At 60.3% G+C, this 57,671-nt stretch carries 37 protein-coding genes and 4 tRNA genes (2 of these 41 cut by a window edge); 9 read left to right on the forward strand and 32 right to left on the reverse strand.

The features are described from left to right. From H6650_08510 to H6650_08555, 10 genes are all read right to left on the reverse strand, one after another. Nucleotides 1-497: the 5' portion of a TIGR00730 family Rossman fold protein gene (locus H6650_08510; protein MCB8952041.1), read on the reverse strand. Its footprint begins 298 nt before the window's first position; the window shows 497 of its 795 coding nt (coding positions 1-497); the start codon lies at nucleotides 495-497; the stop codon falls past the left edge of the window. 18 nt (nucleotides 498-515) lie between these two features. After that, nucleotides 516-1,739 carry a DUF3048 domain-containing protein gene (locus H6650_08515; GenBank protein ID MCB8952042.1) on the reverse strand — a complete coding sequence of 408 codons (1,224 nt, stop codon included), beginning with the start codon at nucleotides 1,737-1,739 and terminating at the stop codon, nucleotides 516-518. Nucleotides 1,740-1,831: 92 nt separating this feature from the next. Then, entirely contained in the window at nucleotides 1,832-2,620 is a 789-nt protein-coding gene (locus H6650_08520; GenBank protein MCB8952043.1) for an alpha/beta hydrolase, read from the reverse strand. Nucleotides 2,621-2,640: 20 nt separating this feature from the next. Further along, entirely contained in the window at nucleotides 2,641-3,012 is a 372-nt protein-coding gene (locus tag H6650_08525; GenBank protein MCB8952044.1) for a response regulator transcription factor, read from the reverse strand. A gap of 38 nt (nucleotides 3,013-3,050) precedes the next feature. After that, nucleotides 3,051-7,667: a GAF domain-containing protein gene (locus tag H6650_08530; GenBank protein ID MCB8952045.1), complete on the reverse strand. Its 4,617-nt coding sequence runs from the start codon at nucleotides 7,665-7,667 to the stop codon at nucleotides 3,051-3,053. A 267-nt stretch (nucleotides 7,668-7,934) separates the two neighbouring features. After that, a complete protein-coding gene (locus H6650_08535) occupies nucleotides 7,935-8,825 on the reverse strand; it encodes a response regulator (protein ID MCB8952046.1) in 891 nt (296 codons plus the stop codon). A 589-nt stretch (nucleotides 8,826-9,414) separates the two neighbouring features. After that, nucleotides 9,415-10,698 (reverse strand): multidrug transporter, encoded by a 1,284-nt coding sequence (locus tag H6650_08540; GenBank protein ID MCB8952047.1) that lies wholly within the window; start codon nucleotides 10,696-10,698, stop codon nucleotides 9,415-9,417. Further along, entirely contained in the window at nucleotides 10,695-11,513 is an 819-nt protein-coding gene (locus tag H6650_08545; GenBank protein MCB8952048.1) for an alpha/beta hydrolase, read from the reverse strand. The genes H6650_08540 and H6650_08545 overlap by 4 nt, the downstream gene beginning before the upstream one ends. A 168-nt stretch (nucleotides 11,514-11,681) precedes the next feature. Further along, the gene (locus H6650_08550; GenBank protein MCB8952049.1) at nucleotides 11,682-12,242 is read right to left on the reverse strand and encodes an ATP/GTP-binding protein; all 561 of its coding nucleotides are present in this window, start codon (nucleotides 12,240-12,242) and stop codon (nucleotides 11,682-11,684) included. 70 nt (nucleotides 12,243-12,312) lie between these two features. After that, complete coding sequence (locus H6650_08555; GenBank protein ID MCB8952050.1) at nucleotides 12,313-13,155, reverse strand: DUF4388 domain-containing protein; 843 nt, start codon at nucleotides 13,153-13,155, stop codon at nucleotides 12,313-12,315. Nucleotides 13,156-13,569: 414 nt separating this feature from the next. Here H6650_08555 and H6650_08560 point away from each other — a divergent pair. Together H6650_08560 and tilS are read left to right on the forward strand one after the other, a co-directional pair. After that, nucleotides 13,570-13,652 (forward strand) — tRNA-Leu (locus H6650_08560). A gap of 71 nt (nucleotides 13,653-13,723) precedes the next feature. Beyond that, on the forward strand, nucleotides 13,724-15,190 hold the full coding sequence (gene tilS, locus H6650_08565; protein MCB8952051.1) for a tRNA lysidine(34) synthetase TilS: 1,467 nt from the start codon (nucleotides 13,724-13,726) through the stop codon (nucleotides 15,188-15,190). A gap of 18 nt (nucleotides 15,191-15,208) precedes the next feature. Here the strand turns inward: tilS and uppS are convergent, their stop codons facing one another. After that, entirely contained in the window at nucleotides 15,209-16,024 is an 816-nt protein-coding gene (gene uppS, locus H6650_08570; protein MCB8952052.1) for a di-trans,poly-cis-decaprenylcistransferase, read from the reverse strand. 292 nt (nucleotides 16,025-16,316) lie between these two features. On the opposite strand from uppS, the gene H6650_08575 reads away from it, so the two are divergent. The 3 genes from H6650_08575 to H6650_08585 all read left to right on the forward strand — a co-directional run bounded on the left by H6650_08575 (nucleotide 16,317) and on the right by H6650_08585 (nucleotide 16,561). Further along, a tRNA-Pro gene (locus H6650_08575) sits at nucleotides 16,317-16,390 on the forward strand. A 6-nt stretch (nucleotides 16,391-16,396) separates the two neighbouring features. Further along, nucleotides 16,397-16,467, forward strand: a tRNA-Gly gene (locus H6650_08580). 22 nt (nucleotides 16,468-16,489) lie between these two features. Then, a tRNA-Ile gene (locus tag H6650_08585) sits at nucleotides 16,490-16,561 on the forward strand. A 243-nt stretch (nucleotides 16,562-16,804) separates the two neighbouring features. Here the strand turns inward: H6650_08585 and H6650_08590 are convergent. From H6650_08590 to H6650_08635, 10 genes are all read right to left on the reverse strand, one after another. Beyond that, on the reverse strand, nucleotides 16,805-18,415 hold the full coding sequence (locus H6650_08590; GenBank protein ID MCB8952053.1) for an ABC-F family ATP-binding cassette domain-containing protein: 1,611 nt from the start codon (nucleotides 18,413-18,415) through the stop codon (nucleotides 16,805-16,807). A 603-nt stretch (nucleotides 18,416-19,018) separates the two neighbouring features. Further along, on the reverse strand, nucleotides 19,019-19,438 hold the full coding sequence (locus H6650_08595) for a type II toxin-antitoxin system VapC family toxin (GenBank protein MCB8952054.1): 420 nt from the start codon (nucleotides 19,436-19,438) through the stop codon (nucleotides 19,019-19,021). Next, entirely contained in the window at nucleotides 19,429-19,725 is a 297-nt protein-coding gene (locus H6650_08600) for a type II toxin-antitoxin system Phd/YefM family antitoxin (protein MCB8952055.1), read from the reverse strand. Before H6650_08600 ends, H6650_08595 begins: the two co-directional genes overlap by 10 nt. Nucleotides 19,726-19,811: 86 nt before the next feature. Next, nucleotides 19,812-20,132 (reverse strand): hypothetical protein, encoded by a 321-nt coding sequence (locus H6650_08605; protein MCB8952056.1) that lies wholly within the window; start codon nucleotides 20,130-20,132, stop codon nucleotides 19,812-19,814. 422 nt (nucleotides 20,133-20,554) lie between these two features. After that, nucleotides 20,555-21,478 carry a hypothetical protein gene (locus tag H6650_08610; protein MCB8952057.1) on the reverse strand — a complete coding sequence of 308 codons (924 nt, stop codon included), beginning with the start codon at nucleotides 21,476-21,478 and terminating at the stop codon, nucleotides 20,555-20,557. 115 nt (nucleotides 21,479-21,593) lie between these two features. After that, nucleotides 21,594-25,004, reverse strand: a complete 3,411-nt coding sequence (locus H6650_08615) for a DUF11 domain-containing protein (GenBank protein MCB8952058.1) — start codon at nucleotides 25,002-25,004, stop codon at nucleotides 21,594-21,596. 88 nt (nucleotides 25,005-25,092) lie between these two features. Continuing rightward, the gene (locus H6650_08620; protein MCB8952059.1) at nucleotides 25,093-31,866 is read right to left on the reverse strand and encodes a DUF11 domain-containing protein; all 6,774 of its coding nucleotides are present in this window, start codon (nucleotides 31,864-31,866) and stop codon (nucleotides 25,093-25,095) included. Nucleotides 31,867-32,118: 252 nt separating this feature from the next. Next, on the reverse strand, nucleotides 32,119-35,580 hold the full coding sequence (locus H6650_08625; protein MCB8952060.1) for a DUF11 domain-containing protein: 3,462 nt from the start codon (nucleotides 35,578-35,580) through the stop codon (nucleotides 32,119-32,121). Between the two features lie 295 nt (nucleotides 35,581-35,875). Continuing rightward, nucleotides 35,876-36,616: a hypothetical protein gene (locus H6650_08630; protein MCB8952061.1), complete on the reverse strand. Its 741-nt coding sequence runs from the start codon at nucleotides 36,614-36,616 to the stop codon at nucleotides 35,876-35,878. After that, complete coding sequence (locus H6650_08635; protein ID MCB8952062.1) at nucleotides 36,606-36,833, reverse strand: hypothetical protein; 228 nt, start codon at nucleotides 36,831-36,833, stop codon at nucleotides 36,606-36,608. The genes H6650_08630 and H6650_08635 overlap by 11 nt, the downstream gene beginning before the upstream one ends. Before the next feature lie 466 nt (nucleotides 36,834-37,299). Between H6650_08635 and H6650_08640 the strand changes: the two genes are divergently transcribed. Further along, nucleotides 37,300-38,346, forward strand: coding sequence for a hypothetical protein (locus H6650_08640; GenBank protein MCB8952063.1), 1,047 nt, complete (start codon nucleotides 37,300-37,302; stop codon nucleotides 38,344-38,346). 160 nt (nucleotides 38,347-38,506) lie between these two features. On the opposite strand, the gene H6650_08645 is transcribed toward H6650_08640, so the two are convergent. The 3 genes from H6650_08645 to H6650_08655 form a co-directional block, all read right to left on the reverse strand. Next, nucleotides 38,507-39,511 carry a sulfotransferase domain-containing protein gene (locus H6650_08645; protein ID MCB8952064.1) on the reverse strand — a complete coding sequence of 335 codons (1,005 nt, stop codon included), beginning with the start codon at nucleotides 39,509-39,511 and terminating at the stop codon, nucleotides 38,507-38,509. A gap of 590 nt (nucleotides 39,512-40,101) precedes the next feature. Next, nucleotides 40,102-42,870 (reverse strand): peptidoglycan DD-metalloendopeptidase family protein, encoded by a 2,769-nt coding sequence (locus tag H6650_08650; protein ID MCB8952065.1) that lies wholly within the window; start codon nucleotides 42,868-42,870, stop codon nucleotides 40,102-40,104. Between the two features lie 176 nt (nucleotides 42,871-43,046). Beyond that, a complete protein-coding gene (locus H6650_08655; GenBank protein ID MCB8952066.1) occupies nucleotides 43,047-43,562 on the reverse strand; it encodes a ferritin in 516 nt (171 codons plus the stop codon). A 423-nt stretch (nucleotides 43,563-43,985) separates the two neighbouring features. Between H6650_08655 and H6650_08660 the strand changes: the two genes are divergently transcribed. From H6650_08660 to H6650_08670, 3 genes are all read left to right on the forward strand, one after another. Next, complete coding sequence (locus H6650_08660; GenBank protein MCB8952067.1) at nucleotides 43,986-45,659, forward strand: S8 family peptidase; 1,674 nt, start codon at nucleotides 43,986-43,988, stop codon at nucleotides 45,657-45,659. A gap of 175 nt (nucleotides 45,660-45,834) precedes the next feature. Continuing rightward, complete coding sequence (gene alaS, locus H6650_08665) at nucleotides 45,835-48,525, forward strand: alanine--tRNA ligase (GenBank protein ID MCB8952068.1); 2,691 nt, start codon at nucleotides 45,835-45,837, stop codon at nucleotides 48,523-48,525. 46 nt (nucleotides 48,526-48,571) lie between these two features. Continuing rightward, complete coding sequence (locus H6650_08670; GenBank protein MCB8952069.1) at nucleotides 48,572-50,086, forward strand: baseplate J/gp47 family protein; 1,515 nt, start codon at nucleotides 48,572-48,574, stop codon at nucleotides 50,084-50,086. A gap of 45 nt (nucleotides 50,087-50,131) precedes the next feature. On the opposite strand, the gene H6650_08675 is transcribed toward H6650_08670, so the two are convergent. From H6650_08675 to H6650_08710, 8 genes are all read right to left on the reverse strand, one after another. Continuing rightward, nucleotides 50,132-51,232, reverse strand: coding sequence for a sigma-70 family RNA polymerase sigma factor (locus tag H6650_08675; protein ID MCB8952070.1), 1,101 nt, complete (start codon nucleotides 51,230-51,232; stop codon nucleotides 50,132-50,134). Nucleotides 51,233-51,459: 227 nt separating this feature from the next. Further along, entirely contained in the window at nucleotides 51,460-52,392 is a 933-nt protein-coding gene (locus H6650_08680; protein MCB8952071.1) for an ADP-ribosylglycohydrolase family protein, read from the reverse strand. Nucleotides 52,393-52,466: 74 nt separating this feature from the next. After that, on the reverse strand, nucleotides 52,467-52,673 hold the full coding sequence (locus H6650_08685; protein MCB8952072.1) for a hypothetical protein: 207 nt from the start codon (nucleotides 52,671-52,673) through the stop codon (nucleotides 52,467-52,469). Between the two features lie 215 nt (nucleotides 52,674-52,888). Next, a complete protein-coding gene (gene crtI / locus H6650_08690) occupies nucleotides 52,889-54,406 on the reverse strand; it encodes a phytoene desaturase (GenBank protein ID MCB8952073.1) in 1,518 nt (505 codons plus the stop codon). Further along, nucleotides 54,399-55,526 carry a glycosyltransferase gene (locus H6650_08695; protein ID MCB8952074.1) on the reverse strand — a complete coding sequence of 376 codons (1,128 nt, stop codon included), beginning with the start codon at nucleotides 55,524-55,526 and terminating at the stop codon, nucleotides 54,399-54,401. Before H6650_08695 ends, crtI begins: the two co-directional genes overlap by 8 nt. Beyond that, complete coding sequence (locus H6650_08700; protein ID MCB8952075.1) at nucleotides 55,523-56,161, reverse strand: glycerol-3-phosphate acyltransferase; 639 nt, start codon at nucleotides 56,159-56,161, stop codon at nucleotides 55,523-55,525. Before H6650_08700 ends, H6650_08695 begins: the two co-directional genes overlap by 4 nt. Continuing rightward, nucleotides 56,158-56,958: a carotenoid biosynthesis protein gene (locus H6650_08705; GenBank protein MCB8952076.1), complete on the reverse strand. Its 801-nt coding sequence runs from the start codon at nucleotides 56,956-56,958 to the stop codon at nucleotides 56,158-56,160. The genes H6650_08700 and H6650_08705 overlap by 4 nt, the downstream gene beginning before the upstream one ends. Nucleotides 56,959-56,960: 2 nt before the next feature. Then, on the reverse strand, nucleotides 56,961-57,671 hold the 3' portion of the coding sequence (locus tag H6650_08710) for a lycopene cyclase domain-containing protein (protein MCB8952077.1). It continues 81 nt past the right edge of the window; 711 of the gene's 792 nt are visible here — the last part of the coding sequence; the start codon falls outside the window, past its right edge — the gene reads right to left on this strand; its stop codon occupies nucleotides 56,961-56,963.

Below are 57,671 nucleotides of genomic sequence, written 5' to 3' on the forward strand. Positions count from 1 at the left end.
GACTCAAATAGCTCATCCATCGTGCCGAAGCCACCGGGGAAGATGACAAAGCCCTGCGCGTATTTGACGAACATCATCTTGCGGATGAAGAAGTAATGAAACTGCACCGGCAGGTCCACCCAGCGGTTGGTTCCCTGCTCAAAGGGCAGTTCGACGTTCAGCCCCACGGAGGTGACGCCGGCGGTACTTGCGCCCTGGTTGGCGGCAGCCATGATGCCGGGGCCGCCACCGGTGATGATATTGAAGCCCGCCTGTCCCAGTTGGTGCGCCAGATCGACCGCCTGCCGGTACTGCTCATCCTCGGGATGGGTGCGGGCCGAGCCGAAAATGGTCACGGCCGGTCCCAATTCCGTCAGCGCCTCGAACCCTTCCACGAATTCGCCCATGATGCGGAAGATGCGCCACGGGTCGGTGTGGATGAAGCTGTCCATCTTGCCCTGCGGGGAGGCGAGGAGTTGTTCGTCGTGCGTCTGTCGGGTTGGGGTTGGTTCAGACATAAGCTGTTCGGGAATGGCCTAGCGGGCTGTGAGACCGGTGAAGCCGAGGGGAACGACCTGGAAGAAGGTGTTGCCGGGAGCCAGGGGGATGACGTTGCCGTCCGCGTCGTAGAAGGTGAGCATGTAGCCCGGATCGACGCGCTGCCAGCGGCCATCGAATCGTTGGCCGTCGCGGAATATGGAGACGGGGCCTTCGCCCCATAGCTGGATTTCGATGGAGTAGTGGCCGCCGGCGACTTCGTCTTCCAGGATGAGGGTGTCTACGTGGTTGGCGGCGACGACGACGACGTTGCGGAAATTGATCTGCTGATTGGTGTTGGCGTCCAGGTGCGGTTCGCCATCCGCCCACCGCAGGTATCGTCCTGTGCCGGCATCATACTGCCAGAAAACGTTCGTCCCCAGATATTGCACCTCCACACTGTTCACCGGCGCGCCGTTGGTCGGCGACGCGGCGCTGAAGCCCATGTTGGAAGGCAGTTGCGGCGGCGTGTCCAGGTCGCGTTGCTGCAAAATGCGGCGCAGCGTGTCCGTATTCGTGTACAGCGTCTCCCAGCCCGGCTTGTTCGGGTTGCCGATCTCATAATCACGCCAGAAGCCATCGTGCCCAAAATCGGGCGAAATGACCCGGTCAAAGAAGCGACTGCCGCGGATCAGGTCGCGTACGGGGGCGCTGGAGCCGGAATAGGCAAACGCCGCGTCATACATCTTGGGAATCTCCAGGTCAATGAGCCGCCCACTGCGGATGGGGCCGACCAGGTCGGTCCCTTGGCCATAAAAAACGGCGGTGAAGCGCGTGATGCCCCCTTCGGCGTAATGCTCAAACACCAGATCGGCGCTGTTCAGGCCCGATTGCGGGCGCACGACGGCGGAGGAGTTGGAGATTTTGATGGCGATAGGGCGGTGGGCCAGGGTGGCGGGGTCGGCGACCGTCTCGCCTGTCAGGGGATTCACGTTAGCCGGAATCTGGTCTGGGCCAATGATGCCGCTGATCACGAGAGGCGTGGCGGCTTCTGGCGTGGGCGCGGGGGGAAGCGTGGGGGGGACGATGAGGGTGGGGGTGGGCGGAGCGGCTTGGGTGACGGAGACGGGCGGGGGCGGGAGTTCGGTGGCCGCGGCGGGGATGCTGCCGGCGGTCGTGGGCGCGGCGGGGAGGTTGGTGGGCGTTGGTGAGATGGCGCGGGAGGAGCCACAGCCGACCAATGCGCTGGCAATGAGCCACATCACAAGAAGGTGGAGTGGCATCCGGCGAGGGTGCTTGCAGCAAAGAGAGGGCATAAAAGGGGAACTCCTGACTTTAAGGGGGATGGAAGGCAGCGGGGAGCCGCGGGTGGGGATCAGCGTGTGCGGCGCTGCCACAATGTTTTGGGCGCGATTTCCATGGGGCTGTCGGCGTGGATGAAATCGAGCATCAATCTGTTAAAGGTGGCGGTTTCTTCGAGCATGGGGAAGTGGGTGCTGCCATTTAGCATGATGATGTGGCGGTTCTGTCCTGACCGCTGCCAGGTATTGTAGTCATCGCTGGGTATTTGGACAACCGGGTCTTGCTCGCCGTAGACGAGCAAGGTCTGGCAGCTTACGCGCTCCAAATCGGCGGCGAAACTGGCCTGGCTCAATTCTTGGGCCAGACGGCTGATGGCTCCGGGGTCGGTTTTGTGGGTTTCGGATTCGACTTCAGGGAAGGTGTGGGCTTTACCGAGGTATTTTTGCAGGAAAGTGCCGGCATTCATCGTCTTCAAACGCTCATTGATGTAGCTCCCCATAATGGGCAGCGCCACCGTCACCAGCCGCTTCACTCGGTCGGGATGCCGGTTGGCGAAACGCAGCGCCACCACGCCCCCTAACGCATGTCCCACCAGTGAGATAGGAGGGCGAATGCCCAAATGCCCCATAAACTGGTCCAGCATGGAAACATACGTGTCCAGCGAATACATCTGTTGCTCTTTGCTGGAGTCTCCAAACCCCCACAGATCGAAAGCAAACGTCCGGTGCTGCGTGGAAAGTGCTTGCATGGAGGGCCACCAATACCGCCACGAGCCAAGCCAGCCGTGGACGAAGATCAGTGGTTCGCCGCGGCCCAATGCCTCGTAGTGGATCAGGCGGTTGTTGACAGTCGTGATGCTCATCGTTGGCATAGCGGGCGAGCTTAATTGTGCGCCAGCACCTCACGGATTTTGCGAATCAGGGCGTCGGGAGCAAAGGGTTTGAGGATGTACTGGACCGCGCCCACGTCCAATCCTGCTTGCACTTCCGCCTCCTGGCCTTTGGCCGACAGGAAAATTACGGGGATATTCCTCGTCGTGTCTTGCTCTTTTAGCTGCCGGCACGCCTCGTACCCGGTCATGCGCGGCATCCGCACATCCATCAGAATCAGGTCAATGTTCGGATCACTCGTGGCTGCCTTGACGGCCTCCAGGCCATCAGGCACGCTCACTACATCAAAGCTGCTAAACTCCAACGTCAGTTGAATCAGTTCGCGTATGTCGCGTTCATCTTCGGCTACCAGGATTCTCGTCATATTTGCTCACCCTCGTGTGCTTTGCCACAATGCGACCCTTACGCCGGACGCGCCTGGGCCTGGTCTTCAACGACAGGGAGGCTAAACGTGAAGGTACTCCCCTTTTCCGGTTCGCTGTGCAGTTCGAGCGTGCCGCCGTGCATTTGCACCAGCGATTGCACAATGGATAGTCCCAGCCCCGTGCCGGCAACGGCCTGTACCTCATTGTGCCCGGCGCGGAAGAAACGCTCAAAGACCTTCTGCTGATTTTCCGGCGTAATGCCAATGCCTGTATCAATGATACTGACGTAGACAAACCGGTTATTAGCCCGGGCGCGTACCGTGATGGAACCGCCGGCGGGCGTGTAATTGAAGGCATTGTCCAACAGGTTGTTCAGAATTTGCGTCACGCGCGCGTGGTCTCCTTGTACAAGAGGGAGAGAAGGGGTGTACTCCGTCGCCAGGTCCAGCGATTTTTGCTCGTGCTGGATTCGTCCTTGCAAGTGGCCGTGGACGACCTGCTCAATCAATTGCGTCAGGTCCAGCGGACGCAAGTCAAGTTCCGTTTTGCCCGTCTCGAAGCGGGAAATGTCCAGCAGGTCATTGACCAACATGCTCAGGCGGTCGGCATTATTCTTGATTACCTGTAAATAGCGCGCTTGTGATGCGGCCACGGGGCCGGCCGCGCCCATCAACATCAGGTCGGCGTATCCTTTGATGGACGTCATGGGCGTGCGCAATTCGTGCGAAACCGTGGAGACAAAATCGCTTTTCATCTGGTCCAGTTCGACGGCGTGGGTGATGTCGCGGAAAATGGAGACGGTGCCAAAGAATTGGCCGCCGCTGTGGACCGGAGAGAGGGTGACGCTGATCACTTTGCCGGCAATCTGGAATTCATCCGTGAGGGCGACACGTCCGCTATCGGGTTTTCGCTGCGTCGCCCACTCCTCAATGGCCGTCTGCCAGGATGCGGGGAAGGCGTTGTAGCGCCCTAGCATGTCGGCCATTGATTTGCCTTCTAGTTCGGAGCGGGGCAGATCCAGGATCAGGCTTGTTGCATTGTTCGCCAGAGCAATCATGCCACCGGAATCCGCCACCAAAACCCCGTCCGCAATACTCTCCAGGATCGCCTGGTTCTTCGCCGCTTCAATCTGCTCTTCGCGCATTCTTCTCCCCAACCGCTCCGTTTGATCCCGAATCAACACATAAAGCTGCGCATTGTAGATCGCATTAGATACCTGATACGCGGCCGCCACCACCAGTTCCAACTGTCGGCGCGTGAACGCATTCGGTTCGGGATGGAACAGCATGAGCGTGCCCATCACCTGGTCTCCGGAAATCAGTGGCACGGCCAGCGCCGAACGATGGTCATCGCTGGTGGGGCGGCGTAGCCAGCGCGGATCATCGTGCGTGTCTTGAATGAGGATGGGCGCGCGGTTTTGCAGCACCCAGCCAGACAATCCTTCATTCTGCCGCAGTGTCAGTTTGATTCCTTCGCGCGGGAGCGCGCGACCCAGGCCAAAGGCGGCGCGGTAAATCATGAATTCGCTTTCTGGGTCAACGAGAAGAATGCCGCCGCGCGGTGCGCGGGCCACTTCATTCACCAACTCCAGCGCGCGGTTGAGCACATAAGCCTCATCCAGGCTGGCGGAGAGTTCCGTGGTGATTTTCAACAGAAGCTGCATCCGGTCGCGCTCTTCGCTCAGTGCCTGCGTACGTTCGATGACGCGCTCGTCAAGCTGCTCATTCAACTCGCGCAGTTCCGTCACCAACTGGGCGTTCTGGATGGCAATGGCCGCCTGCACGCCAAAAGCAGTCGCCAATTCAATGTCCGTCTTGTGGAAACGGCGCGGATTGCCATTGTCAATCATCACCATCACACCGATGGTTTCGCCTTCTCGTTGCAGAGGTACGCCCAGAATGGCCTGGATGGATTGCTTTTGCGGCAGGCGGACGGTCACGTTACTGGTTTGCGCCAGTTCATTGAAGAAAATGCTCCGTCCGTGGTTGGCGACAACGGCGGCAAACACGTCGGTTTCGTTGGCGCGAATGGTTGTTCCGATGAATGCGTTCTTGCCATGACCTTGGGCCGCCGTCCCGATCAGTGCCAGGCCCCGTCGCTGCCAGATGTAGACGCCATCCACCTGGAAAATGTTCATGCTCTCCCGACAGATCAGGTCGAGGACCGTGGGCAGGTCGAAGGTGGCGTTGATCGCCAGGCTGACGCGCCCCAGGGCGGCGAAGAATTGTTCTCGCTGGGATGTTTCTTTGAAGAGGCGAGCGTTTTCCAGGGCCACGCTGGCCTGGTTGATGATTGCTTGCAGGGTTTTGATTTCGCTGCTGTTTAGCAACCATGCTTCGCGGGCGGCAATCTGGGCCAGGCCGAAGACTTCGTCGCGGATGGTGATAGGCAGGAGGATGGCGTGATAGTTGAGGTCTGTCAACGAGGCCAGCGCACCCCGGCCTTTTGCTCCTACTGGCGGAAGCGGGTAGGTGGCCGGTTCCTGGTGAGTGAGGACGTCGATAGCTGCCGGCATTTCCCGCGCAAAAAACGTCGTTCCCCTCGACGCCGCCGGAGATGCGGACAGAAGCAGCAATTCCTGCCGCGAGCGATCCCACTCGTAAATAGCATAGCCATCGGCGAAGACCGCCTGACGCATATGTTCGCCCATGGCCGCCAACACCTTTTCCTGTTCCAGACTGCTGGAAATCGCATGGATCGCCTGATAAAGCGTTTCCAGTTCTTGCGTGCGCGCCAGCGTTTCGCCAAACAGACGTGAATTTTCGATGGCGGACGTGGCGAAGCGCGCGTAAATCTCCAGGATTTGCAGCGCCTGCCCATCGGGGCGGCGACCATTGCGGGGCTGGTCCAGGCCAATGAGAGCGATTACGTGCTGCTGTTGGTCGTACAGCGGCAAGCAGAACATGTCGTTGGGATGCCAGGAAAAGGCCAGTCCGCGCGGACGCGAGTGGTCCGGCAGCATCACGCCCACGTTTTCTTGTGCCCAGGGGTCCTCCGCGGGAACGAAGAAGGCTGAGCCGAGGCGAAAGCGGAGGAAGTTCGGATCCTGGAAACGCTGCCGCCATACGGAGGGAGGCAGCATGTTTGTTTCCAGATGGGCGTGTTCCTCCGGCGTCAGTCCGACGGCGACCAATTTCAGCGGATTCATTTGCTCATCGCGTAGGGTCAGCGTCACCCTTTCCCAACCAATGCCGCGCAATCCCTCAACAAGCAGGTGCAATTTCCGGTCGAAAGAGGATTCGCGCAGGACTTCCTGGGATATGGAATGAATTTGTTGAAGTTGGTCCGCATAATGGCGCGTGTTGTTGTAGAGGCGGATATTCTCAATGGCCGTGGCTGCCTGGTTGGCGAAAATCTCCAGCGCTTTCGCTGTACTCAGGTCTGGGCGCTGACCGGTAAGCGGTGCATGGAGGCTGATCTCCCCCAACGGTTGGCGGTCGGCCCCACGCAAGACGATGAAGAAGTTGTCCGCGGGCTGCCAGGTGTTTCCATCGTGGGGCGGAGGCGCATCCGGTTCATCTGTGGAGGCGGCGGCGGGCACAAAATATGCCCGCCCCAGGGCGAATTCCGGTCGTGCCATCCGCTGAACGACATCCCATGGTCGTGAATGCTGCTGCATCTCTTGCAGGCGGTTTAGCGGCAGGCCGGCGGCGCTGACCAGCATCAGGGTGCGCGACGGGTCGTTTTCTTCAATAAGGCTGAGGCGGACGATGTTGAAGCCAACGCCTTCCTGGATGGCGTACACCAGGTCTTCGTAGACTTCTTCGACGGTTTTGTTGCTGTGGAAGACGCGGCTGGACTCGACGAAATGTTCAATTTGCTCGGCGCGTTTGCTGAGGAGGGTGTTGCGGGTTTGGATTTCCCGGAAGCGGACCGCGTTGCCTAAGGCCAGTCCGGCGTGGTGGCTGAGCATGCCGAGGAAGCCGCGGGCTTCTCTATGAAAGTGGTTGCGGCGCGTTCCGTAGAGGCAGATGATGCCGGCAACTTCCTGCGCGTAGAGGATGGGGGAGAGGAGCATGGTATGCACACCCTGGACGGGTTGTATCCAGGTGTGCAGGAAGGGCTGGGGCGGGCCTTGCATCAGGCTACGGGCTTCGGCCAGGGCGCGCGATGCCGGCACGGTCTGCCCCCGTTCGACGAATGGTTGCGAAAAAGCATTATCGCCGTCCCGCAGAAAAATCTGGCCGCCGTTGGCTCTGGTGACGAGAATGGCTTCGTTGAGAATGGTCGGCAAAATATCATCCAGACTCAACGTCACATTCAGCTTTTGCACCACGCGCGTCAGGGCCTGGAGTTGGTCACCGGAAGCGGTGGGTTTCTCGTCTTCCGATTCCGGCATGGGGGCCGGATTGATGTTGACCTGTACCAAAACCTGCTCGCCCCAATTGATGGGATGGGTCTCCAGGTGCAGGCTGATGCCGGCAAGATGCAAGTAAGACTCAGAAGGCGGAATGAGCAGATGTTGCCATGTGTCCCGCGGCGCGACAAGCGCGAACAGCGCCGCCAGTGAGTCTGGCTTCTCGCTCACGCCCAACAACTGGTAGGCCGCCGAATTCAAATAGTTGATTGCGCCATCGGTCGCGGCCACCAGCACACCTTCGCTCAAATTGTCGAGGAAATGCCAGGTATTGACCGAGGTCACCAATGTTTGCATCGTTATCCCTGTACACCTTGTTGGTGCAGACGTTTCTTTAGTGGCTGTCCGCAATGAAGGAACGGAAATTAAACAAGACAACGAAGTTGTTTCCTTACCGTTCCTGTAAGCTGACGATGCAATTTACTTTGTTTCATCGTCAGTCCTAAATCAGCGAAAATGTGCGGACAACGACTATCATAGATAGTGGTCCATGATAGCGGCTATCATGGACAGCTTGTCAGTAACCGTCCGTAAGAAAGCGTGAAGCTGTTTTCGGACGGTTACTTAGCCGGATTTCTGGTCGAGTTTGCGCATTTCCGCCGCGGCTTCCGTGATTTCCCGAATATCGGAGAAACGCTGCGTTTCGCTGCTAACCACACCCATCGACAATTGCATCAGCGGTTCCAGTTTGTTGCCCAAGAGGATGCCGTTTTGCTCCCGGTCGATGAAGTTGTAGTGCGTTTTGATGCCATCATCAAAACGACGGCGCAAATCCTCTACTAGCCGCCGCGTATCTGATGACTGCGTGATGATGATGAACGTGTCATTGCTCGGCTGGCCGATAAAATCGTCGGGCGTGCCATAAAGGTCTACGGTTTCGTTGAGGAGCAAGGAGATGAAGCGCATGACCTCGTCGCTGGCGACGAAGCCATAGGCATCGTTAAAGGGCGTGAAATGGTCGATTCCCAGCAGCACCAATGCCCATCCTTGTGTCCGCACCAACCTCCGTAGTTGGTCTTCAATGAGGCGTCCGCTGGGCAACCCGGTGCGTGGGTCGGTCATGTTCGTGCGTCGATGAATGAGGATGGCGTTTTTCACGCGGAGCTTAAGCTCTTCAATGTCGAAGGGCTTGGTGATGTAATCGTCCGCGCCCAGTTCCAACCCGGCGATGCGGTCGCTGCGCTCATCTTTTTGCGTTAAGAAAATAATGGGGATGCGGCTGGTGCGGGTGGTTGTGCGTAGTTCGCGGCACACCTGGTAGCCGTCCTTGTCTGGCAGCATGATGTCCAGCACGATCAGGTCGGGCAGTTGGCGGCGGCAAATCTCCAACGCTTCGTTCCCCCGCGAGGCGACGTCTACCGTGTAACCCTGGCCGTTAAAATAGATTCGCAACATGTTGGAAATGTCGAAATCATCTTCTACGACCAGGATGCGACCGTTATTCCCATTACTCATCTTCACGATTCCCTTTGCTGAAGGCGCGTCCGTTGATTCATGTGGCGTTACGGATGCGCCGGAAGGGTTCTTGCTTGTTGAGAAGTCCCAAGCTCTGATTTTCTTTTTGGTGCGTGGCGGTTGTGCCGGCATCACCACACCAACCGAACAGTACCGGCAACAAATCGGAGGCCAGCTTCGCCTTCCCGATTGTCCGCGCGATTATGCCATTTTTGTGCAAGAACCCGCTCGCGGGCAATTCTATCAATGCTCAATGGATGTGACAATTTGACCGGTAGGGCCATTAGTCATGTCCACGTGCTGTTCCTCAAGGATGCAAGGCCCTCTCATGCTTCCCACCGCGCCGCAAGAGGTGCAAACATACACTGATGTTACAGGATCGGCTGGCGCATCAACCGTAAATCGCCCGTTAATTTGACGGGCATAGTCCTAATTACCTACTGGATGTCCATGCAAGTGGGCGGGCGGCGAGCCGGCAAATGGTGCGGGAGGTATTTGAGGGTTCGTGCAAAACCAACTTTGGCCTATCCGACAAGCAAGAACCCTTCCAGCGCATCCGACATTTCCAATCTTTAATACGAATGCGCCCTTAGCCCAACTGCTCCCCCTTACGCGGATAGAGGCGGGGATAGTCGTACTTGCCAATGAACTGGTGGTGATCGCTTTCTTCGTAGCTGATGTTCTTCTGAATAAAACTGCGCTCGTCGTTGGCGAGCAGCACCACATCCGATTCGATAGTGCGGGCGGGCATCATGTAAAGCCCAGAACTGAGACGGCAATGATGGCCGACACAGCCGCCTAAAACAATCATGCCTGTTTCTTCCAAACCCTCTTTGCCATAGGCGCGCAGCGGCGCGGGCACGACATTGAAGTCGGTGAACGTGCTACCGGCGCCGATAAAGGAGTCGCGCCCCACGACACACAGTTGCAGGCAAGTGTTTTGAGCCACCATGGAACGTTCCATCAAGGTGGTCATGAAGAGGGAGGCGCGGAAGGGGAGGAAGCAGCCGTCTGCCACCACGCTCAGCATGAGCTGGCAGCCTTGCGTGACGTTGACGTTATCGCCGATGATACAGTTGTCAATGACCACACCAGGACCAATGTTCACGTTGTTGCCAATGGTTGTCATGCCGTGGATGATGGCTGTGGGATCGATGCTCACGTTGTTGCCCACCCGCACCACTTCCGAGGTGTCCAGCACCTGTCGTTGTTCCATGATGGCCCGGAAGAGGATGCGCAGCTTGAAGCGCCAGTCGCGATCTACTTTCTCTTCGGTGATGATACCGCGGGCGAAGACGCCAAAGAGGATGTCGATGATGAACACATGTGTCCAGCTTTCCAGGGAGACGAACGCTTTGCGGGGCAGTTGGTAAACAAGGTCGCCTGTTTCCGTGGCCATGTAGGGAGGGACATGGTAGTAGCCGATTTCGCGCGATTCGGTGTCGATGACCAGCGGTTTGGCGATGAAGCTTTGCGAGATACCTTGCGGCAAATACCACATTTCCGCCAGCACCAGTTCCCCTTTTCGTTGGAAGGAGTGGGCCAGGGGCAGCATGTGGGCGGTGACCGCCGGGTCGTCGGCGCGGAAGGCCAGGCGGACGGGCTGGTGCCCGGCGCGGGCGCGGGTGATGAATTCTTCGATCAGGGTCTGGTTGAAGAAGAGGTTGTCGCGGTGGGCCAGGGCTTCGACTTTTTCCTGTCCTTCGGCGCGTTGGGCGATGTCCCAATTAGGATATTCGCGTTCTTCGGTGGTGTAGGGGCTGAGGAGGTCGCGCTGGTGCAGCCAGAGGGGTTTGTTGAGGACGCGCAGGTCGCGGGCCGGCTCGTTGAAGGGGTGAATATGGCTGTCGTCGGTGATGATGACCCGTCTCATGGTGCGAACTCGTATCGCGGGGTGCTGTCTTCGTTGCCGAGAAATTGGGTGAGCGTGCGCACGAATTCCTGGGGTTCGTCGGCCATGGGGAAGTGGCGTGACCGGGACATCAGGGCGATTTGGGCGGTGTTGACGTGGCGGGCGATCAGTCTGGCGTTGTCGGGGGAGACGATGTTATCTCGTGTGCCGTAGATGCCGAGTGTGGGGATGGAAAGTGCCGGCAATTCTTCCACCAGATTCGTGTCGCGCAAATCCCCAATGCTGCGGAAAAATGACTCCAGGCTGGCCCGCTGTACATCACGGAAGATCATCTGCCGTACCTTCTTGGAATCCCGCGCCAACAGCAGGCGCATAATCGAGCTGAGCAGAACGGGGTAGCGCCAGACAATTTGCGCGATCCAGCCGTACCCCGCCAGTTTCAGGAAGAAATTGAGCGAACTGCCGACCACCGGGGAACCGACCACAGCCACCTTGCGGATACGGTCTGCATGGCTCAGCGCCAACTCCAGCGCGACCGTGCCCCCCATGGAGTGCCCGGCGACGGGCGCGGCGACGATGCCTAGCGACTCCATGAACTGGTTTACCATCTCCACATAGCTGTGTATCTCAAAGGAAGGGCTTGCGCCGGTGGCGGACTCGCCGAATCCCCAGAAATCTAGCGCATAGACGCGGTAACGGCCTGTGCCGGCAAGCGCGATCATGGAATCACGCCAGACATCCCAGGAATTGATCCAGCCATGTAGCAGGATAATTGGCTGTCCGCGACCGATGGATTCGTAGTGTAGGATCCCTTGATCCGTGACAATCGAACTCACGCTTGCCTCAGTCTATCGTTTCCAGCCTATCGGGCGAAAAATGGCCTCATTGACGCCGACAGGACATGGCTCTCACGCCAGAAACAGCGAACGGCAGACTTCTGTACACGTTTGGCGAGGGCGGATGGGAGCCGGGTTCATATCCGGAAGTGATTATTAGACGGTTGCTCAGGCGACTTCGCTTTCCTCGAGTTGTTCCAGAATTGAGTAGAGCAGCGCCAGCAAAACCTCCTTGACGCTTTCTTTGTCCAGGGCCACGCAAGGAAGAACCTTGACATCTGGATCGAGGCGCAACACGATGCGCAGGTCTTCCGGTTCCCACGCATCTTCATGGTCTTGCTTATTCGCGGCGACAACATAGGGCGTCGCCGCGAATTCCTTGAACGTTTCCAGAATGCGCTTGGCTTCACGGAAAGTTTCCGGCTTGGTGCTGTCCACCAGAATAACAAAACCAAGCATCCCTTCTGAGAGGATTTCCCACATAAAGTCGAAACGACGTTGTCCTGGCGTGCCAAAGAGGTAAAGAATAATATCTTCCTCTTCGTCATTGTCTTTTGCCACCGTGATGCGGCCAAAGTCCATGGCAACCGTGGTTGTCTCTTTTACTTTTTCCGCTGTGCTGGTGATTCTGCGCTCGGTAGAAACGACGTCTATTTCACTGACGGAGCCTATGAATTCCGTTTTGCCGGCAGCAAACGGCCCTGTGATCACCATTTTGACGACTTGCATGAGACCTTCTGTATTTAATCATGAATTGAGAACGCCAGACTACGCGGAACAGTTCGCGGCGGGCGCGCCATTACAGGCTGCGAATGCGATTAATCAGGCGGCGGACGACGGAGCGTTTCACTGCCGGTTCAATGGGCTTTGGCTCTGGCACGGCGCGACGCCGTTCCGTAGAGGGCGCGGGGACGGGGGCTACCGGACGTGGACGAGATACTATCTCAATCAAACCCGCTTGCAGCAACCCATAAACGATGCGGCGAATTTCAAAATCGCTCAGGTTATTCGCCCGGCCAATCTGCTGCATGGTGTTGCGGGGATTGATAAAAGAAACCACCCGCCACTCTTGCACGGTCAGGTTGATGTTGCGCAGCCGTGCGTCAGGCTTATCCGTGAATCGCAGCGAGATGTCCAGGTCGGGCAGTTCTTCTTGCAGCCGTTCCCATTCCTTTAGCCGTCGGCTGCCTTCCATAATGACGCTTTCCAGGTCAATGGGAATGGTGATGCGGTCGCCGGGGGGCATTTCGTTGGCGTCAAACCGAAATATGCCTTCGCCCCAGGTGAACAGCTTGTAAACGGTGTCCAGAATATCCTGGCGCACGCTTTGGATGATGTCGCTTTGGGTGACGTATCCGGCCTGGATGAGGAGGTGGCCGAGTTGTTTTTCACTGGTTCCCTGGGCGCGCTGCTCTATAAATCGTGCCTGTTCGGCGGATAACTTGCCGGCACGTTGCAAAACCGACGCCAGGTTCCCATTACTCGCGTCACCCATCATCGCGTAGATGAGCTTTCCGCCACGAAACGACATTTGCGCCATGTCGTCACTATGGATCGTCAGCGTGCCTGTCTTACGCGCCAGGTTGATGAGATTCAGGAGTTGTGTTGTGGAAAAGTCGCGCAGATTGCCTTTTAGGGCCATAGTGGTAGCTCTGCCTGATATGGAAATCTCCCCGCGACCTCAACAAAGGGACGGGGGGAACGTTCGCTGCAATTCAGCCTGACGCCAGACACGGTGTGCCACGAGAGAAAGCAGATTGTCGCAAAACTCTTGACTTTATGTTTACGCTCAATAGTAGACCGGCATTATACCTGTAGCCATCAGGGGCGTCAAACAATTTTATGTCACATTGCGGGTGCGAATGATCGGACCCATTTCGAGCTTATTCCATATTTAAGCGTTTGCCCGGCAAATGACAATGGTACTTTCGGGGATGAAATGCCGGCATCAAAGCCTCACCCCTTCCCTACCCATCCCCGTCAACCGCCTATCGCCGGCCACAAACCGTTTGCCCAAACCCCGGCGCGGCATTACAATACGCCTGTATTGATGCCCGGGGCGGTGGCGAAACGGCAGACGCAGCGGACTTAAAATCCGCCGGGGGTGACTCCGTGTGGGTTCGAATCCCACCCGCCCTACAGCAGTAAACCCGGAAAGATAGCCCGCATTGTCGGGCTGTTTTGTTTTTGGCGGAGGATAGATAACGCAAGTGGACGTGATTACGGCGGCCTTGCGCCGTTTTTGGCGGGAAACCGCCGCTGCCTATCCGCGCTGGACGCCGGCGGCGCGGCTGGTTGTGGGTGTGTCCGGCGGCCCGGATTCGACGGCCTTGTGGCACGCGCTGGCCCACGCCGACTTGCACCCCACCGCCCAGCTCACGGTGGCCTACCTGGACCACGGCCTGCGCCCGGCAGCCGACGCGGAGGCGAATTATGTGGCGGCGCTGGCGCGTGATGGTGGATCGCGATTTTATACGGAGCGCGTGGATGTGCCGGCATTGGCGCGGGAAACCGGCATGACGTTGGAAGAGGCCGCGCGGGAAGCGCGCTACGACTTCCTGGCGCGCGCGGCGGCGGCGGCAGGCGCGGCGTTTGTCCTCGTGGCGCACCACGCGGACGATCAGGCGGAAACGGTGCTGATGCACCTGCTGCGTGGGGCGGGCATGGCCGGGCTGCGCGGGATGCTGCCCGCCGGTCCGCTGCCTCGCTGCCCCCAGGTGACGCTGCTACGCCCCCTGCTCACGGTGACGCGCGCTGATGTGGTGGCTTATTGCCGGCATCACCACCTCCACCCCCTCACCGACGAATCCAACCTGGACACCCAGTTTTATCGCAACCGCCTGCGTCATGACCTGCTGCCCTATCTGGCGACATTCAACCCCCAGGTGCGCGACCGCCTTACCCAACTGGCAGCCCTGATGGCCGCCGATTTTGAGCTGCTGCGCGATCTGGCGGCGGAGCAGTTGGCGCGACTGCGGCGGCGGGCGGGGGATGGCTGGCTGGAATTGGACCTGGCGCGCTGGCAGGCGCTGCCGCTGGCGCTACGGCGGGGCGTGCTGCGCCTGGCCGTGAGCGAGATTTGCCCCATGGTGCGGGATGTGGGTTTTCGTGCGCTGGAGTTGGCGCGGCAGGCGGCGGAAACGGGTGTGGTGGGTAAGATGACGACGCTGCCTGCCGGCATCACGCTGCACGTGGGGTACGATACGTTGATGCTGCGCCTGGATGGAGCCGCGCCCACGCCCACGTTGCCGCAGTTGACGCACGTTGCCCCACAATGGCTGACGGGGGCGGTATCGCTGGCGCATGGTTGGATGCTGGCGGTGGAACGGCTGGCGGCGGTGGATGTGGAGCGTGTGCGCGCCAATCCCGATCCGTGGCAGGCGGTGGTGCAATTGCCGCCGGGGGCGTCACTGTGGCTGCGCGGGCGGCGGCCCGGCGAGCGTTTTCAGCCGTTGGGGTTGGGTGGGCGTTCGCAGTCGGTGAAGGAGGCGATGATTGATCGGAAAATGCCGGCATCCCTCCGCCCCCACTGGCCCCTTGTCACGACCGCCGATCACCTCGTCTGGATCGTCGGCCACCAGCTTGACGAACGCGCCCGCGTCCGGTATGCCGACCGCCCTGCCTGGCGGTTACGCTGCTATCGCCGTCCGCAAGATTGGTTCATTCTTGGAGAATGAACCAATCTAAACAACTACTCAGGTTCCAAAACGCATCTGCGCGTCGTAATAATCTTCAATCGTCGCCGCCAGGATTTGCGGCGTCAGGTCGGGGAAATAGTCGGGGAGGAAACACCAACCGGCGTAGCTTGCTTGCAGGGGCATAAAGCCGCTTGTGTGTGGAATCTCCCCTTCATGCACGCCGGTGCGCACAACGAGGTCCGGCAACGGCTGCCCCGCCGTGTCCAGGAAGTTGAAAATCAGATCGGGATTGCGCGTGAGGGCATCAGGTTCCAGTTCGCCGCGGCTGATCGCTTGCGCGATGCTGGTAATGGCCCGCCCTACCTCATCCACGCCGCCATAATCCAACGCCAGGTTAAAGTAATAATGGTCGTAGGCGGCGGTGCGTTCTTCCAGCCGCTGAATGGAGGAGAGGATGGTACGCGAGAGGCGGTCTTTGCGCCCCAGATGGACGAAGCGGGTTTCGTTGCTGATCAGTTCGGCGATGGCTTCTTCGTCGCGGAGGTAGCGGGCGGCGAGGCTCATGAGGAAGTTGACCTGGTCTCCTTGCCGCCGCCAGTTTTCCGTAGAGAATGTCCAGAAGGTGGCGTGTTGGATGCGCCAATGCCGGCATGCCTTCGCAATCCCCTTGATCACCTCCACGCCCATGCGATGGCCATGCTGCGCCGCCAGCCCTTTATTCTGCGCTGAACGACGATTGCCATCGCAGATGACGGCCAGATGTTTGATCTCGTTTGGTCCACGACGCAGGTCTGGGACATTGCTCCAGGTTGTTTCAATCTGGCTAAGCCACTCATCCACGGCGGCGGAAGATTTCAAGATATTGATATTCACTACATTTTCCTCTGTTGCAGGCTGCGCCCAACCATGTCGTTGTCTTCTGGTCACTCGCGGGTCAGATGCCAATTATCATGCGAACCGGCGCGATTGCCAAAAGTTCCCAGCCTATGAATTGTACACGCTGCGGGAACGATACCCGTGATGGACACGGCAATTCTCATTTTCGTGAATTTCGTGGCAGGTTCTTTTCCCGTTTATCCAGGTCAGGTTTGCCGCACGGCGTTATCACTTGTTGACGTGTGCCGAACGCCTCAGTATACTATGGATCGGTCCAACAATACAGGATCGGGGCGTAGCTCAGTTTGGTAGAGCGCTCGGTTTGGGTCCGAGAGGCCGTCGGTTCAAGTCCGGCCGCCCCGACTATACGCGGCAGTGGTGTAGGGGTAACACATGAGCCTTCCAAGCTCCTGTCACGGGTTCGAATCCCGTCTGCCGCTCTTTGGGGGAAAATGGGAATAGGGGCCTGTAGCTCAACGGCAGAGCAGTCGGCTCATAACCGATCGGTTCCAGGTTCGAATCCTGGCGGGCCCATTGGATTGACGGTATTGGGGGATCATGGGAGAAGTTATTCCGCTTGTAGCTGTTCACGACCACCCTCCCGGAAACTGTTTTGGCAACTGCTAAGTAGCTGTCCGCAATAAAGTTAGCGGATTGGACCAATTTTCTCCGGTGAAAATTGATCCAATCTGGCTTCGCAGTTACACCGGATAATCCAAAGTCAATCCCATCCAGGCTTAGCCATTGTGGAGCCGTACAAGCGAATGTAGACTTGTCTCAAGCCGTTTCTGGTGTGGCCCTGCTCACGCGCCACACATCCGTCGCAAATCGGTCAATAAAATAACGGTCGTGGACAACGGCCAGCACGGTTCCCTCAAACTGCGCCAGCGCCTGCTCAAACAGCGTGCGGGAGGGAATGTCCAGGTGGTTGATAGGTTCGTCCAGGAGGAGGAAGTTGCACCCCTGGGCGATGAGGCAGGCCAGCATCAGGCGGGCGCGTTCGCCGTAACTCAATCGCACAATGGGAAGGAGCGCGTCATCCCCCGTGAACAGGTAGAAATGGAGATAGGAACGGGCATCCGTTTCGCTCATGGCCGCCACTTGCCACAGCATTTGCAGCGGGGTGAGCATTGGGTTTAGCATCTCCTGCTCCTGGGTCATGTAGCCGAGGCGGACGCTGCCGCCCAGTTGCACCTGCCCGGCCAACGGCGGTATTTCCCCGGCGATTGTACGCAGTAGCGTGGTTTTGCCGGCACCATTCGCCCCCGTCAGAACCACCCGCTGCCCCGCCCGTATCTGCCGGTTCAGCCCGGTGAGCAGCGGCCTATCATACCCCACCGCCACATTCTCCAGAGTCAGCACGTCCCGCCCCAGATGCGCGTGCCCCTCGAATTCCAGCTTAACCTGCCAGTGGCGGGCCGGCTTTTCCACCCGTTCATCTGATTCCAGATACCGCTCCAGTTTCTTTTCCCGCGACTTGGCTTTTTGGGCGACCTTTTTCGCCAGCCGGCGCACGTTGGGCTGGCGCGGCGTGGTGGACCGCTCTACGGAGCGCGCCTGTTCCATCGTGCGCGCGATGTCCTGTTTCATGCGCCGGATCTCATATGCCTGATCCCGCCACTGCGCCCACTGACTCTCTTGCTCTTGCTCAAACTGCGCCAGGTAGTCGCTGTAGTTGCCAACGTATTCGCGCAGGGCGTGTGTATCCGGGTCGAGGTCGAGGATGCGCGTGGTGGTGCGGTCCAGAAATGTGCGGTCATGGGAGACGATCAGCGCGCCGCCGGGGAAATCGGCCAGCCAGGATTCCAGCCACTCCAGCATTTCGATGTCCAGGTGATTGGTCGGTTCGTCCAACAGCAGCAGTTCCGGGTCGCCGAGGAGAACGAGGACGAGCGCGAGACGTGTTTTTTGGCCGCCGGAGAGATTGGATGCCGGCATTTCCCCCCGCACATCCCCCAATCCCATAGCCGCCAACAGCGCGGGCGCACGCCCCGGATCGTGGCGACTCAGCCGCTCCAAAGCCAGATCATACGCCTGCTGCCAGTCGGCGTGGGCCGGGTTTTGTGTCAGCGCCGTGGCCAGCCGCGTCACCTCCGCTGCGAGCTGCGCCTGGTCCCCCGCCGCCCGCGCGATAATCTGACCAACAGTCAGGCCGGGTTCCGGTTCAAAGCCCTGCGCCAGGTAGCCCATGCGCAGCGACGCGGGAACGGTCGTGATGTGGCCGCCATCGGATCGCTCCGCGCCTGCCAGGATGCGCAGCAGCGTCGTTTTGCCACAGCCATTGGGGCCGATGAGACCCACGCGGTCGCCCGCGTTGACCGTAAATGTGATGTTATGCAAAATGGGGTTGATGCCGTATGACTTGCTGATGTGGTGCGCCGTTAGCATGAGGGGCCTCCGTGATGAAAAGATTACAAAAGTCTCCCAGACTTTTGTAATCTGGCGCGGCAAACAGCACGCCGGATTACGGGAGCGCGCAGGCAGAACGGGGGGCTGGCCTGCTCAATCAAGCTGTCCGCACAATCTCGCTAACTTTTTGCGAACAGCCGCTAACTAGCGAATCGTCATTGGCAACCTCAGAGGGGTAGAAGTGAATCGTGGACAGTGGCAAGTGATTGGTGGAGATTATAGCAGAGGGAGAAGAAGCGGGCGAATGCCCTTGATGGAATAGCAGCAATTCCAAATATGGTAGGGGCGGGATGGCGCGGAATAGACCTGTAGGAAACAAGAGGCCTCGTCTCCGCGCCATCTCGCCCGCACAGGCCGTAAATGCGGGCGAGATGACCGGGAGACAACACCTTACGCTAGACGAAGGTATTTCCCGGTCATCCCGCCCCTACCAAGGGATTCCAAAATTGGAATTGCTGATGGAATAGCAAAGTGTTTGCGTGATGAAAAAAAGAAACGGGGGTATGAGGTTGACGAAGTCGCCGGTCTTGACCACTCAGTCGGCGGCGACGGGAATACTCGTCTGGTCGGCTCGCAAACGAATCAGGCAAACCAGTTTTCCACCTGTAAACCAGAAAACTGAGCAAAATCATTTTGATTTCGTGATACCAGGATTAAATGATTGACTGCTGCTACTGCCGCAATCTGCCCGTCAGGGTAAGATGGCGTTAGACCTTGCCGAGATAAACGGGCGCGCTCCTGAGAAAACCAGGTAGCTGCGTCAGCGTCGTAGGGCAGTATCAGAATTTCCTGCTGAATGATACTGAGTAAATATTGCTCAAGGGCTGTACGTCTCGGGGACCTGTCCATACGAAGTACGCCAAAGAGCAGTTCATGCCAGGTAGTCGCGGCAATAGCGAGCTCCCCCGCTGCTGCTTCGAGGCGCTTGATAACTTTCTGGTTCGGTACCTTCCGCACAGGTTCAGAAACGAGGTTTGTATCCAGCAGATATTTTATGGCCATGGATCTTCGTCCGGCGCTGATGTTTGTTCGCGAACATTCCCCCAGATTTCATCTGGATCCATGTCCAGTTCCGAAACATTCCATTTCTGTCGCCATTCCCGGCAGGCAGCCCAGAAATTGCGTTCCGGTTGATGAGCCAGCAATCGGGTATATTCTTCCGTAGAAAGAATGACAGCCACCGGCTGACCACGCCGCGTCACCTGAACGGGTTGGTTGTTTTCCTCTGCGTTTCGGATCAGCGCCGCAAACTGATTGCGGGCTTCCGCAATAGAGTAAGTTGTCGTCATCTTACACCTCATTGATGGCTATTTACATGGCTATTTTACCCTTTGCTCAGATGAACTGTCAATAGAAAATGGCCGTTGCCTGTCGTCTACTCGCCCGGATTGTAGGTGGCGAGGACAGCGCCGGCATTTCCCGAACCATCGCGGCACAAACGCGAACCCTGCATCGATAACGGCGCGATAAACCGGACCAGAGTCAGGGCGTTGCAGGAAACGCCGGGATTGTACTGCAACACAAACCGCTGCTGCGTTGGCTGGAAGCCCCACGCATCCTTGCCGCCCACTTCGTCCACATTTCGACGGTTTGCCAGTAGCCAGTACGTCCCTGCCCCTTCGCTGCCGTCGTTCATAAAGAACTGGTAGTCGAGCGCGCCGGTAATCGCCGCCCATTTTGCCTCGTATGCGCCCATGTCGCAGCCCGTTCCCCGCGGACGCAAGACGCCGCGCCGGCAACGGCGTCGCCCACGTTGATGGCCGGATTGGGGGGCAGCAGCGCCATAGTGAGCGTGGGACCGCCATAGTCTGGCGAAATCCACATATGGTGATCGAAGTCGAGGCTTTAGCCGGGTCAACCCCCCATATGTAGACCGGCTGAAGCCTCGACTCCAAAAACGCCAGTGTCCAGTAAGAAACCTTTTGTACATGGACCAACCTCCTTGATAAGAGGGGATACCGACCAGACTCCAACCTGTTGGCGCAAGTTCCTCTTTGGACACAAACTGACTTGGATAACTGAAAAGTTTAGCCTAAGGGGACAGCGTTACTCTACCATTGAACCACGGCTAATACTGGCGCTGATTTACGATTGTGAAAAGTATGGGTCTTCGTGGTTTCACAAATAATCTACCAAAGGTGTTTGCGGCGAAGGTAAACTTAGTTGTTCTATCATCATGGGCACAAATAGGACTTCATCTTCAGGCGGCAAAATGACGTGCATCAGCAAACTGTCCAGCGTTAAGTTGAGATACCGAACTGTGTCTTTATGTTTGCGCAGGTCACGAATAAACCATTTCACCCGATCCTGTTGTTCTTCATTAGCCAGGGTGAGTATTTCATCCTGTCCCAGCCCGGATAGGGAGGCGAAACAAGTTTGCAGCCACAATCTGTGCTGCAAATCGGATGGGAATATGTCAAGCGGCGATTTAACGCTTGCCGGTAACGATAGGTGTTGTCCATGTTTGCTAATTACGCTGACCAACATTGGCCAGCCTTCTTCATCATAGATGCCGTACATGATTTCAGAGGTGTGAAAGGGATGTTTAACCATCAATGAGGCCAGTTTGCCGGCAATGGCATACCAGGGTTCTTTGGGACGTGGGATTTCGTCAATATAAAGGATGCGTTCATCTGGCTCATCGCCAAAATGGAGCAAACCGGCCAACGCTTCCTGCTGTTTTTTTGTCAGGGGCAGGTTCTGTTCCTGACTGACAACCGCTTCCCATTGTAAAAAGTAGCCTGATTCGAGTTCGTAAATGAAATCTTCCAAAATCCATTCCAGGGCTGCCGGGTCATCCAGCCTTCTGTAAGTGAATAAATCATTGGTGGGAACATCTGATTCAATGGGCCAAATAGTTAAGAGTGGCCGTTCTGGTCGTCGTTTTGCTTCCCGTTTTTTCTTACCTTTTGGTCGTTTTGACTTTTGCTTGCTCATTCTTGACTCTTCTGAAAAAAGGCCAAAAACCGGGTTTTTGCACATGAACCACTCTGGCAATTTCCGCCGGACAGTCGAAAAACCCGGTTTTTTCAGTGAACTCATTCTTTTTCTTCCAATTATAACTTCGAGATGTTAGCCCGGCGCGGGGTCGTAACGATGAAAACAACCGGGATAGTGACAAATCTCACCTTTGTCACTATCCCGATTGCTTCTCCCACTACTGGAAAGCGGTGATGAAGTCGCCGTGCCAGAGGCCAAAAATGCCGGAGCCGTCCTGGCAGGTGCGCACGCCCTGTAAGTAGGGGCCGGGGAGGATGAAGGTTCCGGTGGAGAAGGCGTCGCACTTGTAGCCGGGGGCGTATTGTAGGATCATGCGGCCGGGATCGGGTTGTGTCTCCCAGGTTCCCGTTTCCGCGTCGTTGTCCACGAATGTGCCATCGAGGAGCAGCCAGACGCGATTGGTGCCGCCGCTGCCGTCTATCATGTGGTAGGTGAGGTCCATGATCAGGTCAATATCCGCTTCGTCGGCCACCAGCGTGCGCACGGTGGTGGCGTTGTCCGTCAGGTCGCGGTCGTAGGTGCGTTGCGTGGCGCCGGTGGTGTAGGTGAAGAGACCCAACTGGCCGGGGATGATGTGCAGGTTGCTGGCGACGATCTGGCCGGGGGCGAGGGCGTTGAGGTGGCAGACGACGCTGCCGCTCTGGTCGTCGTCGCGGCAGTCGCTGACGTAGACGCCATCGGCCAGTGCCTCGATCTCGTTGCCGGAGAGGGCGCGGCGGAAGAGCATGATTTCGTCCATGCCGCCTACGAAGGTGTTGCCGGACCAGGGCGCGCGCCCGACGGTGAAGGCGAAGGGGGTGCTGGCGATGGGATAGTTGCCTACGGGCACGCGCGCCACCTCGTTCCCGTTGATGTAACCCACCAGGTCCCCGCCCGTCTTCCAGGTGAGGGCGACGTGTAGCCAGGTGTTTGCCGGCAAATTACCCGCCTGAAAACTGTATAATGTGCCCACCGAGTCCCACACCTGCCCGTACAACTTGTTCTGGTAATGCCCTAGCACATAGCCATAGCCTTGCTGTCCCTTGCCCAGGAATTTGCGGTCCGCGCTGGCGGAAGAGGTTTTGACCCAAAGCGACAGCGTTAGCTCCGCGCCCGGATTCAGCCCTTCGCCGGTAGGACCGACCATGTAATCGTCGCCATAAAAGTTGAGTGCTGTGCCATATCGTCCTTCGTTGCCGGCATAAGGGCAGGATGCTTGCGTGACGCAGGTGAGGTCGTCGCCATAGCTGGAGCTATCGCGGAACGTCATCGCGCCCGACGGATCGTCCAGGTGCAAATTGAGGCGCGCTTCCGCGTTCAGCGCGGGGGCGAAGCTGAACGTGGGCGGCAGCAGCGTGGTCATGGTGATGAACCGGCTGTTGTTCGGTCCCTCGTTGGAGAGCAGCACCGTGTAGGTGAAGGGGCTGCCTTGCACCGCCAGCCCAGGGTTGGCCCGTTCATGCACCACGAGGTCGGCGGCGGGCCTGACGCGGGCGGCGTTGGTGAGGGCGTTATCAGGCGGCGTGTAATCGATTTCGTAGCTGTCCACGGCGGCGGTGTTCAGCATTTGCCCCGTTTGACCGGGGAGAACGGCCACATCAAGCTGCGCCGAACTGCCGGGGAGGAGCGCGCCCCAGAAGCAGGCGACGCCTGTGCCCACGTAGCTGCACGCGCCCTGGCTGGTGGTGTAGGTGATCAGCGTGCTGACGGCGGGGATGGTGTTGGTGACGTAGACGTTGGTGGCGATTTCGGTGCTGGTGTTGACGACGGAGACGGTGAAGGTGAGGATGTCGCCCAGGTAGGGCGTGGCGGGGGCATCGGTGACGTTGAGGCTGAGGTCGGTGCAGGGGCAGATGGCGTTGTCCAGGCTGCCGGCATTATCCCACAGATACGCTTCCGGATTGGCGGCAAAGACAACGACCTCGTTGTGGACCTGGGCCGGGTGTGCGGGCGGCTGCACGTCGATTAGCACGTGGGCGGCGCTGTTGGCGGGCAGGGTGGGCAGGGTGCAGGTGATGATGATGCCGGCATTTCCGCACACCCCCCCATCCACCGTCGCCGAGAGCAGCGTCAGCGGCGCGGCCAGCGTATCCGTGATGATCACGTCCGTGGCTGCCTGGGGACCATCGTTGTGCAGGAGGATGTCATATGTGAAGGGCGTATTGGCGGGCAAGAATGGTTCCAACGGCGCATATTCTACCCACAAATCCACCGCGCTCTCCGTCTCCGTCGCGCCCATGTCGCAGCCGTAGCTTTGCGGGCGGGAGACACCGCGCTGGTCGGCGGCGGCGCAGGTGGCGCTGTTGCCGGCATTCACCGCCGGACTATAAGGCCGCAGCGCGTGCGTGCGCGTGGGGCCGCCGTTGTCCGCCAGTGTATCCGAGAGAACGGTGGTGAAAACGACGTTGACCGGAACCATGATGTCCGTTTCTCCCGGCGCGGGGCAGCCGGTGTTCTGGCCGGTGAGATTGTAGCCGTTGTTGGTGAAAGAACCATAGCAGTCGGCGCCGACGGAGGCGGAATTGCCGGCAACAATGCTATTCCGCATCGTCAGCGCCCCATTTTCGTTGAAGATGCCGCCGCCGCCGCTCACGCCCTCGTTGTGCGTGAACGTGACGTTGTTCAGGTTGGCCGCGCCCGCGTGCAAGTAGAGTCCCGCGCCGTAGTCACCGCTGGCACCGACGTTGCCCTTATTGCCGGAGAAGGTGCTGTTGGCGACGATGATGCTGCCGGCAGTTTGCGAGACACCGCCGCCGTATATCAGACCGATGTTGTGGGCGACGGTGCTGCTGGCGATGCGCAGGTTGCCTACGTTGTAGACGCCGCCGCCCTCGTATTCCGCCTGGTTGCCGTCAATGCTGCCGCGCAAAATGGAGACGATGCCGGAATCGTTGTAGATGCCGCCGCCGACGCCGGACTCGGCGATGTTGCCGGCAATTTCGCTGGCAAACAAGGTCACGGTTCCATTGTCGTTGTAGATGCCGCCGCCGTGCCCGCCGTATTCGTCCGGCGGGTCGTCGGTCGTTTTCACGGCTACGTTGCCGCTGATGTGGCTGTTGTGCAGCATGAGCCTGCCGCCCTGGTTGTAGATGCCGCCGCCGCGGGTGTTGGTGGGGCTGTTGTGGCTGGCGTAGTTTTGGGTGAGGGTGACGGCTTCCAGGGTGAGAATGCCGGCATTAAGAATTCCCCCCCCATACCCCGCCAACCCATCCCGAATCGTCAGGCCGCGCAAGCCGACGACCACGCCGCTGCTCACGCCCAGCACGCGCCGGCTGTTGCCGCCGCTCAGGGTGACGCCCGGCGCGCCGGCAGCGTCAATCGTCACGGACACATTCACCACCAGCGGCGCGGAGGTGAGCAGAATGGTCGTGGGCGCAGGGAAATCGAACGTGATCAACCCCTGTGGGCAGATGTCCAACAGCGCCTGCCGCAGCGTCCCCGCACCACTGTCCGCCGCGCCGGTGACGACAATGGTCGGGCTGCAATCCCCGGCGGCGGCGGACCGCTGCCGGGGCGGCATGGCCAGGCCCACGAAGCCAATCAGCAGAGCCGCTATCACCAAATGCGTTTTCCATCGTTTAACGGACATGCTCAATCCTTTAGGGAGGAAACTTCATGAACATCTTCCCGGAAGCTATTATCCAGGACCATCATCTGTGACGAAGCTTCCGGGAAGATCATTCGGAGGAGAAACCGGGTTTTTCCAAAAAACCCGGTTTCTGGGCTTGCGCAAAATCGCCACGCCACAAGCCAACCAGCCCTGATCCATCCTGGCAGACACGCAGCCCTCGCGCTTTCGGTGGTAGCCCGCTGATCTCGCCCGTCATCAAGGCCCCGCACTGATACGGATCGTCGTAATCCAGTTGCAGCCGCGGCGGCTCCGTGAGCAGCGCCCACACGCCGGTGCTGATCTCATTGTCGATAAATGTGCCATCCTGTAGCATCCAGACGCGGTTTACACCGCCGGAGAGGTCTTGCATGATGTAGGTGACATCCACGATGGCCCGGATGTCGCTCTGCCGCAGCACGAAGGTGCGCAGCGCGGCCACGTTGTTCGCCAGGTCGGGGTCGTCAATCTCCTGGCTGACGACGGCGTCGTACGCAAACAGGCCAAGCTGCAAGGGCACGGCCACGGTGTTCACGATGACGGATTGATCGGCGTCGAGTGCCGGCATCGTACACGTAAGGGTCTGACCGGCCACGCCGCAATCTGCCACGTAGCCCCCCGCCGCCAGCGACAAAATTTCCTTCTGCGAGAGGACGCGGTTGAAAACGTACGCTTCATCCAGCCTGCCGTTGAAGAGGAACTGCGAAGCCCACGGCGCCCGCCCCAGGATAAAGGGGTTGTCGTTGCTGGCGATGGGATAGGCTCCCGTGGGAATGCGGTTGACTTCGATGCCGTTGATGTAGCCAATCAGATAGCCATTTGTCTGCCACGTCATGGCCACGTGGGTCCAATTGTTGGCGGGAATGAAACCAGACTGGAAGGTATACCTTGTGCCCACGGCGTCCCAGACTTCCGGATACAGCTTGTTCTGAATGTGGCCGAGGGCGTAGCCTGTGTTGGAAACGGCCTTGCCGCCAAATTTCCGGTCGCTGCCGGGGCTGGGGGCGTAAATCCACAAGGCAAACGTCAACGCCTCCCCCGGGTTGAGGGCGTCCCCGGAGGGAGCCTGCAAGTAATCGTTGCTGCCATCAAATTTTACGGCGGCGCCAAACTGGCCGCCTACGTCCGCGCTGGGGCAGGTGGCGCCGCTGCACGTCAGGTCCGTGCCGTAGCTGGAGCTATCCGCGAACGTGGTAGACCCGGCAGGTTCGTCCAGGTGATAGTGCAGCCGCGCTTCGTCCGAAAGCGGAGGCACGTAAACCATGCCCGGCGGCAGCGGCAGCGTCATGGTGATTGGCTCTGCCCGTTGCGGTCCGGCGTTGTCGATCACCAGGGTGGCGGTGAAGGGCTGACCGCGCACGGCCACGCCGGGATTGGCGACGTTGGTCACGCGCAGGTCGGCCAGCGGGCGCAGGATCGTCTGCAAATCGGTGCTGTTGTCCTCCGGGTGGAAGTCGAAGGCGAAGCTGGCGACGACGGCGCTGTTGGTGAGGTCAATCGCCCCCGGATTGGGGGCGACGACGACTTGCATTTGCGCCGACTGCCCGCCGGCGAGGCTGCCCCATTGGCAGGCCACGTCGTGCCCCAGAAACGCGCACGTCCCCTGGCTGGTGGTGTAGGTGAGGACGGTGGTGTTGGCGGGGAACGTATCTGTGACGTAGACGCCGGTGGTCACTTCCGTGTCGCTGTTGACCACGGTGACGGTGAAGGTGATGATGTTGCCGTAGTAGGCGGGGTCGGGGAAGCTGGTCTGGCTGATGACGAGGTCGGTGCAGTAGCAGACGGTGTTATCGACGCCGTCGCTGTTGTCCGGCAGATACGCTTCCTGGTCGTCGGCCAGGATGACGGCGCTGTTGCTGATTTGCGCCGGGCGGTCGGGCGGCATGACCATGATGTTTACCGTGGTGGTGGTGTCGGCGGGGATGAGTGGCAGGGTGCAGGTGACGACGTTGGCGGCGTGGCTGCAACTCCCCAGTTCGGCGTTGGCGGAGAGGAAGGTGACGTTTGCCGGCAACGTATCGGTGAAAACGGCGTTGTGCGCATCCATGGGGCCGCCGTTGCTGATCACGGCTGTGTAGGTCAGCGGTTCGTCGGCGGGGATGTAGGTGGGCAGCGCGGCGAAGCCGAGGGTGAGTTCAACCGCCGTTTCCGTCTCGAAGGCGCCGATGTCGCAGGCGAAACTCTGCGGACGGGGCACGCCGCGCTGGTCCGTAGCGTCGCAGGCGGCGGGATCGGCGGCGTTGATGGCCGGGCTGTAGGGCAGCAGGGCGTGTGTGGGCGTGGGGCCACCGTTGTCTGCCAGGGTTTCGGAGAGGAGTTCGCTGTAGATAATGCCGGCACTGACGGTGATGTCCGTGTCGTTCACGGGGCAGCCGGAGCCGATGAGGGTGAGGTTGTGGCCGCTGCTGAGGGCGTTGCCATAGCAGTCGTTGGCGCTGGCGGCATCGTTGCCGGCAATTATCGAGTTCCCAAACGAGAGCAGACCGGCGACCACGTAATAGCCGCCCCCCGTACTCACTTCCACGTTGCGCGTGATCGTGCTGTTGTTGATCGTCGCCGACCCGGTGCGCATGTACAGGCCTGCGCCCTGGTCGCCGCCGGCGTTGTCGTCGCCCATGTTGCCGGAAAGGGTGCTGTCGTGCAGCCAGAGGGAGCCGCTGCTGAGGAGGATGCCGCCGCCGTTTTTCAGGGCCTGGTTGCCGGCAATCGTGCTGCGCGCGATCACCGCCGCGCCATCGGAATAAATACCGCCTCCTTCACTTTCCGCCAGATTGTCCTGCACCAGCGTGTCGTTCAGTTGTAGCAGCCCGGAGAGGTTGTACGCGCCCCCGCCGAAGCCGAGTTGGGCGGCGTTGTGGGCGAGGACGCTCTGGTTGAGGATGACGACGCCGCCGTTGTTGTAGATGCCGCCGCCGCGTCCTTCGTAATGGTTCGGATAGATGTACAGTTCCAGGGCGGTGTTGTTGCTGACGGTGCTTTCGTGGAGGGTGAGGTTGCCGCCGGCGTCGTTGAAGATGGCCCCGCCGCGGTTGTTGCCGGAGCCGGCGGCGGCGTTGCCGGCGAGGATGACGTGGTTGAGGGTGAGAATGCCGGCATTCACCACCCCCCCGCCAATCGCCGCATACCCATCCCGAATCGTCAGATTGCGCATCGTCACCGCGCGTCCCGCCTGAATCTTAAACACCCGCTGCTGGTGGTTCCCGCTCACAGTCACGCCGGGCGACGTGGCACCGTCAATCGTCACCGATTGCCCCACCACAAGCTGGCCAGACGTGAGGACAATGGTCGTCGGCTGGTCAAAGTCAAACGTGATCAGACCACTGGCGCACACGTCCAGCAGCGCCTGGCGTAGCGTGTCGGGACCGCTGTCGGCGGCGCTGGTGATGACAATCGCCGGGCTGCAACCGTCATAGAAACCCGGTTTTTTTGAAAAAACCGGGTTTCTGTTTCTGGCCGCCGGTGGGGCGAAGAAGTAGCCGCGCCACAGGCCGGTGCGCCCGGAGCCGTCCTGGCATTCGCGCGCGCCCTGCGCGTAGGGGGGCGTGCCGCCAATCTGCCCCACCATGAAGGCGTCGCAGTTGTAGCCGGGGTCATATTGCAGCGTCAGGCGCAGTGGTTCGTCAATGAACGACCACGTGCCCGTGGCCGCTTCATCGTCCATGAAGGTGTCATCTTTCAGCAGCCACAGTTCGTTGATGTCCCCTTCGCCGTCCTGCATCCGGTATTGCAGCCGCACGGTGAGGGTGATGCTGTCTGTTTGCACGACGCGCGTGCGCAGGTAGGTGGTGTTGTTGCTGTAGTCGGGGTCGTAGGTGATCTGGTCTGCGTCGGCGCGGCTGTTGAAGACGCCCAACTGCGTGGGGATGGCGGTGATGTTGACGGGGACGACCTGGTTCGGGTTGAGGGCGGCCAGGTCGCAGGTGATGGCCTGGTTGGCTTCGTCGCATTCGGCGGCGTAGTTGCCGCCGTGGAGGAGACCGATTTCGCCGGCGGAGAGGGCGCGGCGGAAGAGGTGGATTTCGTCAATGCGCCCGTTGAAGTAGTTGCCCCAGGATGCTTTGCCGATGTAGATGGGGTTGGAATTGCTGCCGATGGGGTAAATGCCGGCATCTCTGCTCCCCGTCTCATTCCCATTGACATAAACCACGAACTCGCCGCCCGTTTTCCAGGTGAACGCGACATGGACCCACTGGTTATTGGGAAGCGCGCCGGAATTGAGCGAAAAGTGCGTGCCTGTGGCATCCCAGATGCCGGCAAAAATCTTGTTAGATAACTGGCCCAAAACATAACCGTTGCCCTGGAATCCTTTGTTCACATATTCACGGTCACTGCTGGTGCTGGTCGAATAAATCCAGGCCGCCACGGTCAGCTCCGCGCCCGGATTCACTCCCGTGCCCGTCGGCCCCTGCACATAGTCATTTCCATCAAAGGAGAGCGCCGCGCCAAAACGGCCCGCGCCGCCGGCGGTGGGGCAAGATGAGCCGGCGCAGGTGAACAAAGAGTCGTAGGCGGAATAATCCTTGAAGGTCGTCGCGCCGCGCGGCTCGTCCAGGTGCAGCCGCAGCCGCGCCTCGTCCGTAAACGGGGGCACGTAGATGAAGCTGGGCGGCAGCACATTGATCATGCGCACCGGTCGCCCCACGTCCGGCCCCGCGTTCTTCAACAGCAGCGTGTACGTCAACGGTTCGTTGAGCAGGCCCAGTCCTGGATTGTCCTTTTTGAACAGTTGCAGGTCGGACACTTTGGTGAAGAATACTTCCAGGGAATGGGTGTTATCTTCCGGGTTGTAGTCGATTTCGCGGCTGGCGATGGTGGCCGTATTTTCGATGCTGCCCACGCCCGGATTGTGCAGCACCACCACCTGCAACTGCTCCGAGGCACCTGCCGGCATTTCACCCCAACTACAGGCGAAACTGCTGCCCAAAAACTGGCAGTCGCCAATGCTGCTCGTGTACGTGATCAACGTGGCATTGCTGGGGAAAGTGTCCGTGATAAAAACGCGGGTGGCGATTTCATCCGTGGTCGTGTTCACCACGGTGACGGTGAAGGTGACGATGTCCCCGTGGTAGGGGGCCGGCGGATAAACAGTTTGCGTGATCTCCAGGTCGGTGCAGTAGCAGACGGTGGTGTCCACGCCGGCTTCGTTGTCGGGCAGGTACGCTTCTGGGTTTTCGGCGAAGGCGATGGCCTGGTTGCCGATCGTTGCCGGACCATCGGGCGGCATGACCACGATGTCGATGTGCGCGACGGTGCTGGCGGGGATGAAGGGCAGGGTGCAGGTGACGACGTTGCCGGCATTCTGGCACGCCCCCAGGCCCGCGTCGGCGGATATGAAGGTGACTTGCGTGGGCAGGGTGTCGGTGACGAGGACGTTGGTTGCCGGCAGCGGTCCCGCGTTCGTGATGGCCAAAGCGTAGGTCAGCGGCGCGTCCGCGGGGACGTACGGAGGCAAGGGCGCGAAGCCCAGCGTCAGGTCAATGGCACTTTCCGCTTCTAACGCGCCCATGTCGCAGACGAAGCTCTGCGGGCGGGGCAGGCCACGTTGGTCCGTGGGTTCGCAGGTGGCGGGATTGCCGGCATTAATCGCCGGACTATACGGCAGCAGCGCGTGCGTGCGGGTGGGGCCGCCGTTGTCCGCCAGCGTCTCCGACAGCACCGTCGTGAACACCACCCCATTGCCCACGCCGATGTCCGTCTCCTCGTCCACGGGGCAGCCCGTGTTCGTCACCACCAGGTTGTGCCCGCCGGTGGTGACGGGACCATAGCAGTTGATGTTGTTGCCGCCGCTGTTGCCGGCAATAATCGAATTCTCATAGGTAAACGAGCCGCTTTCCAGGTAGACGCCGCCTGCGCGGTCCACGCTCTGCCCATTCGTGACCGTGCTGTTGTTCATCGTCACCTGCCCCACGCGCACATAGAGGCCGGCCCCCTGATCGCCGCCGGCGGCGGGGTTGCCGGTGTTGCCGGAAAAGGTGCTGCTGTGGATGTGGAGCGCCCCCGCGCTTTGCAGGATGCCACCCCCTTTCTTCCACCCCTCGTTGTTGCTGAACACCGTGTCGCGGACCGTCGCGCCGCCGCCGTTGAACAGGCCGCCGCCCTCGAAGCCGGCCACGTTGGCGTCAAAGGTGGCGTCCGTGATGGTCACGGTCCCGGATGTGTTGTAAACGCCGCCGCCGGAGCCTTGTTCCGCCAGGTTGTGGGCGATGGTGCTGTTGCTGATGATCAGCGTGCCGTTGTCATTGTAGATGCCGCCCCCCTGTCCGCCCTGGATGTCGGGCGGGTTGTTGTACTGGGCGGCGGTGTTGTAGGTGATGGCGCTGTCCAGGAGGGTGGCGGTTCCGTACAGGTTGTAGAGGCCGCCGCCGCGGTTGGCCGTGCCCCCGCCGGCGTTGTTGAAGGTGATGGTGACGTTTTGCAGGGTGAGTGTGCCGGCATTAAACACCCCGGCGGCAATCGGCGCATACCCATCCCGAATCGTCAGGTCGTTGATCGTCACCACGCGCCCCGCCTCAATTTTGAACACGCGCACGATGCTGCCGCCACTCACGGCCACGTCCGGCGCGGTGGAGCCGTCAATGGTCACGTTCTTGCTCACGGCCAGATGGTTGGTATGCAAAAAGATGGTCGTGGGCGTGGCGAAGCCGAAATCAATCAGGCCATCGGCGCATACGTCCACCAGCGCCTGGCGCAGCGTGCCCGCGCCGCTATCCGCCGCGTTGGTGACGGTGACCACGGGGGCGCAGCCGCCGGCGGCACGGGCCGGGTGGGTGAAGTGAATCGTCGCCGCCAGCAGCAGCGCGGCGGTGATGAGGGGGAGCAAACTCTTCCACTTGGGCGCGGACATGGCATTTACCGTCCTTTTCTTGGGGGTACTTGATGAAGGTGGTGTTTCAAATGGGTTGCTCGGGCTGCCCGCGCCGTAGGACAATTTGCCTAAATTGTCCCTTCATGGCGTAGGACAATTCGCCGAATTGTCCTACAGCAAGCAACAGTCAACTGAAATGAAACACACCCCTTGATTAATCGGCGGGGGGGCCACGCCCCCGATGTCGCAGCCGTCTTCCTGTGGGCGAGATATGCCGCGTTCATCTGCGGCCTACTGAAAAAGAACAGACGAGAAATTCGTGTAGTCAAGAGTCAGTAGCGGCGACGAGCCTTCATCAGGCAGGATAAAATCACCGCGCCAGATGCCCGTCAAGCCGGTGCCGTCCTGGCACTGGCGCACGCCCTGCACGTGGGGCACAAATTCCGGGAATACCTCGCCCGTCATCAGGGCGTTGCAAGAGTAGCCGGGGTCATAGGTGAGGGTCAGGCGCTTTGGTTGGGTGAGGCTTTGCCATGTGCCTGTGCCGGCATCGTTGTCCACAAACGTGCCATCGTTCAATAGCCACACCAGGCCATGCCCAAAGCTGCCGTCCTGCATTGAATAACGCACCTCCATCGTCAGCGTAATCGCCGTGGATGTGACCACCCTCGTGCGCAGGAACGTCGTATTGTTCTGCAAATTCGGATCGTGCGTCGGCTGCGCCGCGTCCGCGCGGTAGTTAAACCATCCCTCTTGCGTCGGCACAACGGTGATATTCGTGTACACCGATTCCTGCGGAGCCAGCGCCGCCAGCACGCAGGAGATCGTGGCGCTATTCAGCGCGTCGCACGCCGCCGCATACACCCCCAGGTACAGGTCGCGCACCTCACCCGCGCTCAGGGCACGGCGAAAGTAGAGGCCCTCATCCAGTTTGCCGTTGAAATAGTATTGTCCCCAGGGCGCGCGCCCCCACTCAAAGGGAACGGAATTGCTGCCTACCATGAATGGACCTGCCGGCATACTGCCCACCGGCAGCCCATTGACGTAGATCGTAAACTGCCCGTTTGTCTGCCACGTCATCGCCAGATGCACCCAGGTGTTGCTGGCAATCGAGCCGCCCTGCAAACTGAACAACTGCCCGGACGTATCCCACACCCGCGCATAGAGATCGCCGCTTTTGTAACCCAACAGATAGCCGCTGTTTGTGTTGTCCGACTTGCCCCCGATCATTTTCTCCTGGCTCGCATTTGGCGCATACATCCAGGCAGCCAGCGTGAAAGCCGCGCCCGGATTCATACCGTTTCCGGTCGGACCGGAGAGGTAATCATTGCTGCCATCAAACTGCAATCCCGCGCCAAAACGTCCGCCGATGCCTGCTTGTGGGCAGTTGCCGGCATTGCACGTCATGTCGCTGCCGTAGGTGGAACTGTCATGGAACTGGGTGCTGCCCGGCGGGTCGTCCAGGTGGAAATGCAGCCGCGCCTGCTTCGTAAACGGCGGCACGTAGGTGAAGCTATCTGGCAGCACGGCCACCATGCGAATGGGGCGACCCACGTCAGGGCCGTCATTGGACAGCACCAGCGTGTACGTGAGCGGTTCGTTGAGGATCGCCAATCCGGGATTGACCTTTTTCGTCACGCCCAGGTCGGAAACGGGCACGACGTCCACACTGCGGGCGATGCTGTTGTCGTCCGGCGTGTAATCAAACTCGTAGCTGTCAATCTGCGCCAGGTTCTCCAGTTCCGTGGTCTCGTTGGCGAAGACGGCCACGACCACGTCCGCCGACTCGCCCGGCAGCAGCGTGCCCAGGGCGCAGGCGACGCGGTTGCCCAGGAATTCGCATTCGCCCGTGGTGGTCGTAAACGTGATCAGCACGGCGCTGCTGGGGAAGGTGTCCGTGAGGAAAATGCGCGTGGCGATCTCCGCCGTGGTGCTGTTCACGGCGGTGACGGTGAAGGTGATGATGTCGCCATGCAGGGGCGCGGTGGGGGTGACGGTTTGCGCCAGGGCCAGATCGGTACAGTGGCAGACCTGGTTTTCGCTGCCGGCATTATTGTCGGGCAAATAGGCGTCTACGGTGTCCGCGAGGACGATGGCCCGGTTCGTTACCGCGCGCGGTCCGTCGGGCGGCATGACGATGATGTCTACGTTGGTGGTGGAGAATGCCGGCAGCAGCGGCAAGGTGCAGGTGACGATCACGCCCGCCTGCCCGCACGCGCCCAGGTCGGCGTCGGCGGAGAGAAAGGTGACGTCGGCGGAGAGGGTGTCCGTGAGGACCACGTTGTGCGCGTCCAGCGGCCCGGCGTTGGTGATCACCAGCGTATAAACCAGCGGCTGGTCAGGCGGCACGTAGCGCGCGTGGGGCGCGTACCCCAGGATGAGGTCGGCGTCGCTGTCGGCCTCGTAGGCGCCCATGTCGCAGGCGAAGCTTTGCGGGCGGGGGACGCCGCGCTGGTCGTCCGCCGCGCAGGTGGCGTCGTCCGCGGTGTTGATGGCCGGGCTGTAGGGGAGGAGGGCGTGGGTTTGCGTGCCGCCGCCGTTGTCGTTCAGGGTGGCGGAGAGGACTTCGGTGAAGACGAGGTCGCTGTCAATGAAGAGGTCGCTGGCCTCGTCCAGGGGGCAGAAGATGCCGCTGACGAGGTTGTGCCCGCCGGTTTCCAGGGGACCGGCGCAGTCGAAGTCGGCGATGTTGCCGGCAATAATGCTGTTCGTGAAGGTGACGGTGGCCGTGGTGTTGTAGATGCCGGCGCCGGCATTGACATTGGTGTTGCGGGTGATGGTGGTGTTGTTGAGGGTGAGAATGCCGGCATACGCATACACCCCCGCCCCGCGATCCCCATTGGCCGCCGGGTTTCCCTGATTGCCGGAAATCGTGCTGTTGCGCAGGTCTAGCAGGCCGCCGGCGTGGGAGATACCGCCGCCCTCCATGAGGGCAACGTTGCCGCTGAACGTGCTGCCGGCAATCGCAGCCGCGCCGCTGTTGAACAGCCCGCCGCCGGAATATCCCGCTTTGTTGCCGCTAAACGTCGCGCCGTCGGCCTGCACCTGCCCGCCGTTATTGTACACGCCGCCGCCGCTGCCCAGTTCGGCGATATTGTCCGCGATCACGCTCTGGTTGAGGATGACGGAGCCGGCTTCGTTGAAGATACCTCCGCCCAGGCCGCCGATGTCCTCCGGGTCGGTGTGGATTTTGGCGGCGATGCTGTTTTGGACGCGGCTGTCGTTGAGGATGAGGGTCCCGTGCAGGTTCATGATGCCGCCACCGCGGCTGGTTCCCGTGGCGGCACGGGCGGCGCTGGCGGTGAGGGTGACGTGATTGAGGGTGAGCGTGCCGGCATTCAAGATACCACCCCCGATTGCCGCCAGACCGTTGCGGATGGTGAGGTTGTTCAGCATCACCGTGGCATTGTCCATCACGCGCAGCACGCGCACCGCATTGCTGCCGCTGACGGTCACGCCGGGGCTGCCGGTGGCGTCAATCGTCACCGAACGGTCGGCGACGAGATGGCCGGTAGTGAGGCGAATGGTTGCCGGCAGGGCAAAACCAAACGTGATCACGCCCCCATCGCACACGGTTGCCAGCGCGTGGCGCAGCGTTCGCGGACCGCTGTCGGCGCGGCTGGTGACGACGACGGCGGGTGGGCATCCTTCCGTTTGTGCGTCGGCGATGGGTGGCGTTTGCGCGCGCAATGCCGGCAGCAGGCAGGCAAACAACAACAGCGCGAAAACGGGCCGAATGCGTGGGCGGGACATAAAGCCTCCAGTTGCACGTCGTGCGAATCGTCAGAGATGTTTGGCTGACCGGACTAAAAATGTGTGCGGATGGAATCGGTGGGCAGATGTAAGCGGATGTAAGCGGATGTAAGCGGATGGTTGCGCTGCCCGGAAAGGGAAGCCCAAAGTTATCGGAAGCGGACGCACGTCATGGCAGACGTGCGAATTGGGGAGGAAATGGTGAATTGCAGAAACACACAATTCGCCAATAGCCACTATTGTAATAGACCCGGCCTCATTTGTCACACGTCTTCAGGACGAAGGGGGGATGCGTTCAGTTATCCTCGCCTTTCATGGCGGCCAATACCTGGCGCACGCCGCTCACGTTGCGGTCCAGTTCGATGACGAAATGGTCCGTCAGCTCCACCGTGAAGGATGCAATGCCCACGATGGCCAGGTAATCGCTGGCATCGCCGGTGACTTCGTAGGCGGCGAAGGTGTCGTAGAGTGGGTAGCCGCTGGCGGTGGCGTAGGCTTGCGCCCAGGCGCGGGTGGTGGCGGCTTCCTGGCCGTCGCAACTGCCGATGAGGACGCCGGGGAGGGCGCTGTGCAAAAAGATGACGAGATCGGGCTGCTCCAGGGTGATGAAGTAGTTGAGGTGTCGGTTTTCGATCTCGGAGAAGGGTTCGCTGCCGCCGCTGACGGGTTGCTGCCGCCAGGTTCCGGTGGGCTGCCAGTTGCAAGGCCAGTTGCGGTTGAGGTCCACGCCGCGCCCGTTGAGGCGTCCTATGGTGGTGTCCGCGCCGACGTCGGCGGGCGTGAAGCGGCCTGTTTGTCCGGTTACGGCGAACTGTCCATCGAGGTTTAATGCCGGCACGATCGTCAACCGCACCCCCTCTGGCAATCGCTCTGGCTCGTCGGCAAAATAATCCCACAAACCATACGCCAGCAGAATCGAATTCCATTCGTAGCCGCCGTGGATGCCGCCCACGATCATCAAATGATGATCACCGCTGCCCATCTGGAACGCCTGGATGGGATAGCCGTTGCCGGACAGCCCTAAATCACGCACCACGGGGTTGCTCTCCGCCGGTGTTGACGTGGGCGCGGCGGGAGAGGTTGGCGGGAGTGATGTTGGGCCTGGCGAGGGCGTAGGGCTGGCCGGCGGGCGGGGCAATGTGGCCGCAAGGGGAAGGGGGGTAGGTGTCGCCGTGGGGGGGGATGTCGACAATGCGGCGGCGGTCGGGATCAGCGTAATCGTTGGCGGAGCAGCAATGGATTGCGGCTGGCAATGAACGAGTACCAGAATGGACACGAAAGCAATGACTATAAGAGAGGGGAAAAAGGGCTGTCTTTCAGGCATAATAAGATTGTAGGTGACTATTCACGACCACCTTCCCGGAAGCTGTTTTGATGCGCAATGACTTGAATCACGAGACGCTGGGGGTTGGAAATCGAGCTTCCGGGAAGATCTCTTGGTATACATACCCCTGAGGTTGAACAGTTACCATTGTAGACGAGTTCTGGCGGACAAACGAACAGTTTTGCACCTGGTCACGGGAGGTTGATATGCGGAGAATGATAGTACTGCTTGTTGCGCTGCTCGTGCTTGGCGGATGCGATGGCGTTCCTCCGATTCCTTCGTCGAATGCTACATCCGCAAGCAGCGATGGTTCTGGGGCATTTCCAGATTTCCCCCCCGAAAAGCGAGAGCCTCAGCTAAAGGGAACGGTGGGTGTGTCATTGGGAATTCTCTTTGTGTCTATGGACACGAATGGCGAGTTAGAAATCGGTGTGGGCGGCGAGTTGCCTATTCTCCCTACGCCTTTGGGTATGCTCCGCGTGTTTGCCGAAGGCTCCGTGGAGTTTCCGCGCCAGCAGACATTGACGATTTCGACGGGGGAACAGACATGGTTTTATGACATTCAGGACGAGACGTTTACGGTAGAGTTGAGGGATGTCGATGCAACCGTGAAGGGAGATGGAAAGGGAAACATTCTTGTTCTGGTGACGGACAATCGCGTGCGAAAAGATGCCGACCCACGCTTTTATAACGCGGATGTCAATAGCCGGATTACGATGAATGAGGGAGCGAGTTTGCCTGTGGAACAGATCACTATCGGCTACTCGGCGAACGGAACGCCGATGACGTTCACTCGTTTGGGCAGTGGGCCGAAGGTTGTTGCGTTAGTTGGGGGTTTTCATGCGGGGTTTGCGCCAGGGACCGTTTCCGTGGCGGAAAAGATGATAGACTATTTCTCCGAGCATGGGGAGCAGATACCCGTGAATGTTTCGCTATACGTTTTGCCCCTGGCCAGCCCAGATAGCTTGAATGGGGCCGTGGAGACGAAAGCGGGGCGGGTAAATGGAAACGGCGTTGACCTCAATCGCAATTGGGATTGCAACTGGTCCAATACAGCGCAATGGCGCAGCGTTCCTGTCAATCCTGGCAGCTATGCGTTTTCCGAGCCGGAGACGGTGGCCTTGCGGGATTTTTTCCTGACGCAGCGTCCGGCGGCGGTTGTGTTTTATGAGGCACGCGGTGAACTGGTGATTCCGGGGGACCGCACTTGTGGTCAACGTAATAGCCAATCGGGTTCCCAAAATCTGGCATCTGTTTACGGTGCCCGCTCTGGCTATGAGTATGGGTTCATCAATTACTACCCTATCTCCGGTGATGTGACGGATTGGTTGGATAGGCAAGGTATTCCCGCGATCTCCATTCTGCTTTCTGACTATACGGCGGTTGATTGGAACAGGAACCTGCAAGGGGTCCAGGACGTATTGGCACAGGTTGCTCGTTGATGTCCGCGTGGCCTCGTATGCGGCAACGTCGCGTATGATCCGCCGAGGTCCGCCAGAACAGGTCAGGCGACGCGCTGGCAGCCCGCGTGCGCGCTCACGTGGATCGGTTAGGGAATGCCGCCGACCTGACAGCGGCATTCCCGTTTCGGTTTGTGGTGAATCAGTTATGGGGGCCGAAGTAGTCGTCGTAGGGGAAATCAGAACCGAGGCGACGGAGTTCTTGCCGGCAGTATTCGTCAATCTTTGCCTGATCCGCCAGGGTTAGCAGTTCTCCTGAATCTCCCGCCTTACCTTTGCGCATCATGCTGCCGTTTGGATCTGACCACGGGCTGCCCTCGCCGGGATAGAACTTGTGGTCAATGGACTTCATATATTGGAATGTGCTTTTGTGGACAACCGTGTCAAACTCTTCTGGCGTCAGGTCAACCCCCATCAACTCTGCCAGTGAGCGCACCGTTCCCGGCAAATCTTTTTTCATATCTTTGTAGAACAGCACGCGCGCATTGCTTTCGTTTCGCAATCTCCAGCAACTGGCAATGTGTGATGGCCAGGAGCCGAGTGGGAAATTGTTAGACAAAAACAGATCGAGCCACGTTTTCGGACTGGGCATGAGCATGCCAAACATGACGGAACGGATGAAGAAGTAGCTGGAAACGAAAGCATCCTTCGGGTCGCGGATCACGAAGACGTATTTGGCGTGGTCATTGTAGGGGACGTACTCCATGTCCAGGTGGGTTTTAATGACGCGCATCCCCGTGAGCGAGTTCTTCAGCGGCGCTTCATCCGTCAGTTTGATGGTGTAATCGGGGATGACTTCATCCGGCCACGGGATTACGTCATGGATGTGGGCATACTCCCCCTGGCCACGCATGGCGATCTGGTGCGTAATTTGCATGGTCCAATTTGTGCCACTCTTGGAGAAAACACTGACGATGACATCATGTTCCGTCGGGGTATAGCCGTTGAATGACCCTTTTGTATGGGCATGTTGTGGCATGTTGCGTGTCATGCGTTCAAAGACGCGGTGCCATTGTCCCGTCTGCTCTGCTACCCACATTGCGGGCTTTAGAGTCACGAGACTGATGCCCTGTATCATTCCTCGCTTCCATGGCGCCATATGTTGATTTCGATTGATAGACGCCGGATAGCTTATCGTTGCACTCACAATTTACTCCTTATTTGATTGGCTACGCCACGGCGTCAGCCAAAGTCAGATGGCAGGACCCACGCACAAACGCGAGCCGCTCTTTCATGGCCCGGAGAAGAGTGCCAGGGGCAAATAAAAACGCACCACTGGGGGAGTGGTGTCCATCAAATGGGCAAAATTATGAGCAAGGGTGCATCCTTCCCAAGCTCAACCCGCTCTCACCGCCGTTAAATGCACATTTACGCAGGTACCGGTGTTTTGCAACGGTTATTCCTGACAATCATTCCGGGCTTTGTGGGGCCACTTCCGCCAGAACAACCAGTTAGGGAGGTCGTTTTGGGCAAAAGAATGGCGCGAGCCAGGACCAGTAACACGTTTTAACACAATCGATGTCGTTTTGGCAGATCATACGCGCGAGACGTATGGACGTACCAACACCTCCTTCCCCTGGCGTTATTTGTGCTTCTATTGTCCTCATTTCCGGGAGAGGTGCATTCGATGGTGCGCCTTGAGGTGGGTGTGTTTGCCAGGACAAGGGTTATTGTAGGGTAGAATGCCGGCATTTTCAACGCCGCCGCCAGGAAGATAGTACCGGCTCCGGGCTGAATCTACGGCGAATCGAACAAGACGACCAACTTCATGTCATCAACGTCCACGTCCGTGTAACTGCCGGCATTCCGCTTCATCTGTCCTTCCACGCGAATATAGGACGTATCCACGGGAATCGGGCGCTCACCGCCCGTCCACACATAATTCCCACCACCCGTGTCACGCACCCATCCCGTATCAAAAGACGAGCCTAAGTCCGTGCCAAACACGTTGTAAAAGTGGATGAGAAACCGGTGATATTCGCTGTTTCCATCATGGAACCAGCCTTCAAAGTCGGCATGACCCAGGCCGGCGTCAATCCAGATGCGGTAAGCCTCAACGGAGATGTCCCGGTAGAACTTGACGGGCGGGTCCCCCTCGCTTTCGTCCCCCTGGGCTGTGCCATGAATGGAGTAGATGCCCGAATGGACGAATTCGCCGGTCACGTCAATGGTCCCATTCAACACAACCCACCCCGACATATTCCCATTTTCAAACCCGCCGTTGTTCGTAAAGGGTCCCAGCAATTCCGTTGGTGACGGCGGCGGTGGAAGCGGTGTAGATGTCGGCGTTGGTGTCTGGGTGGGCGTTGCCGTGTTGGTAGGCGTTGCCGAAGGGGTAGGCGTGGCCGTGCTGGTTGCTGTGGGCGTCGCGCTTGGCGTGACGGTCGGCGTGACGGTTGGCGTGACGGTTGGCTGTGGTGAGGGGGTCCGCGAAGCCGTTGGCGTGGCATTTGGGGTTTGCGTGGCCGTGGGTAACAGTGTGGAGACGGGCGTTGGCGTGCCGGTGGCTGTCGGCTGCGTCGTGATCGTGGGTGGCACGATGGATGTCGCGGTTGGCGTGTAAGGGGTCGCCGTGGGCGTGGCCGTGCCTCCCGTTGAAAAGTGCCAGATAGGTCCTGTAGCCGTTTCGCCGTGTATGTCCTTCGTGACGATGCGCCAGTAGTAGATTGTGTTTTCCAGCAATGGGCCAGGATAGTAGCTGTCCAGCGGGGAGTCCGCGGAGACGCGCACCAGGTTGTTTGCCGTGTAACCAAAGTAGACGTCGTAGGTGACCGGGTCGTTGTTTGGATCCCCACCGTCCCACTCCAGCAGGACGTCAATGGGCTGGTCAACTGACCCGTTGTAGGGTATCGGATTGTAGGCCATGAAGGGAGGTGGATCAGAAACGTTGTTGCTCAGGTGGAAAGCGATGGGGAGAAAGATGTAGGCAGGTCCCTGGGATGCAATTTGGAGAGTGACCGGTTCGCCTCCTGCCGGCATCTCATTCCCAAACAAGCGCGCCGACCAAATGCCCGTTTCCGGGTATGAAAGCGTATAGATTTCATACGTAAGCCCCTTGACATGATAAACATCCGCGGCGGAGGTATTCGCTGCGATCTCACGGCCACTCGGACTGATTAGCGTCAGCGTCACGTCACTGCCTGGCCAGGAAGAGAAAAACGTCGCGGACGCCTGATCCGTGGCAATGTATGTGGAAGCCTGGTGTGTCTGACCTTGGTGCAGCGTAACCTGCTCTTCCGCGATGACGTTGCTTCTCGTTAACTGTTGCGACAGATCAAAATAGAGTTGTTTCAAGTCATTGGGATCAAACAGTTGGCTATAGGTTCCCCCTGTTTCATTCGCAATGACAGCTAACAAAGCGTCATCGGCGGCATCACTCAGGCCAATGGTATGAACCGGCCAACCCTGCGCCTGGTATTGTAGATAGCTTTGGGCCAGAAAAGGGTCTATGGCCGTATGCAGGCCATCGGTGAGAAAGATCGCCACTTTCTCGCGCTCACTGGTGTCAGCAAGAAGCTCCATAAAGCCGGCGTTGAGTCCCACATTTAGGTCCGTGCTGCCCCAATCACCGATCTGGTCTACCGCCGCCTTGAGGGTGATTTTGTCTGCTTCCGATTCAATGAGCAATAAGGCTTGCAGGACGTAAGCCTGCGTGTCAAAAGCGACAACGGCGATCTTGTCACCGACTTGAGCCGTATCAATGAACACTTTGGCCGCTTCGCGGCGCATTCCCGTGGGATCATTGATGCTCATACTCCCGGTCGCGTCGATGATCAAGGCCACGCTCAGATTGCTACCGTTGCCGCTATGCCTGTTGTTGTTGATGAAGGCGGACGGGTTCAAATAGCCGACCTCTCCCGGATGAACATCATTGGTATAACCAGGTCCCGGGATGTGCGAACCAGGTGGGTCCTGGCATAGATTGCTTCCGTCGAAAAACGAGCGCATCTCCCAGTGTAAGTGAGAATTCCACTCGTCGCCGGGATAGGCCATGACGGATCCAATAGCCGTGCCTTTCGTCACCTCCTGGTCTTGTTGGACGAGTACTGTCGCCAAATGTGCATACTGTGAATAGACTACTCTATCGTCCGGCAAAGGATGCTTGATGACGACAACGCCTCCGGGATAGTTCGCGTTCGGATTGACGAATCTGACCTTCCCGTCGGCTACCGCGTGTACGCTCTCGCCAATGATGCCCTTGGTGTCCCCCAATTTGAACCAGTCCTCGGCGGCGTGCCACAGTTCGTTAATCGTATGTCCCGGATAGCAACTGCTGGGATTGGTCAGGGCTGGATTGTGCATGTCATAGCCATTCCCCCCGCCGTCCCAGATGCTGAAGCCGTAACCGGTTCCATCCGGGCCGCCCAGAGGAAAATCGAACGAGTCGGCTAACACCGTGGTTGCCTCTTCGTCGGCCTGGCTATTGGTAATGAACAGGGTAATGCTGCCCATGATGAGGAGGGTGATGAAGAGGGCTATCAATCCATAACGTCGCATCTTAGACATTTCTGTTCCCCTTTTACTGGCTGAACCGGCGTGACACACAGCTATATTTTGCTCTTATACATCTATACCTTTTTTGCGCGTTTGAACTCCCTTTTGCCCAAAAAAAGCGGGGTAAAGATCACCTGATCTTTACCCCGCCGCTTTTTGCGCGAACTTGTGCAGCAGTGGCGTCGTCGTTAGGCGGCTGCCGTCCCGTCCGCCGGTTGGGTTGGCGTAAAACGGCGCACAAAATCCTCGACGAGGAGGAGGTTTGTGCCGGCATGTTTAATCGTCTGCAGAAGTTGTGTCATCGTCGCCACCTCTTCCACCTGCTCCGTCACGAACCATTGCAAGAAATTATTCGTCGTGTGGTCAGACTCCTTCGTCGCCAGCGTCACCAGACCGTTGATCTGGTCCGTCACCTTCAACTCCTGGCGTAAGGCAAAATCCACCGCATCCGCCGCGCCGGAAAACTCATTTCGCAGGTCGGGAATGCCGGGAATAATCGGCTTGGCCCCCGTCTCCAGCATAAAATGCACGAACTTCATCGCGTGCATTCGCTCCTCATCCGACTGCCGGTAGAAGAAACCGGCCAGTTCGGGAAGTCCCTCTTCGTCAAAATAAACGGCGATGGCCGTATACTGTGCCGCCGCCGTGAATTCGCTCACGATTTGCGCATTCAGCGCGTTTACAACATTTGCTTTGATAATCATGGTCTCTCCTATAAGGATACGGGTCACCAAGATCGGTTCATGCTGCAAGAATCAACCGATCCGGGAAGGGGAATTTAGTGTTAGACCGTCATGCAGTTGGCGCTTGTTCGTCGTTGCCACGCCGATGCCGGCGTGCCTTGAGAATGAATCATCGTCGCGCAACTTTCCTATCATATCACGCATGGGTAAGAATCGCGTAAATCGGCGACCATTTTGCCGGCATTTTCCCCACCCACCCCGTTAATTGCGGAAATTGCCGGCATTTTTGTTTGAAAACCAGCCCAATCTCCGGTACACTCTTATCTCCACCTGTTGGCAAAATCGTTCCCCTCCTGGTCCCGTCAGGCCAGGTTTATTATCAATCAGGATGGCGCGCCTGCTCGCGGTCGTTTCCTATCCATCCCCACAACAGGAGTAAGGCTGATGTTCAAAACCCGAAACCGTTTCTTTTTGTTGCTCGTCTTGGCCCTGGTAGCCCTGGCTGCCGGCTACCAGACGACCCGCGCCGCGGCCACCGACAACGCCCAGGCGCCCTTGACCGGACTGGATGCCGCCGGCGTGCTGGCCGACCAGTATATTGTCGTCTTCCGCGACCAGGCCACGGCCGGCTCCATTTCCGCCGCCGTGTCTACCGCGGAGGCGCTCGGCGGGAAGGTGGATTTTGTTTACGGAACCGCGCTGCATGGTTTTGCCGGCACGCTTCCCCCCACCGCCCTCGCCACCATCCGTAGTCTGCCCGAAGTCGCCTACGTCGAAGCCCAGCACCTCATGTTCGCCGACGTCACCTGGGGCCTCGACCGCATCGACCAGCGCAACCTGCCCCTAGACAACGTCTACAACGTCAGCGCCACCGGCGCGGGCATCCACGCCTACATCATCGACACCGGCATTCGCATCACCCACAACGAATTTGAAGGCCGCGCTTCCGTGGGCTTTGATGCCGTCGGGGACGGGCAGAACGGCAACGACTGCAACGGGCATGGCACGCACGTCTCCGGCACGGTCGGCGGCGCCACCTACGGCGTGGCCCCGGACGTGCAATTGTACGCCGTGCGCGTCCTCAACTGCGCCGGCTTTGGCTCCACGGCAGACGTGGTCGCCGGCGTCGATTGGGTCGCCGCCAACCACAACAGCCCCGCTGTGGCGAACATGAGCCTGGGCGGTTCCGTTTCCGCCGCCACGGATACGGCGGTGCAGAATGCTATCGCCGCCGGCGTGAACTTTGCCCTCGCTGCCGGCAACAACAACGGCGACGCCTGCGACACATCCCCCGCCCGCGTGCCCGAAGCCATCACCGTCGGCGCGACGGACGACACCGACACCCGCGCTTCCTTCTCCAACTGGGGCACATGCCTGGACGTATTCGCCCCCGGCGTGAACATCACCTCCGCCTGGAACAGCAGTGACGCCGCCACCAACACCATCAGCGGCACGTCCATGGCCTCACCGCACGTCGCCGGCGTCATCGCCCTGGCGCTGGAGCAATACCCCGGCGCAACCCCGGCGCAAATCGCCAACCTGATCAACGATACGGCCACCCGCGGCGTGGTCATTGACTCCGCCTGCTCCCTGAACCTGCTCATCTACGCCAAACTGACGCCCGATCCCAACCCCATTCCCGATCCCGAACCCTGCCCCAATCCGGGACAGTGCGCGGCGAACACGGTGCTGCGGGATGCCAGCCTCTTCGCCGGACTGGAGGCGATTTCCGTGGCGGATAGCATTTATCACTTCCGCGACTATGCGCTGAGCACCAGCGACGTAGGCCGCGAATATCGCGCGCTCTACGAAGCGCACACCGACCGCATCAGCTACTTGCTGCTGCGCTCGCCGCATCTGCGGGCGATGGCCGGTGAATTGCTGGTGGCCGCCGCGCCTGGTCTGGACCAGATTGCCGGCACGCAAAACGACGCCGTACTCACGGCGCGGCAGGTCATGCAACTGCGCCTCTTCCTGGCGCAAGTGGTCCGCGCCGACCGCGCTATGGACGGCGGGGCATTGGCCGCTGCTATCGAACAACAGATGGCCCGCCTGGATTGGAACGCCCTGGCCGGTCACACGTACGCCGACGCCTGGCAGCTCATGATTGCCAGATAGCGCTCAATACGCTATCACAGCAGGAAAGCCCCAGGGGTTCGGCGGAATCCCTGGGGCTTTTTTGTTGTCGCCACCCCGACCCCCAACTACCAACTCGCCAACTTTCGCAATTGACAGGCTTTTGCCCCTACCGTAAAATGCCATCCGTTATACAAACTATGATGCGAGGAACCAGATGACTGTACCACGGACAAGCGCCGAAATACGCAAAGCTTTTCTTGATTTCTTTGAGGAGAACCGGCACACGATTGTGCCCAGCGCGCCGCTGCCGAATCGTGAAAATCCAACGTTGCTGTTTACGAATGCCGGCATGAACCAGTTCACCAACGTCTTTCTTGGCAAAGAGAAACGTGACTACACCCGCGCCACCTCCTCCCAAAAATGTATGCGCATCCAGGGCAAGCAAAACGACCTGGAAAACGTTGGCCCCTCGCCGCGCCACCACACCATGTTCGAGATGCTCGGCAACTTCTCCTTTGGCGACTACTTCAAAGAACAGGCCATTGACTACGCCTGGCTCTTCCTCACCGAAGTGCTGAAGCTGGACAAACAACGGCTGTGGGTCACCATCTACACCGACGACGACGAAGCCGAACAGTACTGGCGCAAACACACCGCCCCCGAACGCATCCTCCGCTTTGGCAAAAAAGACAACTTCTGGGAAATGGGCGAGACCGGCCCCTGCGGTCCCTGCTCCGAGATTCACTACTACCTCGGCCCCCTGGCCGAACAAACCGCCGCCGGCGTCAACGTAGATGACGCCTACCTCGAACTGTGGAACCTGGTTTTCATGCAGTTCGAGCGCGACGACGCCGGCGAACTGCACCCCCTGCCCCGCCCCTCCATTGACACCGGCATGGGGTTGGAGCGCATGGCGCAGGTGATGCAGGGGGTTGCCAGCAACTACGACACCGACGTTTTTCTGCCCGTCATGGACCGTCTGCAAGAACGACTGGGGCACACCGACGCGCAGCGGGCGGAGCAATACGTCGCCTACCGCGTCATCGCCGACCACGGACGCGCCGCCACCTTTCTCATTGGCGATGGCGTCCTGCCCGGAAACGTGGGCGAGGGGTACGTCATCCGCATGATTATCCGCCGCGCCGCTCGCTTTGGCCGGAAACTCGGTTTTACGGAACCGTTCCTGGCGCATGTGGCGGCGGTGCTGGCGCAGACGATGGGCGAGGTTTACCCCGAATTGCGGCTGCGCCTGGACCATATCCAGCACGCGCTGACGCAGGAGGAGGAGCGATTCAACCGCACGCTCGATTCCGCGCTGGCGCGCCTGGATAACTTGCTGGCGGCGTTGGCGCAGCAGGGCATGACGGAGATTGACGGCGAAACCGCTTTTACGCTCTATGCGACGTATGGCCTGCCGCTGGAGATCACGCGGGATGTGGCTCAGGAGCATGGCTTCACCGTGGATGAGGCGGCCTTTGACGATGCGCGCGCCGCACACGCGGCGGCCAGCGGCGCGGGGGCGTTTGGGCAGTACACGATGGGCGCGGATGTGTATGGAGATGTGTTGGTGCGGTTGGTGCAGTCGGGGCGAGTGCCGGCATCTGGCGTAGATTACGACCCCTACAGTGGCGCCGAAATGGAATCAGAAATCCTGGCGCTGCTGGTCGATGGCCGGCCCGTGTCCGTCGCCCAAACAGGCGCAAAACTGGAAATCGTCACCGCCGCCACTCCCTTCTACGTCGAATCCGGCGGCGAGGTCAGCGACACCGGAACCATCCTCATCCCGGAAACGGGGGCCGAAATTCACATTCATGACACCCGACGACCCGTGCCCGGCCTCATCGTTCACGTCGGCGAAGTCGCGCGCGGACCTGTTCAGGAAGGGCAGGCCGTTCTCCTGGCCGTGGACGACGTCCGCCGCGCCGACATTCGCCGCAATCACACCGCCACCCACATCCTGCACCGCGAACTGCGGGCGCATCTGGGCACGCACGTGACGCAGGCCGGCTCGCTGGTGGCTCCCGACCGCCTGCGCTTCGACTTCACGCACACGCGCGCCATGAGCGCGGAGGAGAAAGCATCCATTGAACGGGCCATCAACGCCGCCATCTTGCAGGACATGCCCGTGAACATTCAGCATATGAAGCAGAAGGAGGCGATTTCCGCCGGCGCCATGGCTCTCTTTGGCGAGAAATACGGCGACATTGTGCGCACGATCCAGATTACGGAGGCAGACGATGGGCACAACCCGTACAGCTTTGAACTGTGTGGCGGCTTGCATGTGGGGCGCACGGGCGAGATCGGCCTATTCCATTTCACCAACGAGGAGGCCGTAGCCGCCGGCGTGCGCCGCGTGGAGGCCGTCACCGGTGAAGGGGCGCAGTCGTTTGTGGCGGAGCGGCTGGGGATTTTGCGGCAGTTGGCGGAAACGTTGAACGCGCCGATTGCTGAAGCCATGCCCCGGCTGGAGGCGTTGCAGCGGGATTTTAGGGCGCTGCAAAAGGAGCATGAGGCGCTGCGCCGCCGTCTGTTGCTGGCGCGGTTTGACGACCTGGCGGCGCAGGCGCGGGATGTGCGCGGCGTGGCCGTGCTGGCGGCGGCGGTGGACGACGCGGACCAGGATGGTTTGCGCGAACTGGCGGACCGCCTGCGCGATGGCCGCAAGGCGGATGTGGTGGTGCTGGCCACGGTGCGGGATGAGCGCCCCGTTTTTGTGGCGATGGTGCGGAAGGAGATGCTGGGGCGTGGGCTTCATGCCGGCAATCTCGTGCGCGACGTCGCCAAAATCGTAGGCGGCGGTGGCGGCGGACGCCCGGACATGGCGCAGGCGGGCGGCAAGGATGCCGCCAAACTCCCCGCGGCGCTGGCCGCCGTGCCCGACCTCGTCGCCCGCAGCCTCAAGTGACGTGCGGCCTTCCATAGAACCGTTTGTTGTTTGACTGACCGCGACTATGCAGGTCATTTACCTGGACGAAGAAGACGACCTGATCTCCGTGTGCGACCGCCTCGATTGGTGCGGCGCGGTGCGCGTTATTCTCGTGCTGCCGCCGGCGGGACGGTTGTTCACGGAGACGGTGGACCTGGTGCGGCTGCGCCGCCATGCGGATGCCCGGCGCCTGGAAGTGGCCCTGGTCACGCCCGACGGCGGCATTCGTCAAGAAGCGCGGGCGCAGGGGATTCCGGGATTTGCCACTGTGCGCGCGGCGGAGCGGCGGCGGGCCTGGCGGCGCGTGCGGCGGCAGTTGCTCCCCGCGCCTGGCCTGCACGAGGATGATCGGCGGGAGGTGTACCGTCGCCAGGCGCCGGTTCCTTTGTGGCGGCGCTGGTTGTGGCGATATGCCGGCATTCTCCTCTTCTTCACCGTCCTCACCGGCCTCGTCGTCGGCATCCTTTACGCCCTCCCCGCTGCTACCCTCGTCCTCAAACCACGGCTCGAACCCATTCAGGTATCCCGGCAGATCGTCGCCGATCCCCAACTGGATAGCGTCAACTTCAGCGGCGCGTCTGTTCCCGGACGGCGGCTGGTCGTCACCACCGTCTGGCGCGCCGACGTGGAGACGACGGGCGCTATCGAAGTGCCCGATGCGCCCGCGCGTGGGCGTGTCGTCTTCGCCAATCGACTGGCGGAACCCGTTACCGTACCTGCCGGCACGCGCGTCACGGCCACCGCCGGCCAGTTGCTCACCTTCCAGACCATCGCCCCCGTGGAAGTCCCCCCCGTCATTGGCGGTACGGCGGAAGCGGACGTGGTGGCCGTCATTCCCGGCCCGGATGGCAATGTAGCCGCCAACGCCGTGAATCGTATCGAAGGTCCGCTGGCGCTGCAATTGGAGGTGCGCAACCTGGACCCGCTCGACGGCGGGGCGATGCGCCTGGTGCGCGCGGTGACGGAGGCGGACCAGGCGCGCCTGCGGGCGCAGGTGCTGCAGCAGTTGCAGACGCTTGCGGAAGCGGAAATGACCGGGTTTCTGGCGGATAACGAATTTCTGGCGCGCGATTCGTTGCGCATTGTGCGCGTGGATGAGGAGACGTTTTCGTATTTTGTGGGGGAGCAGGCGGATCGGCTGGCGCTGGAAATGCGGACGGAGGTGCAGGCGACGGCGGTGGATGCGTCGCAGGCGGTGGGGCTGGTGTATGAGGCGTTAGCGGCTGCTGTGCGTCCGGGCTACGAGTTGGTTGCCGAGTCGCTCACGTTTCGCGGCGGCGATGTGTTTGGCGTGGATAATCAGGGGCGGGTGAGTTTTGCCATGATCGGGGAGGGGTATGCGGCGGCGCGGTTGAATTTGGAGGGACCGTTACAGGTAGCGGCAGGTCAGCCCACGGCGCTGGCCCTGGCTTATCTGGATCAGCAGCTTCCGCTGCGCGAGTACCCGACGGTGCGCATTCGCCCGGACTGGTTAGGGCGGTTTCCCTATTTGCCGGTGCGTATTCGTGTGCGCGTAGATGCCGGCATCCCCACCAATTAAGAGAAGGACGAATGACGAAGGCATCCCTCGTCAGTTGACAAGGGGCTAAATCATATTCCAGCCGCGCTCCATGTGCGCGAACCGCAGCTTGTTCAGCGCCTCGTGTTCTAGCTGCCGGATCCGCTCCCGCGAGAGACCAAACATCTCCCCAATTTCGCGGAACGTGCGGAACTTTCCGTCATGCAGCCCGTAGCGCAGTTGCAAAATCTCCGCCTCGCGCGGCGGCAGTTCCTCCAACAGCTCGCCCAGCTCCGCGGATAGCATATTTTGCGCCGTAATAACGGCCGGATCGGGGCTATCCACGTCTTCCAGAAAGTCGCCAAACTCCGTGTCTTCTTCTGGACCAAAAGGCTGCTCCAGGGGAATCGGGCTTTGGCTTGCCTTCAGCAGCCAGTCAATCTGGCTCGGTGGTACTTCCAACACTTCCGCCAGTTCCTCCGAAGTTGGCTGCCGTTGTTCCGTCTGCTCCCACTCTCGCCGCAGTCGGTTAATTTTGATCAACATGCTGTGCCAATGGGCGGGGAGGCGAATGGTGCGGCTCTGGTTTGCCAGCGCCCGGGTGATCGCCTGCCGAATCCACCACGTCGCATAGGTACTAAAGCGGTTGCCCATGCTGTAATCGTACTTGTCCGTGGCAATAATGAGGCCCACATTTCCTTCCTGAATCAGGTCCAGGAAGTTCAGGCCCCGGTTGCGGTATTTCTTGGCAATGCTGATGACCAGGCGCATGTTGGAGCGCACAATGCGCTCGCGCGCGGCTTCGCCTGCTTCCACAAGCCGGGTCAGGCGCGCTTGCTCGTTGGCGGAAATGTCTTGCTGCTTTAGCTTTTTGGCGGCGGTGCGGCCTGTCTCAATGGTTTGGGCCAATTGCACTTCTTCGTTGGCGCTGAGCAGTGCCTGGTTGCGAATATCACCCAGGTAGAGGTCAATCACGTCGCTGCTCAGGTTTTCGCCAAAGCGCAGGTCTTGCGGTGTTGGGGGAGGGGAAGTGCCGGCATTTTCCCGCCCATGATCCGCACGATTCGCAACGGAACGCGACCTGGGCCGCTTTTTGCGCCGATGATCCTCGCCGGTTGGCGGCATGGTTTGCCGCAATTCATCTTCTATGCGGTCAGGTGTGTTCCGGTTGGTGATTGCCGTATTCATATCGTTTTTCCTGTTACTGACAGCGGGCGGACCCCGCGTTGTCAAGAAATAGAGTCGTGTTCAAAACGTTCAAATTGTACTGAACAAGCCTTAGAATTGAATTAACACCGCCTTTGCGTTCACACAGCCCATGCGCTTCGTGAATGCCGGCAGCTTGCCCTGCCACGGCGCGCGTGACTTGCGGATTCCCTGCTGTCATGCGCTAGATGCGCCGGCGCGCACGGTTCTTACACGGCGGCCACCGCATGGGCATAGAGCGCATCCGCCAGGGCCTCAATCTCGCCGCCGCGTGCCAGTTTTGCGTGCCAGTCAGCCGGAATGCCGCCGACGCCATAGAATGCGCCGGCAAGCTGCCCGTAGACGGCGGCGGTTGTATCCGCATCCTGGCCCAAATTGGCGGCCAGCAGGCAACCCGCGCGAAAATCCTCACTATGATAAAACGCCCACAAAGCGGCCTCCAGACTCTTGACGACGTAGCCGCTGCCCTCAATTTGCGGCGGTTGCCGCTCCTTGAAGGAGCCGGCGGCGATTTCCGCGATTTCCGGAACCAGCGGCTGCCGCAACCAGAGACCAGGCACGGGTGTGAAGTGGTCGCCAAGCAGGGTCGGTTTGTCCACGCCGGCCAGCGCGCCCAATAGCAGCGCGGCCATATAGCGGCAGGCGTCTACGGCGGTGGGGGCGGCGTGGGTGGTGCGCGAGCTGTCGGCGGCGCGAGCGATGGCCGTCTCCGGTTGGCGGGCGAAGAACAGCACCACGGGCGAAAGGCGCATCAGAGAGCCGTTGCCGGCACTATACCTGTCCGTTGCGCCGCTGTAAGGATTGCCCGTCTCCTGAAAGCGTTGTAGCGCCCGCGCCACTGTGCCCCCGATGTCAAAACAGACGCCATTACTGCTCCAGTACCCCTCCGTTTGCCAGCGCACATACCGCTGCATCTGGTCGGCGGGATCAAACGCGCCCGTTTCCACCAGGCTGGCCGCCAGGCACATGGCCATGGACGTATCATCCGTCCATTCGCCGGGGCGCAAACGGAACGGACCCCCGCCTGCCATGTCCTCAACCGGCGTGAACTGACCCGGCTGCGTAAACTCCAGGGTTGTTCCCACCGCATCTCCGGCGGCCAGCCCACACAGGCTACCACGATATCGTTCTCGAAGGTTCATTTTATGCTCCTGAGCAGGGTCGAACGAACGCGGCACAATGCGGACACCGCGGACACCATTGGCGTAATCCGTGATCATGTTTTCTCGCCCCGTGGTACGCTTCGCGCGTGCAGCAGGTCAAAAAAGAAAAGGAACGCGCCCTGGATGAAGATGCCCCAGCCATGTCCGTGCCATTTTTCTTGCTCGTGGCGCGCCAGACGCAGCCCGCCCAGCATGTACAGCACGTCCAATCCGGCATTGACGAGGAGGAGACGGCGCAGTGAGGCGGCTTCTTGCGCCAGGGCAGCGGGGGTGTTGGCTTGGGGGTCGCCCGCTTTTTGTGTGTTGGCGCGCTGTCCGATGAGGGCGATGCCGGCATCTACCACCCCCCAACACACCGCCTGACTGCCCACGCCGTGCCAGAAGGGCCGCCGCGTCAGCCACAACGCCGCGCCGCCAACTGCGCTAAAACCACTCCACGCCAGCAGCCGCCGCGCCAGTTGCCTCTGGAAAATTCTCAGTTCCATGCGCCGTCTCCCGCCATTGGCAATGCCTGCCGCGCCAATTTTGCCGCCAGTTTGCCGGACAGCATGACCATTGGCACGCCGCCGCCGGGGTGTGTCGTGCCACCGACGAAGAAAAGGCCCGGCACTTCCTTGCTGCGATTGTGTGGGCGGTGGAAAGGAGCCAACACGCTGTTCATGCCCGTGCCGTACAGCGCCCCGCGATAGGCCGCCGTCATCTTGCCCAGGTCCACCGGCGTCAGCAGGCGTTCGGCGCGAATCCGGTCCCGCACGTCCACCCCATGCGCCGCCAGCCGCGCCAGCACCCGATCCCGGTAGGACGCGGCCTCCCGACGCCAATCAAATTGCGGCCCGGTAGCCGGCGCGTTGACCAGCACAAACCAGTTTTCGTGCCCGGCGGGCGCGTGCGCGGGGTCCGTTTTGCCGGTGATGGCGACGTAGATGGTTGGGTCCGTCGGCGGCGTGCCGCGCGTGAAGATGTCGTCAAACTCGCGGCGGTAGTCGCTGCTGAAGAAGATGTTGTGGTGCGCCAGTTGGGGGTGTTGCCCGGCCACGCCGAGCAGCATGACGAACCCGGAGCAGGAGGGTTCGATTCTTTCTAGTTGCGCGCGCCGTCGGGATACAGTGGCGGATGCCGGCAGCAGTCGCTGGTAGACGGTCGTGACATCCACGTTAGCGATGATGGCGGCGGCGGGTCGTTCGCGCCCGTCTGTCAGGCGCGCGCCTGCTGCCCGGCCATTGCGGACAACGATTTCGCGCACGTCGCACCCTGTTTCAATCGTCACGCCCAGTTCCCGCGCCAGCCGCGCCAGCGCCTCGGCGATGGTGTAGATGCCTCCCTGCGGATACCAGACGCCGCCGGCCAATTCGACGTGGGCGATGACGTTGAGGGTGCTGGAGGCGTGAAACGGGCTGGCCCCGACGTAGGTGGCAAAGCGGCCCAGCAGTTGGCGCAGGTGCGGTGAGCGTACGTGCCGCTCAATCCGCGCCTGCATGGTGCGCCACGCATCCACTTGCAGGCCATCGCGCGGGGAAACCTGGGTCAAGGTGCGCCAGGTGGGCGGCTCTCCATAAATGAAGAGTGGTCCGGTGAGGCGGTGGAGCCGCGCTGCGTAAGCGAGGAAGGCCAGGTAGCCTTCGCCATCGCGGGGGTCGAGGGCTTCGATTTGCGGGAGCAGGCGGGAGAGGTCGCGGGTGGCATCGAGGACGATGCCGTCCGGGTAGAAGTAGCGGGTGAGGGGTTCGACGGGCAGCAGGGTGAGGTAGTCTTCCAGGCGTCGCCCGGTGGTGGTGAAAAGCTCGGCGATCACGTGACGCATGGTGATGACGGAGGGGCCGGTGTCCCAGCGGTAGCCGTGGTCTTGCCACTGGCTCATTTTGCCGCCGACGGTGCTGTTTTTTTCGAGGATGGTGACGGGAATGCCGGCATTCGCCAGCCACACCGCCGCCGTCAATCCGCCAATTCCCGCGCCAATCACAATCACCGGAGCTTTGTCGCGTGGACTACCCATCGGTCACCACCCTCCCTTTCCATCGCGGCCCGCCCTGATGCCGCCACCAGAGCGCCTGGCCCGCAACCACCGTCATCAACAACACCGACAGCGGCATCAGCAGCGCGTCCCGCGGACGCTGCCCTGTCAGCCAGGCCGTCAACGCTCGCGTCAGCAGCCCCAAACCCACCAACAGCGCCGGCCATGCCGGCCAGCCGGGGAAGTTCATGCGCCATCCCAACAAGAGCCAGACCCAGGGTAGCAGGAAAACGGCCCAGTGAAAAATCGTCGCCAGCAGCAGCAATAGCACGCTGTTCCCGTAGCCCGCCAGGATATTCTTGCCAAACCCGCGCCGCGCGTCCGCCCAACCGGCATACATGCGGCAGCGCACCAGCCCGGCCCCATCCGCCAGCCGTAGCCTGCCACCCACGCCTTTTACCCGTCGCGCGAGGGTCACGTCCTCCAGCACACTGCCGCGCACGGCCTCATGACCGCCAATTTTCGCATAGGCAGCGTGGCGGAAGGCGAGGCACTGCCCGTTGGCGGCGGCGAAAATCGGCCACGGCGTATGATGCGTCAGCGGCAGCGGCAAATAGGCCAGCACCGCCAGGGCCATCAGGGGAACGACCAATCGCTCGCCCCACGTTTCCGTCTGCTGCGTGGGCCACACGCTGAGCAGGTCGGCCTGTGTGGCGACCATCTCGGCGACGACGGCGGCCACGCCGTCCGGTTCCCAGCGTACGTCTGCGTCCGTGAAGATGAGGATTTCGCCATCTGCCGCCTGCGCGAGTTGGTGACATGCCCAATTTTTGCCCAGCCACTGTGCCGGCAGCGGCCGCCCTCGCAGCACTTGAAAACGAGCATCGCCCGCCGCCGCCGCTGCCGCCGCCGTCGCTGTGCCGTCGTCCGACTGGTCGTCCAACAGCAGCAGCTCCATGTTCGCGTACGTTTGTTGCCGCAGGGCGCGCACTGTTTCCCCAATGTGGGCCGCTTCGTTCCGCGCGGGAATGAGGACGGAGACGCGCGGCTGGCGGGAAGCCGCTGCCGTCGTCCCCAACCGTCGCCAGAAAAAGGCGTTGAGGAGCGCAGTCAACGTCATCACTAACAGCGGCGCGAGAACGAGAACGGATACGATCCTCATGTGCCGATTCTCCAGGTCCGCGCCTTCAGCCACGGGCGTGGCGTAGGGCGATGGCGCAGGTCGGCCCGCTGTTTCCAGGCCAAAGTAAGCCCGCTGAGGAGGCCAATCAGGCCGATTTCCACCGGCGCGGGCCGCCAGCCGAGCAGGTTCCAGGCGGGAGGGGAAAGCAGCAAGTAGGCCAGCAAACTACCGTAGGCCAGCATCACGGCCCAACCATCCACGGCAATGATGGCGTACCAGATGCCGAGGAGCAGACCCAGTCCGGTGGGGCCTTCCCAAACGGTCAGCCCGGTCCAGACGCCCAGGGTGGTGGCGACGGCTTTGCCGCCGTGCCCACCGAGGAATGGTGAGAAAGCGTGGCCGAGAATAGGGGCGATAGCGATCAGGATCAGCGGCCAGCCACGCCAACCCAGGCCGAAATGCACAATGCTTACGGGGACGACACCCTTGCTGTAGTCCAGCACGGCGGCGAGTGCGAACCATCCGTGCCCACCGGCGCGCAACACATTCGTGGCCCCGGGATTGCCGTCCCCCACGTGGCGGATGTTGGCGCCCAGGGCCAGCCGCCCGATCCAGACGGAGAAGGGGAGCGCGCCGCAGAGGAAGCTGAGAACAAAGGCCAAGAGCGTGGTCATCGCGCGACCTCCACGGCGGGTGTTGTGAGGGGGGAGGTGTCTTTCCGCGTGGCGTAGGCCCAGGCCAACATGCCGCCCATGACCAGGCCGCCGACGAGTCCGGGGCCAATCAGCCCCCAAAAGAGGATCAGGCCGATGGTTTCCAGCGCCCAGGTGATGGTGTAAATGAGCAGGAGAGGACGCACAGGCAAGGCGTGGGGGCGCAGGATGAGGGTAAGCAGGCTGGCGACGATGAACCAGCCGAGGTAGTTTAGCCAGGGAATGCCGAAGTAGCCGCCCGGTTCCTGCCATACCCAGAAGCCCCAATGCACCATTTGGGGGTCCAGGAAGAAGTCCCACGCGGTGAAGGCCAGACCGCTGGCAAGGGCGAAGCGGAGACCGCCTGATCCGCGCGCGATCCGGCTGCCGACGGCCCACGCGGGGGGCAGCATCATCATCCAGGCCAGGGGGATAATGAGGGGGACGTGCCGGATTTGTGGCTGGAGGGTGGGGGTGTAGGCGTAGCGTCCGAATGGGAGGCCGGTGGTGGAGCCAATGGCTTCGACGCCCCAGGCGAGGAGGAAGACGGCGGCGGTGGTGGTTAGCGTGCGCCGCGGCGGCCATTGTTGGCTAAGGATAGCCAGGACGGTGAGAAGCTGGAGCAGGACGCCGGCACTGATAACCCAGGGACGGGCCGGTGCGCCGAAGATGGCGTCGAGGATGGGGGTGAGTATCATGACGACCAGCCAGGCACCGAGAAACCAGGCGTAACCGGGCAGGGTTTTCCCCCAGTTGCGTGGAGGTGGAAATGCCGGCATTTTCATCTAACGCTCCCAGGCATGGCGCGGACCAGCAGACGTGTGCGGCTGGCCGGGGCCAACATAAGCGCGAGGCCGAAGACGACGAGCACATTGGTTACAAGGAAAAAGATGAACTCTTCGATGGGGAGAATGCCGGCAATCAACACATTTAATGACTGCTCCGGGCTGATTGTCCAGGTACCCCCATTAATGGCCAGTGCGTCCACGAACCCCAAGTACAGCGTCGAAATCGTGATAGTGAGCAGTAACGCTCGACGCGCCTGCCACAGTATATCCGCGCCAAATACGAGTTGCAAAATGATAGGCGGTAGCGCCCAGACCAGTTCTAGCGCCAGGTAGGTCCCCGGAGCCCAGCCGGAAGCCAGCACCACGGTCATGATAATCGCCACGCCCCCCAGCAGAATGGCCGGAACCTGTCGCAGCCAATGCAAACGTGGCGATGGGCGCGCGTCCGGCGGCAGGCGGCGCAACAACCAGAACAGCAGCAGACCGGTAAAAATCGGCTGCAACAAGAAGAATGTGTACTCTTCAATCGGAACCCACCCCAATGTCAGACCTGTGACCAGGGCCGGGTCGTAGTACCAAACCCCGGTCGCTACCAGGTAGTTGTCCCATGGTGTTGTATAAATCAGGGCGATGACAACCAGAGCGGCAAGGGCTTGCCAGGGCGCGATGCCTTTGCTGGCGCCTGATGGCGTGGACGTTGCGCG

The sequence above is a fragment of the Ardenticatenales bacterium genome (assembly GCA_020634515.1).
In the GTDB taxonomy this organism is placed as follows: Bacteria; Chloroflexota; Anaerolineae; order Promineifilales; family Promineifilaceae; genus JAGVTM01.

Coding starts and splice junctions, on each gene's coding strand:
- H6650_08680 (MCB8952071.1), bottom strand. CDS start 52,392: ATGAACCTTCGAGAACGATATCGTGGTAGCCTGTGTGGGCTGGCCGCC.
- alaS (MCB8952068.1), top strand. CDS start 45,835: ATGACTGTACCACGGACAAGCGCCGAAATACGCAAAGCTTTTCTTGAT.
- H6650_08625 (MCB8952060.1), bottom strand. CDS start 35,580: ATGTCCCGCCCACGCATTCGGCCCGTTTTCGCGCTGTTGTTGTTTGCC.
- H6650_08695 (MCB8952074.1), bottom strand. CDS start 55,526: ATGAGGATCGTATCCGTTCTCGTTCTCGCGCCGCTGTTAGTGATGACG.
- H6650_08605 (MCB8952056.1), bottom strand. CDS start 20,132: ATGGGCGCATACGAGGCAAAATGGGCGGCGATTACCGGCGCGCTCGAC.
- H6650_08620 (MCB8952059.1), bottom strand. CDS start 31,866: ATGTCCGCGCCCAAGTGGAAGAGTTTGCTCCCCCTCATCACCGCCGCG.
- H6650_08655 (MCB8952066.1), bottom strand. CDS start 43,562: ATGATTATCAAAGCAAATGTTGTAAACGCGCTGAATGCGCAAATCGTG.
- H6650_08700 (MCB8952075.1), bottom strand. CDS start 56,161: ATGACCACGCTCTTGGCCTTTGTTCTCAGCTTCCTCTGCGGCGCGCTC.
- H6650_08525 (MCB8952044.1), bottom strand. CDS start 3,012: ATGACGAGAATCCTGGTAGCCGAAGATGAACGCGACATACGCGAACTG.
- H6650_08555 (MCB8952050.1), bottom strand. CDS start 13,155: ATGGCCCTAAAAGGCAATCTGCGCGACTTTTCCACAACACAACTCCTG.
- H6650_08705 (MCB8952076.1), bottom strand. CDS start 56,958: ATGCCGGCATTTCCACCTCCACGCAACTGGGGGAAAACCCTGCCCGGT.
- H6650_08590 (MCB8952053.1), bottom strand. CDS start 18,415: ATGCTAACGGCGCACCACATCAGCAAGTCATACGGCATCAACCCCATT.
- H6650_08595 (MCB8952054.1), bottom strand. CDS start 19,438: ATGGCCATAAAATATCTGCTGGATACAAACCTCGTTTCTGAACCTGTG.
- H6650_08550 (MCB8952049.1), bottom strand. CDS start 12,242: ATGCAAGTCGTCAAAATGGTGATCACAGGGCCGTTTGCTGCCGGCAAA.
- H6650_08515 (MCB8952042.1), bottom strand. CDS start 1,739: ATGCCACTCCACCTTCTTGTGATGTGGCTCATTGCCAGCGCATTGGTC.
- H6650_08530 (MCB8952045.1), bottom strand. CDS start 7,667: ATGCAAACATTGGTGACCTCGGTCAATACCTGGCATTTCCTCGACAAT.
- H6650_08650 (MCB8952065.1), bottom strand. CDS start 42,870: ATGTCTAAGATGCGACGTTATGGATTGATAGCCCTCTTCATCACCCTC.
- H6650_08610 (MCB8952057.1), bottom strand. CDS start 21,478: ATGAGTTCACTGAAAAAACCGGGTTTTTCGACTGTCCGGCGGAAATTG.
- H6650_08520 (MCB8952043.1), bottom strand. CDS start 2,620: ATGAGCATCACGACTGTCAACAACCGCCTGATCCACTACGAGGCATTG.
- crtI (MCB8952073.1), bottom strand. CDS start 54,406: ATGGGTAGTCCACGCGACAAAGCTCCGGTGATTGTGATTGGCGCGGGA.
- H6650_08660 (MCB8952067.1), top strand. CDS start 43,986: ATGTTCAAAACCCGAAACCGTTTCTTTTTGTTGCTCGTCTTGGCCCTG.
- H6650_08600 (MCB8952055.1), bottom strand. CDS start 19,725: ATGACGACAACTTACTCTATTGCGGAAGCCCGCAATCAGTTTGCGGCG.
- H6650_08615 (MCB8952058.1), bottom strand. CDS start 25,004: ATGTCCGTTAAACGATGGAAAACGCATTTGGTGATAGCGGCTCTGCTG.
- H6650_08535 (MCB8952046.1), bottom strand. CDS start 8,825: ATGAGTAATGGGAATAACGGTCGCATCCTGGTCGTAGAAGATGATTTC.
- H6650_08670 (MCB8952069.1), top strand. CDS start 48,572: ATGCAGGTCATTTACCTGGACGAAGAAGACGACCTGATCTCCGTGTGC.
- H6650_08540 (MCB8952047.1), bottom strand. CDS start 10,698: ATGAGACGGGTCATCATCACCGACGACAGCCATATTCACCCCTTCAAC.
- H6650_08675 (MCB8952070.1), bottom strand. CDS start 51,232: ATGAATACGGCAATCACCAACCGGAACACACCTGACCGCATAGAAGAT.